The sequence below is a fragment of the Clostridioides sp. ZZV14-6153 genome, assembly GCF_020657855.1.
GTDB lineage: Bacteria > Bacillota > Clostridia > Peptostreptococcales > Peptostreptococcaceae > Clostridioides.
Genome location: NZ_JAGWCZ010000015.1, coordinates 1 through 57,671 on the forward strand (window position 1 = coordinate 1; position 57,671 = coordinate 57,671).

Genomic DNA, 57,671 nt, shown 5'->3' on the forward strand with positions numbered 1-57,671 from the left:
ATTATATAGTTATTATTAAAAATAAAAAGTATATATAAACCAAAAATAAGTATTATTTTATGAAAATGAATCCAAATATTATATATTACTTGTACAAATAACATATAAAATTTAATAAGTTAAAAAAATGAAAGATATAAATTATCATTTTAGTGTTTTATTTAGTTAAATTAAATTATTTAAATGAAATACATCTCATTTAAGTAAAAAAATTTAATAATAGTAAAAAAAATAATGTATTTGTTAAAAAATAAATTCACGAAATATTCAGAAAAAAACTTCTTGACCTAGAACAATAAAGGAAATAAAATCTAAAGTGTAGAGATTAAATCTATAAAATTATTTTAAGTATAGGTTAAAAGATATAGATAATGCATTTAAGATTTATAAAAAATATGAGGATGCATAATTATTTTAGGGAGGTTTTTGGTATGGATAAAAAAGAAAAGATTGTAGAGAAGTCAAATGTTGAAGTATGTAGTCCTGAGATTGTCAACAGTGTTGAAACATTAAAAATAAGGCTAGAAGAAATAAGATTAGCACAAAAAGAATTTGCAACATTTACACAAGAACAAGTAGATAAAATTTTCTTAGCAGCCTCAACAGCAGCAAATCAACAGAGAATTCCTCTAGCAAAAATGGCAGTTGAAGAGACTGGTATGGGTATTGTTGAAGATAAAGTTATAAAAAATCATTTTGCTTCAGAATATATATACAATGCTTATAAAAATACTAAAACTTGTGGTGTCATAGAAAAAGATGAGGCATTTGGATTTACGAAAATTGCTGAACCAGTAGGTGTATTATCAGCAGTTATACCAACAACTAACCCTACATCAACTGCTATATTCAAATCACTAATAGCCCTAAAGACTAGAAATGGTATAATTTTTTCACCTCATCCAAGAGCTAAAAACTGTACTATAGAAGCGGCTAGAGTTGTACATGATGCGGCAGTTAAGGCAGGAGCACCAAAAGGTCTTATAGGTTGGGTAGATGTGCCTTCAATTGAATTGACTAATGTTGTTATGGCAGAAGCAGACCTTATATTAGCTACTGGTGGACCTGGAATGGTTAAATCTGCATACTCTTCAGGTAAGCCAGCTGTTGGAGTTGGACCTGGAAATGTACCTGCAATAATAGATGAGAGTGCAGATATAAAAATGGCTGTAAGTTCAATATTAGTATCAAAATCATTTGATAATGGTATGATATGTGCTTCTGAGCAAGCAGTAATAGTACCAGAAAAAATATATGAAGAAGTTAAAAAAGAATTTAAATATCGTGGCGCACATTTCTTAAATAAAGAAGAAACAGAAAAGGTAGGTAAAGTAGTAATAATTGATGGAACTTTAAATGCCAAAATAGTTGGGCAACCAGCTCATGTAATAGCTAAAATGGCAGATGTAGAAGTACCAAAAACAGCTAGGATAATAATTGGCGAAGTTGAATCTGTTGAAGTAGAGGAACCTTTTGCACATGAAAAACTTTCTCCTGTCCTTGCAATGTACAAGTCTAAGAGTTTTGAAGATGCAGTTGCTAAGGCTGAAAAATTAGTTGCTGATGGTGGGTATGGTCATACTTCATCATTGTATGTAGACTCTATAAATCAACCAGAGAGAGTAGAGAAGTTTGTAAATGCTATGAAGACTTGTAGAGTATTAGTTAATACTCCATCATCACAAGGTGGTATAGGTGATTTATATAACTTTAAATTGGCTCCATCTCTTACTCTTGGTTGCGGTTCTTGGGGTGGAAACTCTGTATCAGAAAACGTAGGAGTTAAGCATTTACTTAATATCAAGACAGTAGCTGAAAGGAGAGAGAATATGCTTTGGTTTAGAGCCCCACAAAAAGTTTATTTTAAAAAAGGATGTTTAGGTGTAGCAGCAAGAGAATTTAAAGATGTTATGAACAAAAAGAAAGCTTTTATAGTAACAGACTCTTTCCTTTACAATAATGGATATACTAAGAAACTAACTGATTTATTAGATGAAATGGGAATTAAGCATACTACATTCTTTGATGTTGCTCCAGACCCAACACTAGCTTGTGCAAGAGAAGGGGCTAAGGCTATGGCTGATTTCCAACCAGACTTAATAATATCTGTAGGTGGAGGTAGTGCAATGGATGCCGGCAAGATAATGTGGGTAATGTATGAACATCCAGAAATAGATTTCCAAGATTTAGCAATGAGATTTATGGATATAAGAAAAAGAGTATATGCATTCCCTAAGATGGGTGAAAAAGCATACTTTGCAGCTATTCCGACTTCAGCAGGAACTGGTTCAGAAGTAACTCCATTTGCAGTTATAACTGACCAAGATTCAGGTGTAAAATATCCATTAGCAGATTATGAATTAATGCCAAATATGGCTATAATTGATGCAGATATGATGATGGAAATGCCACCAAGATTAACAGCAGCGTCAGGTGTTGATGCCTTAACACATGCACTAGAAGCATATGTATCTATGTTAAGAACTGAACCAGCTGATGGACTAGCACTTCAAGCAGGTAAAATAATATTTGAGTATTTACCTCGTGCATATAAAAATGGAAAGACTGATAAAGTAGCAAGAGAAAAAATGGCAATGGCATCTACTATGGCTGGTATGGCTTTTGCGAATGCTTTCTTAGGAATTTGCCACTCTATGGCACATAAACTTGGTGCATTCCACCATGTTCAACATGGTGTTGCAAATGCATTATTAATAAATGAAGTAATCAAGTTCAATTGTGCAGAGGCTCCAAATAAAATGGGTGCATTTTCACAATACAGACACCCTGATTGTATACAAAGATATGCTGAATTTGCTTCTTTTGCAGGAATTAAGGGGAATACAGACCAAGAAAAAGTGGATAATCTTATAAAAGCAATAGATGAATTAAAGGCAAGAGTGGGTCTTCCTAAGACTATAAAAGAAGCAGGAGTAGATGAAGCTAAATTCTTAGAGGGATTGGATGCTATGGTTGAACAAGCATTTGATGACCAATGTACAGGTGCTAATCCTAGATATCCATTGATGAGTGAATTAAAAGAGATATATTTGAAAGTTTATTATGGTAAATAATATTCATTTTAGAATATCGATTCTATTAGATTTGTATATAAATTATTCGATTTGCATATAAATAGAATTTTACTAGAACTATATAAATAATTTGTTAATAATAGATTATAACTTAAAACCTAAATAAAAATGATAAAAGGTAAGAAAATTCATATTGATTTTGAATATGTATATTTAATCAATTAACTTTAAAATTAGTCACAAAATTTTTTTATTACATATAATTTTAAAGCAAAATATATAAAAAACTTTATGAAAAAATTATAAAAATATTCAGAAAATTCTATTGACTAATCTATTTATCATGATATAATAGGTATAGAAAACAAAAAAACTGGGGCCTATTAAGGCCCCCTTACTACTTTTTGATAGATTTATTTAAAACTACTTTCTCATTTTGATTTTTTATATTTATTACAGAGTCGCTGTAATCTACCTCGAAGTTAGCAAAGGCAGAAAATAAATCTATATCTCTTAACAAATGAATTGTCATGCAATGATTGTTTTTATTCAACCTTAGAATTAATGCTCTTACAAATGGGAATTGGATTCTAGAATTAAATAAGTTAGAGCCATCAGTATCTATATCTAAGCTACGATAATTAATATCTATAAATATATCTACATCATTATTATCTTCTCTTATTATTCTGTAGTCAAAATCCAAGTCTAAATTTAAATTACCTAAAACTAATAACATTTAAATCCTCTTTTCTATAAGTAGTTTTAGAGTGTTAGTTTAACTAAGCTCTCCATCTATTATAGATATAATTCGGTCTGCTTTTCTAGCAATATTTTCATTATGTGTTATTATGATAAGAGTTTGGTTATATTTTTTTATAGAACTTTTTAGTAAATCCATAACTTCTTCTGTAGTTTTACTATCCAAATTTCCTGTTGGTTCATCTGCTAGGATTATACTTGGTTTTGCAGATAAAGCACGTGCAATAGCAACTCTTTGTTGTTGTCCACCAGATAATTGATTAGGAAGATGATTTTTCCTTTTATTAAGTCCCAATAAAGTTATAAGGTCTTCGATGTATTCTTCATCGACTTTTTTATTGTCTAACTTTAATGGCAATTCTATATTTTCCTTTACATTTAATACAGGAATTAAGTTATACTGTTGAAATACAAATCCGACTTTTTGTCTTCTGTATTTTGCTAGTTTTTTATTTGAAAGACAACATATATCTTTACCATCGACTTTTATAGTACCATTACTTGGTCTCTCAAGACCTCCTACTAAATGTAGAAATGTACTTTTCCCACTTCCACTTGGACCAATTATCGCAACAAATTCACCCTTATTTATTTTTAAATTTGCATCCTTTAGTGCATGTACAGATGTTTCCTTTTTTCCATAAATCTTACCTAAGTTAATAGTTTCCAATATAGGCATAATTACCCCTCCTATTCTGTGATGTTTATAGCTTCAACTATACTAATTTTATTTATCTTCCTTGATGGAATACATGTAGCTAGAATACCTACAATTATATTTGCTAAAACAACTAGTATATATATTTTGTAATCTATTGTAAAATCTAATCCATATGATGCAAAGTCCTGTAGATAATACATTTTAAATTGTATTATAAGTCCTGACACGATGGTAATTATACTTGAGAGTACTCCATATAATATTCCCTCATAGAGTATCATATTTTTAAATTCTCTCTCAGAGATACCAATAGCCCTTAACATTCCAAATTCGCTAGTTCTTGAAGTTAAGTTATAACTTATGTTATTTATTATGTTAAGCACACTAATTATGAACATTATTGCTACTATGCCATAATTATAAATCATGGATCTAGATGTCATTTTATCAGAGTTTTCTTTTTCTACCATCATATCTATTGTTGTAGTTCCAGAGACTTCACTTCCAATTTTACCTAAAAGTTTATTTATTTTTTTACTGTTTGCATTTTCATTAAGGTCTGCATAAACTAAGTTGTACTTATCTACACCAGTTAATTTTTTTAGATATTCGCTACTCGTTATTACATCTACACCATCATCTCCAGAGTACGTACTACTATCTGCAAAAGGATAATTTACAATAGCTCCAACTTTAAATTCATATTCTAGGTATTCATAATTATCTTTTTGACTTTCATAAAGGTCCATATCTATTCTACCATTTGGATATTTGACTTTTATAGTATCGCCTACTTTTATATCTACAACTGGTGTTCCTTTACCATGGGTAAAAGTCTTCTGGTATTTTTTCGTTTTAGAAATTTCTGGTACGTATACTATAGCTAAGTTTTCTTTTTTCATTTTTTTCAAGTTTATATTTCCACTTACTAAGTATTTTTCTAATGACTTTATCATCTCATCATTATAACCTCTTAGCTTTTGCTTTAGTGTATATTTTCCAGTAGTATTATTTTTTGTAAATAGAGGATATTCCTTATAATAAGGAGTTGAATTTATAGCTTCGTAGTAATCTAATCTATTTATTTTATCTACCTCTATTCTCGTGTTTAAGATACTAGCAGTTTTGACTTTGTCAATTCCATCTATATTTTTTATTTTATCTATCTGATTATCATTAAAACCCTTTATATCCTTGAAAGAAGTATTGTTACCAGTTTCATTAGAAAAAGTATTTGATAGAATAAAATCTGCATTCATATATGTTTGTTCTTGAGAGCTTTTGTTTTGGACATCTAAAAAAGAAGATTTATAATTGTCTTTTATGACGATTATACCTCCTATACTCATAGATAATATAATTATAATGAAGCCCTTTTTATTTCTAAAGATATTTTTTGCAGATATAGATTTTGTTACTGATATATTTAAAGTTAATTTTGATATTAAAGAATTAACTTTGGTTACATTTTTATTAGTTCCAAAAGTTTTTCTGATAGCATCAATAGGAGAAATTCTTCTTATTTTTAAGTATGTAAAGAAACTTATAATTAGTATTATTAGTATTGTAGATGCAATTGATAAGAGGATTATTTTATCTGGAATAACAAAAGGTGTAACCTTTATATTTCCTTCAAATTGAATATTTCCTGCAGACCTATTAAATATTTGTGCACCCCCCATACCTGTACATATACCTATAGGCATTGCTATCAAAGCAAGTATGAAAAGTTCATAAAACATAAGTTTAAAAATCCTAAAATTAGTGGATCCAATAGCTCTTAAGACACCATATTCCTGTATTCTTTGGTATATTGATATAACATAGATACTATATATTACAATACCAGAAAATAGGCTCATAGCAATTGCAGTATATTTACTTGAGTCATCTAAAGTACCATTTTTCATGGTAGACTCTATAAGCATTGAGTTTCTTCTCACACTTTCCTTATCCAATATAGCATTTTTTGCTATATTGTCTATGTTTGTATTTATATTACTGTCTTCATTAAATTCAATATAAGTTGTAAAATTATCCAATTTTGATTCATTGAGATTCAAAAAAATTTCACACATCCCCTTTTGTTTCTCTATAAATCTATCTTCAAGTATTCCAACAACTTTAAAAGTTTCTGGATTTTCTTTTTGATATAATTTAAAAGTAAGGTCTTGATTTGTCTCTGGTTTTAAACCCATACTATTTAAAATCCATTTCTCGACTACCACCTCATTGCTAGCTTTTGGAAATCGACCTTTTATAAGTTTAGAATGACTAGTCAAGTAATTTTTATTTGCATGTAGTATGTTTATAGGTAATTTTTCATTAACATCTGTAGACGCATAGTAAGATGTTATACCCAGATTTTTAATATCTTTGCTAGATTTTATGGATTTTAATTGATTTCTCTTTACATTTTTAAAGTATACATGGTCAGCTCCAGTTTCTCTTTTCATTCTATCTACATCTGCTTGCTGAGCACTTCTTGAGAGGGTACCAATACCAACAATAAGTGATGTAGCAAGAATTATACTCAGAGCAATTGCTAAAGATCTAGCTTTATAACTTTTTATGTATCTTACTACTATTTTCAGATTATCTTTCATATTTACCACTTCCTTTCTTAACTAAATCAATTATATATTTATTTAAAATATATAGCAAAGTAAGTATTTTCAAGTTTTAAGTAGTTAATTGTATAAATTTATATGTATTTTTACAAGTTTAATTAAGCTATATGTAAATTTTGACTTTTTACATATTTTTTTTAAAATGATATAATTCTCATATAAATTGCAGAGGGGAGGGGAATTATGGAGAACAATTTTATATTTCCTGTAGTAATATTAGCTTTGTTTATATTTAGTAACCTTATAATGAATAAGTACAGGTTTTACAAAGAATTAGACATATTAAAAAGAGGACTATTAACATTTTTTATATCGTGTTTTGTATGGATTTTATTCATGGGGGGTATTCAACATATACAATTAAGTTTAGGATATAATTCTTTACTTGAAGGAGTATTAAATATTATACTTTTTTTAATTTTAATTATTTTAAGTTGTTATATAGGCTTTAAATTTATAAGATTGATAAATAATAACAATGAACAAGAATCTAAACTACAAAAACTAGATAGTAAAATAAATCATAAGGATAATATAATCGTCAAATTAAGAAGTCAAAAACATGACTATTTGAAACATTTGCAAGTAGTGTATTCTCTATTAAATACTGGGTTAGATGAAGATGCCAAAGAATATATAATGAATATATCAAATAGTTTTAAATCAAAAAATTCAAGGTATGGAAAAGTATCTTATTTAGATGCTATAGCTTCATTAAAATATGAGGAATGTCTTGAAAAGGATATATCTTTTGATGTCTACATTCAAGATTTTATGGATAATTTAGAGATTGAACCTAATGATATGAGTTCAGTACTATTAAATATAATAGACAATGCAATAGAGTCTTTGTCTGGTATAAAAAAGGAAAAGAAATATATAAGATTACATGCATATGAAGATGAATTTCAGTATATTATAGCTATAAAAAATAATGGTCCTAAAATACATAATGTTGAAAGTATATTTTGGGATGGTTTTAGTACTAAAGAAGGGCAAGATAGGGGTTATGGGTTACATCTAGTTAAAAACATATTAGACAAGTATGATTATAGTATACTTGTAAATAGTGATGATTTTTTTACTGAATTTGTAATCTTAATCCCAAAATATTATTAGTTAGGAGGAGAAAAGTCTGTGATAAAAGTTTTGATTTGCGACGATGATAAAATTGTAAGAGATGATATAGCAAATATAGTTAAAGAGTCTGGATATGTAGATTATGTTAAAAAAGTTAAGGATGGTATAGAGGCAATTGAATTTATAAAAAATGAGAAAATAGACTTATTGATTATTGACATTGATATGCCATATAAAAATGGGATTGATTCTGCTAAAGAAATTCTTTCTATAGATAAGGATATACATATAGTATTTGTAACAGGTTTTGCTGATTATAGTCTAGAAAGCTTTAAAGTGCATCCTATAGATTTTATAGTTAAGCCATTTAAAAAAGAAAAAATACTTGATTCTATTAATATAGCAATAGACCATATCAACTCTCATAAAATTGCTAAGAATAATTTTATAGAAGACACTCTTTTTGTATATAAAATAAGGAAACAGGTACATATGATTAATTTTGATGATATAGTTATGTTTGAGAAAAATTCTAGAGCTATTAATCTATATACTAAAGATGAAGATATAATAAAGTTTTATGAGAACTTTGATGACTTAAAAAAACGCCTACCTCCTAATTTCTTTATGACTCATAGACAATACATAGTAAATTTAAGGTTTATACATAAGGTTATACCTATAAATAAATCTTCATTAGAGATAAGGTTTATAAATTTTCAAGAAAGTGCCATATTAAACAAATCTCTAGAAAAAGATTTTCTATATAGATTTTATAGGGTTAAAAGATTTTAGTAAAGGAAGAAGGAAAATTTCTTTTAGTGTGATACAGCAAGTACTATGAAGGTGATATATAAGAAAGATTTATATAAATTATTTATAATTATGAACTAATTTATATAAGTTATAGTGTAAAATATATTGGACTTTCTTTAAAAAATTAGAAAGTCCAATATATTTTAGAGACAGTTTTATATTTATAAATTACTTAAGATACTAGGGTCTTTAATTTTATTATCTTCAGCAAGCAATAATATCTTAGACATAATCTCAGCAGTCTTAGGGTCTTCGTCAGCAAATGGAAGGAATATCTTACCTCTACTTTGAGAATGTACAGGAAGTATATTTAAAGCACCCATTCCTTTTTTATGTACAATACCAGAACCCATGTGTACAGAATAATCGCCTAAATTACCTGTTATAAGAGCATGAGAGCCTTCAAAATTGACATTTTTAATCTTTAATAATAATAGTAGCTCTTTAGCAATAGCTATACGCATCTCTACAGTAGAGTGGCTTGTCTCAGGGTCAACACCACCAGCATGAGCAACACTTACAACAAGGTCTATATCACGCATAACTTCAGAGAAAAGAATTGGAGGTATAGAAGCTAGTTCTAAGCTTTTATAAGTCTTTCTATTAAAGAATTCTACTGTTTCAATAGTTGGAGGTTCAATGTCTGCTGGTGAAAACCAATCTGCAAGTGCAAACATCTTTGCTACTATATTTTCTTTGTAGAATACTTTTTGTAAACCTTCCTCATAGTCAACAGTCCAAAGTTGATTTCTAAGAAGTGCTACCGTTTTCTTTGGCTGGATTTGATGACCAGCATATCTACGAGATATAGTTTTTTCAGACAATTCGTCAGCATTTATTCTATAATATTCACGGAACACTTGCTTAAATGGTTGAACAATTTGCTTATCAAATAAGTCATGTTGGAATTCACTCCACTTACCAGATTCAAATAGATGAACTGGATGTGCAAGTTTTAATTTATTTTTTGCAGTTAATCTATAAGATTCACCAGTTGTATCACAAATAAAGAACTTAGACTTATCATTATATATATATCCAATAGTATCATCACATACCCAAACTAGATTTTTAACTAAAGGACAAATAACTGGGTTTTTATAAATATTGGAGATTTCCTTAACTGTAAATACTGTTTCATTTTTCATAGCTTGCTCTAAACTTTGTTTTGCGCGAGAATACTGACTTTTTAAATCTTTTTGTACTGATTTAAGTTCAAGTACATATGGATGTTTTGCAAGTGCTTTTGGCACACTTTTTAAAGCCTTATCGCCTTTTTGGACTTTTATAGATGTTTTTCCTTTTTCATCAACATCTATCCAAAGTGAAGTTCCATCAATATCTTTTGGTTTAAACAGATGAGCAACTTCATTTAGCTTTTCCGTTTCAAGAGCCCACATCATACGATTGATATCTTCAAAACCAGCACTTCTAGCTAAGTTTTCCATTGCTATTGCACAAGCTTTTGATTCACTTTCACGACGTTGTGCACCAAATTGTTTGCTTTCTTTAGCAAACTTTTGAATAAATTCATAACGGAAAGTTGCTTCTTTAAGGTCACCTTTTTTCATAGGAAGTAAAGAGAAACTTCTCAATTTATCTTGATTTCTATTTGTTTCAATTTCTTTCATCAGCATGTCTTTATCAAGCTTTCCAAGTGTAGCATCAGCATAAAGCTGTGCACGTCTGTGAGAGTTTCCGCCACTAGTTATGTATTTAGCTGATTTGTAAAGGATATTGAATCTTTCTTCTCCAATAGTTTTATATGAATCCAAAAACCAATCTACATCAAATGCTCCATCCATGAAACTCTGTGGTGATATAGGAGAGAATAGAGCAACCTCTGATTCTTTTTGAGCAGAGAATCCTTCATTTATATGTGCATGGAAATACCAAATTGTACTCTTTAAACCTTTCCAGTTTAAATATTTTTCAATTATGTTTACCCATTGAGGAGCATACATAGCAGCTTCTATTAATCTTAATTCAGTAATATCAGTAGTTTTAAGTAAATTTTTTAATTCCTTAGAATTATCTTCTTTAGTAGGATAACAATTTTTAAGTAGAGAACTCAAAACATCTTTTTTTGAATAATTACTGCCATATGAATATCCTCTCTGGAAAGTTTCTTTACCAAGAGCAACTAAGATATTTACAAAATAATTCATACCTTCAAAATGTTGTATATTATCAGCTAGATGAGAAACTTCTGTTGGCATATCACCTCTACGTGATTCAATTTCTATAATCCTATTTGTAACAGTTTTTATATTGTTTTCAAGCCATGGATGTTTTTCTAATGTATCACCACTCCATCTAGGATTTGTTAAAATTCGTACTATATTTGTTGCATTGTATCCAGTTACAATTTCTCGATTGATTTGTTCCTCAGTCATTAATCCCAATTCATATGCACGAGCAAATATATCTATATTAGTATAAAATGGGAATTTATATTCTAGAAGTTGATAATTTGCAAATGTAGTGTAGAAGAACTTAGTAAATGAAATATCATCATGAATAAATGAATGTGCCTTTCCAAGCCAATAGTTCAAAATTGGGGCATCTAAAGCAGGGCAGTATTCATTTTGTCTATAGTAGTTTTTAGTAAACTCAACTCTTTGCTTTTTACACTGTTCAGTAGTTAATAGGTTTCTTAGTTTGTAATATGTATCCAAACAGTATTCAAACATTTCTTTCTGGTCAAATTCATTTAGTAATACTGAAAGTATTCTTCTTGTAAGAACATCAAATTTTAATTTCTCTAATTTTGAATATAATTTCTTTTGTTTTTTTTCATCAAGGACATTTGAATATATAGATGAAAACCAACTTTTCTCTATCTCATGATAAGCACATGGGCGTATACTATAAAATAAAATCTCAAGGATTGTTTTATAATCTAAATTAAGTTTCTTGCTAGTTTCTCTCCAAAGCTCAGCTAATGGATAATTATCAATAGTATCCTTATTATTTCCAGTTATACGTTTAATAGGAGTTAGATTATATGTAGAGTAACCTAAAAGTATTTTATCCATATTACCTGACCATCTCTCAACTTCATACTCATAATCTGCATTTTCAATGATAAGTTCATCAAATTTTTCATATACTTTTAATATTTTATTTATATCTACATCGAGAATCTTCTTAGCTTCTTTTTTAGTTGATATAGAAACAGAATCCTCATTAGAAGATAAGCTTAAATTAGAAATAATCTTATTAAGTTTTGATGGACTAGAGGAATCGCATTTAAAATCAAATTGTTCAGGAATTTGAACCTTATTTTCAGGATTGTATATGCCAAATCCATTTTCTTTACAATAATCATTTTTTGCTTTACCTAATAAATTATCAATTAATATCTGAACTTGAGATGTATTCTTTTTAGACTTATCAACACTTTCCACTAATAAAATAAGTTTATTATATAGCTCTTGTCTATCAGTATTGTCTTTTAATAAGTTTACAATTTCAAGTCCTCCAAGACATTTTTGCGAATTTGAAGATTTTATTAGAGAAGAAGCAATATTTTCTAGCTTTAAATCATCTTGTTCAAGTAAAATCTTTATTACTGTTTGTCTGATGGAACTTGTTTTTAAAGTAAGCAAGTTGTTTATTCTGTCTAACTCTACATCTGATAAGTCAAGTTCTTTAAGTAAAGTTAATACAATTTCTCTATTGGAAACACTCTTATCGCTCAAACATTCTAATAAGAAACTACGTTGTTTATCTGTTTTTGGCTCATTTATAAAATTAGCTATAAGTGAAGCTCTTAAATCTGAACTCATAAGATGACAGTTGTCCATTAGAACATCCATAAATTGAGTATTCATATCATATGCTGTTAATGTCATCATGCATCTAAGTATATTGTGAGAAGAAATTTCAACCCAAGACCATGGAAATACACTGCCAGAAAATTCCTTAGTTTTTGAATTTAAAAGTTCTAAGGTATGTTTTAGATTTTCAAATTGTTCCTTTCTAGCTTCAAAGTTTTTATCAATAGGAGAATCTGATAAGTCAAAATCAACTTTTCTGTTTTGCCAATTATAATAGTAGCCAACAGAACTTTCTACATAGAAGTTTCTAACTACCCATGCAAGTATCTCTAAATCGTCACCTTTAATATTTTTAGATGCAACAGAGTGTTTAAAATATGTACTTTCTGTGTTTGATAAGAAGTAAAGTGCCACAAGCTTTTTGTACTTTTCATCATGTGAAAGTAATTTTTCAATAAGAGAGTAGGAATCGTAGATATTGTAAGTTGCAGTTGCCCATAAAGCAAAATAAATTTCAAGGTTATCATTACTATTAATTGACTCTATACGAAACTCTTCATCAGTCAATGATTTATATGAAAGTTCTAAACACTTACGAATTATTCCAGGTTTTTGGTCTGAAAAACCAAGTCCTGTCCATGTATCCAAAGCTCTTATAACAGAACTAAATCTTTCTAAATTGTTATCTAAGATAGTTTTTAACATATAGACAGATGCAGGAATTGTACCTTCATCTAGACTTTCTACAATTTGTTGTCTAAGGCCTTCTTGTTGTTTAGCAGCCAAAAGAAGTTTAGAAAGCATTTCATAGCACTTTTCACTATGACTTTTCATAATACCAATTATCATTTGTCTAGTAAGTAGGGCGGTTTGATTTTCTCCAAAAATTACTTCTTCTAAAGCGTTGATTACATCATTATTTCCTTTATCTATTTCTAGTGCGATTTTATCACTCATTATATAGTCATATTGAAGAACTTTATCTGGAAGTGTAAGATAATCTAAGACAGAAAAATCATAATATATCAAACTAACATAATGTGAAATAAGCCTAATTATACTTCTAAAATAATCTTTAAGTCTATTTGAGCGATATCCTTTACGATAGTATCCTCCTGAATATGGATAATTCAATTTTCTTTTAATTAATTGGCAAAGTTCTTCCACTTGTTCAGGAGAAAACATTAATTCTAAGGCATTTTTTAAAGGACCAGAAAGTAAAGTGTCTACACTTTCAATTTCGTAGTAATAACAATTATAGTATTTTTTTATCATATCTAAGAATTTATTTTCATCTTTTACATCATAATAGTATGATTCATCTTTTACACAATCCCAAAGAGATTTAGCTAAGTCGTAATATGGTTTTGAAGAAGATTTAGTAAAATTGTTTTTAAAATCTTCAATTATTTTAGTATTTTTTTCTACTCTAGTACGTTCTGACATTTATGTACCTCCAATTTATTTATTTTAAAACATTCTTCCAGCAAGTAGAGTGAGTCTTATAAAAGTGAATATATCACCATCTTTTAAATTTATAGGAGAATTGAGTTCTTCAATAACATCTTCGTTTATAAGAACTTTATAGATTCCATCTTCAAATGCTTGTAGTGCAACTTCTATGGCTTTTTCTACAGATTGTTTGTTCTCATTGTAGATAGAGCCGAATCCAACTTTTCCAATGGTAGCTTGAGACTCAATCTCTTCACTAGTTAAAAAGCTTATTATTGATTTTTCTGGGGTCTTTTCATTATATTCAAGAACATTTTTAGATACAATTTCAGAGATAGCCTCTTTTAGGCAATTGATGTTGTCAGATAAATCAAAGGGGGTAAGTTCTAGCATAGGTCTACGTTTGCCAACAGCTTTAACTCTAAAATAAATTTGCATAAAATCACCTCGCAAAATATTAAGTATTAAGAAACTTAAAAAATTTATCTATTTGTTATATTATATCATTTTGTGAAATATTAGTGTGGGTTATGGAATTATTTTACAAAAAATAGAAAAAAAGCTATCTTAAAGTCTAAAAAAGAGATAAAAGATAACTTTTGATTGTGAAAATATATAATAATAACTACATGTAGTTATTATTATATATTTTAGATGATTGGTTTTAATAACTATCTTTTTTTATTTATAAATTTTATTCCTAAGTATTTTTTGATATCCTCTTCAGGAGAAAAATCGTCAATAAGTATTTCTTTGCCAGTATCTTCAAATACTACTAGAACTTCACAGTCACCCTGTAAGAAAAATTTTTTAACCGTGTCTTCTTTAACTTCTCTAACTTTTACTACATTCTTTTTTTCTTTTTCAAAGTCTTTTGTATAGTAACTTCCCATCATATTAATGATTTTTGTATATCTATTCATAAAATGCCTCCTCATGCGATTAAATTTAAAAAATATGTTATAATAATTGTTTGTATTAACTTAATAATTATAACAAGGAGTAATAATAATGACTAGTATAAAAAATAAAGATATTTTAAATTGTATAGATTATTCCACTAAAAATAAGCTCTTTAATGAACTAAATGATGTATATGAATCCTTACCAACTGGAAATTGTTCTGGTTGTGGTAATTGTTGTATGGAATCAGTAGGTATAAATTTAATTGAGTTTTTGAATATATTTTGTTATCTTGAAGATAGAGCGGATTTAAGAAGAAGATGTATAAGTAAAATAGTAGACTATTATTTTGAAGAGTATTCCAAAAAAAATTCATGTCCATTCAAAGACGATGATAATAGGTGTTTAATATATGAAGTTAGACCACTAAATTGCAGATTATTTGGACATTGGAAAAAAGCAGACTATAACAAAAATCTAGATAATGTCACTAAGAAAAATAATGACTATAAAGAGTTGATGAAGAGACAATTTGGATTTGAAATAAATGATGAAGTGGTAAATTATAGAATAGATTATTGTGAAAGCTTTATTCCAGGCAAAGGTTATTTGAGCAAATCTGAGAGATTAAGCTTTTTTGATAAACTTATGATACTAGATTCAAAACTTTATTCTAATGGCATTATAGATATAGATTTTAAGGATAGAGGTATAGTTGAATATTTTATAGAATCGCTATTTTACAGAGATTTAGCATATAATGTAAAAATAAGGATATCTAAAGAACCTAAAATAAAAAAAAGAACTATTAATAGAATAAAAAGGCTTATTCTACTAGAGTCTTATATTAAATAAATAATAACTTGTAGTATAAATATTGTCAAAATGAGGTGAAGATGGTGAATCTAACAAAAGTAAAAGGGAATACTTTCTTTATAAAAGGTGGTACAAATACAGGAATATATGTGTTTGAGGATAATACAGCACTTATGATAGACCCAGGATTATGTGGTTCGAGGCCCAGAAGAGTAACCAAAGTATTGGATGAAAATAAAATACAAGTTAGATATATTATAAATACTCATGGCCATGATGACCACTATGGGGCATGTAATCAATTTAAAGAACATTATAAAGATGTGTGTGTAATGTCATCAAAATACGATAAGTTATATATAGAAAACCCAGAATTATTTTCAAAGTATATTGTTGGGGGGAAAAGCAATATATTTATGGATAATATTTTAAAAAGTAAAATGTTAGATGATATAGAAATAGATAAAACTATAGATGGAGGTAGGCTGGAATTAAATAATGAAATGTTTGATATAATTGAATTTCAGGGACATACACCTGGAAGTATAGCTGTTTTAACTAAAGATAAGGTGATTTTTGTGGGAGACCTTTTGATAGGAGATGAAATTCTATCAAAATATGATTTCTTATTTTTATATGATATACAAGAACAAATGAACTCATTAGAAAAGTTAAAAGGTATAGATTTTGAGTATTTAGTTTTGGGTCATGGAAAACAAGTGATATCAAAAGAAGATGCTTATAAATTAATAGAAAAGCATTTGAATGCTTTAGATAAATATTTATACCAAATAAGACAGTTACTTGAAAAACCAAAATCTTTAGAAATTTTACTAAAAAATATTATAAATAACAATAATTTAAGCAATAATTATAAAGAGTATCATTTTTTTAAATCTTCATTGGTATCTGTTATAAGTTACCTAATTGATTTAGACGAAATAGGGTATATCTTAGAGGATGGAGAATTGCTTTACTATACAAAAACAAAATAAATTATGATAAAATAAAGAAGGTCATAAAAAACAAATAAAGGGTGAGCAATATGGAATACGAAAAATGGAATGAAATACTAGCGCCTTATGAACATGCAGTAGAAGAATTGAAAATAAAATTTAAAAATATAAGAAAAGAATATTTAGCAAAAGGCGAATATTCTCCCATAGAATTTGTCACAGGAAGGACAAAAAAAATATCTTCCATAATATCTAAGTTAAAAAGGCTAAATGCAAAAGATTTAGAAACTGAAATTGATGATATCGCTGGTATAAGAATAATGTGCCAGTTTGTTGAAGATATATATTCTATAGTTGATTTGATAAAAGTAAGAAACGATATGACTATAATAGGAGAAAAAGATTATATTACAAACTACAAAGATAGTGGTTATAGAAGCTATCATGTTATAATAAAATATCCTATAAACTCAATTGCGGGCTCAAAAGAAATTATATGTGAAATACAAATAAGAACTCTTGCAATGAATTTCTGGGCTACAATAGAACATTCATTAAAATATAAATATGACCATTACATACCTGAGACTCTAGCAGAAAGACTTAGAAGAGCTTCTGATGCTGCGTTTCTCTTAGACCAAGAAATGAGTGAAATAAGAGAGGATATAATGAAAGCTCAGGCTATGTATCAAATGAAGTCTATAGCAATTAGAGACACTCTAAATAGAATACAAGAGTTATATGACTTAGGTGATACACATAAAGCTATGCAGTATCAAAGAAAGTTGGATAGAACTGAAACAGACAAAAACATAACCGAAATTTTAGAATTAAAACAAGAAATAGATATGTTATTAGAGCAATATAAGGATACTAAGGTAGATGATAGAGTGGTTCAATAAAGCTACTTATAGAAAATTTACTAAATATTAATGGGGCTGCCTCTTAATGGAAAATAATTTCTAAGAAGAGACAGCCTATTTAGTTTAATCAAGGAAGGAATGATGTTATGAGTTTATATGCAATAGGTGATTTACATTTTTCAACATCGGTAAATAAGCCAATGAATATCTTTGGCAGTAATTGGGATGGTCATGAAAAAAAGATTATAGATAATTGGAAAGAGGTTGTTACAGAGGAAGATGTAGTATTAGTATTAGGAGATACGTCTTGGGGAATTAATTTATCAGAAGCTAAAAAAGACTTAGACATAATAAATGAACTTCCAGGTAAAAAAATACTTATAAAGGGAAATCACGACTATTGGTGGACAACAGTTACAAGTTTGAATAAGCTATATGAAAATATGCGTTTTATTCAAACAAATTTCTATGAATATAGAGATTATGCAATTTGTGGAGGCAGAGGTTGGATATGTCCTAATGATGTTAAATTTGATGAGACGGATGAAAAAGTTTATAAAAGAGAAGAAAATAGATTAAGGCTGTCATTAGAGTCTGCACATAAAAAAGGTTATTCTAAAATAATAGTAATCACTCATTATCCTCCTACAAATGATAGATTAGAGGAGTCTTTGTTTACAAAATTATATGAAGAATATAATGTTGAAAAGGTGATTTATGGTCACTTGCATGGTAAAGAGTCTTTTAAAATGGGTCTAAAAGGGATTCGAAATGGAGTTGAATATATATTAGCATCTTGTGATTATACAGAATTTAATTTAATAAAAGTTCACGATTAAAAAACATAAATTGGTAAATACTATAAGATACACGATTAAAAATAAATATTTGAGGGATTTCGGTTTTGAGAAAGGAGACACGATTTATGAGGTGGATATTAGTTTTTATATTTTTATATCTTATTCCTTTGATAGTGATATTCAGAAATTACAAGAATTTTAAGAGGTCTTGTATCTACAGTAGTATTTATGTAGTGTTAGCTACAACAATAATGATAAGCAACATATATATGAGTGGACTTAATAAGATAAAAGAATCTATGTATTATCATAATTATATTTCTGATGAGACGTATGATGAAAAATATGTATCAAATTTTAATGAAAAAGAAGATAGTGATTTAAAACAAGATAAAAATACACAAAGTACAGAAAATAATAAAGAAGAAAATAAACAAGATGTAACAAAGAATAATGATTTAGAAAGAAATACTTCAACAAATAGTGAATCAGAAAAACAAGGAAATACTGAAGAAAACAATGATAATTATACAAGTAAAGAAAATGATAGTGAAGATATTAAAAAAATAGACCTAGAAAGTATAGGAATTTTCAAGAAAGAAATTTATAATATAGAAAGAGTAGCTTTAGTACCAATGAGAGAATGTATACCTTATACTAAGGATATTGCAAAAAACATAACTAAATTATCTAGTATAAAAAAAGATGTTACAAATGCTAGAAATAAATGTAAAGAAGTTATAGAAGAATATGAGAATATGCAAATCCCAGAACTTTCTAAGGATGAATATACAAAGGTATTAAGCAGTGCTAGAGATGATGTAAAAAAGGCGTATGAACTTAGACAAAAGTCCATGGATAGTGCCTTAAAATTAATAAATACTAAAAGTCCTAAATATATAGGCAAGATAACTGAGTATCTTGATTTATCAGATAAGCAGATAGAAAGTTTTAAAAATAGATTGAATGATTTAAATGAAGAAATAGATGGGTCAAATACTATTGATTAATAAGAGTTAAAGAGATAAGTTAAAAGGGAGATTAGGATGAATAAGCAGAGTATAGGAAAACTAAATATGTTTTTTATGGGGATTACTCAGAGAAACCTTGAAAATGAAGATTTTTTTATTGAATTAGAAGTAGTTTTTAAATCAGGAAGAAAAGAATTTAAAGGAATTGCAACAGAAGAAGAAGGTAAGTACAAATTTAATTTTAAAGGCAAATCAGAGTTATATACATTTAGTAAATTGTTAAAAATTATATCTAAAGAAGCTGAAAATTATGATGCACTAGTATTTAGATATATTGAAAGAGGTACTATTGTCGTAATAGAAGGAGACAATAAAAAAGTAAATGTAAAGTATCTAGATAATAAAGAAGAAGTACCAAAAATAGATGAATTTACAGCATCTCAAATAAAAAACAGAGAGTACTATGTAAAAGTAGGACAAGCAAATGCACTTTTAAAAGAAATTGGAGTACTTACAAAAGATGGTAAAATAAAAAACGATAAAATAAGAAAGTATAATCAAATAGACCACTTTGTGGAGCTTATAGACAATATTTTAAAAGAAATAAAAGACAAAGACTGTATAACAATATTAGATTGTGCTTGTGGTAAATCATATCTAAGTTTTGTACTAAACTTCTATATAAAAGAAGTATTAAAGAAAAACTGTTATTTTATAGGAATAGATTATTCAGATGTAGTTATAGAAGCTTCAAAGAAGATGGCTAAAAATTTAGGCTATAAAAATATGTTATTTATAAAAGAGGATTTAACTAATTATACACCTAATAGAGATGTTGACCTTGTAATAAGCTTACATGCTTGTGATACAGCAACAGATATGGCTATAGGACTAGGGATTAGAGCAAAGTCAGAAGCTATAGTAGTAGTACCATGCTGTCATAAGGAGTTATTAGGACAATATAAATATGAAGCTATGGAACCAATATTAAAACATGGAGTATTTAAAGCTAGATTTGCAGACTTAATAACTGATGGTTTAAGAACTTTATTGTTAGAAGGAAATGGATACGATACTTCTGTGGTAGAATACATATCCCCATTAGATACACCAAAAAATTTAATGATAAGAGCAATAAAAACTAAAATAAATAATGAAAAAGCATTAAATGAATATAGAGAACTAAAAACACAATTTGGAGTAGAACCAACTTTAGAAAAACTTATATATTAGTTGAAAATGTAAAATTTATAAAAAGCTTGCTTAAATATGCAAGCTTTTTGGTATTATATAGGTATAGTCATATATGTGATTTTGATTTATAATTAAAGCTGTGCTATAATATTTGATTAATAAAATCAATAAATGTTACATGGAGGTAAAAATGAACAAATTAAATATATGTATTGATATAGATGGAACAATAACTAGTCCTTATCATTTTCTTCCATACCTAAATGATATCTTCAATAAAAACATTACAGAGTCAGAGTGTATAACTCACAATTGGGAAGAATTATATGGTTCAGGAATAAGCGATGTATATACAGAATTTAATGATAAGTATGTACATTCATATGATGAAGCAGAAATTGTAGAAGGAGCTATTGAAGTAATAGATGAATTATCTAAGGGGCATAATTTATATTTTGTAACTGCTAGACATGAATGTTTAACTGATGTAACTAAAAACTGGTTAATTAGACAAGGAATTTTAGATATAGATGTTTACTTATTAGGAAGTGATTATAAAGTTGAAAAGGCAAGAGAACTGAGTTGTGATATATTTATAGAAGATAACCCTTTAAACTCAGTCCAATTAGCTGATGCAGGTGTTAAAGTAATACTTTTAGATACTAACTATAATAAAAATATTGAACATCAAAACATAATTAGAGTTAATAACTGGATAGATATTAAAAAGATTATAGAACAAAGTAATTAAAAGACTTATAAATTGAAAGGGGGAGCATATGATAGATTTAAAACTAGAAAACAGAAAAGGAAAAATTCATGTAAAGAGTAGTGAGATAAAAGATATTTTAGAATTACGTCCAGATTTTGAATATGTACAAGATATATCAAATACTATAAATCAGGAGAATATATTGGTGTTTGATTGTCAATTAACAGGAAATTCTTTTGATATGGATGATTTAGATATAGAAGAAATATTAGAAGAATTAGGTGAGGAAATAGATGAGTCTTATTTCAATGTCTTATTTGAGGATGTAAGAGCATATTTAAAAGATGCTACTGATGAAATAGAGGCAGATTTGCAAGAAAATTACCTATTTGATAATTTGAGATGCTATTTTGATATATATAATATAAATCAAGAATTCACTGATTTTAAGTTTGTATTTTTAGTTTCTTTTAAGGATATAAAAATATCTTCATTAGCTAATCTAGCTAAGATTGTTTCCAAAAGACAACTGATAGGAGCATCTAAGTTTTATAGTTAAAATATAAAAATATAATTTTATGATAATAAAAGCTAGTAGCTTAAAAAAATATGGGCTACTGGCTTTTTTATTTGCTCATTTTTAAAGGAAATTTCAAAATAGTATTTACATTTCTAAAAGAATATTATATATTAAACATAATGTACAGTATATCGAATAAAATATTTTAAAGTAAGTTACTGTCTTTAGATAAAATAATTAAATATACTTAGGATTATATAAGTATATTAGAGGTGAATTTATGCAGAATTTAAATGAAATAATTGCTGAGAATTTAAAAAAGATAAGGAAAGAAAAACATCTTAGCTTAGATAAAATTTCTCAACTTAGTGGGGTAAGTAAGAGTATGTTGTCTCAAATTGAAAAATGCGAAGTGAATCCAACTATATCTACTATCAAGAAAATAACGAATGGATTAAAAATATCATTTACATCATTGATGGAAAGACAAGAAAGTGATATAGAATTGGTTGATAAAAAGGATGTAGACCATTTTATTGAGGATGATGGAAAATATGTAAGTTATCCGATATTTCCATTTGATTCTAAAAGAAGATTTGAAATATTTATGATTGAGATAGAAGAGGGTGGAACATTGGATTCAAATGCTGAACTTCCAGGAACTCAAGAGTTTATTACAGTTTTTAGTGGTGAAATAACTATTAAAATAAATGGAGAGGATTATATTGTATCTAGTGGAAATTCTATAAGATTTAAAGCTGATGTATCACATATATATAGAAACTCAGGTAGAGGTGTAGCTAAAATAAGTATGGTAGTATATTATGTATAATAATTGAATGGAGTATATAGTGATATTTAGATGATTTTAAGTATGAGAGTATTTAGTATTTGAATAATAGGAGTGTGATTTATAGATGAATAACAAAAAAGCAGTTTTCTTCTTTTGTAATAATTTAGATAAAGACCCAGTGGCTAAGAATGTAATTAACTGTTGTGAGGAAGTAATGGATTTAAAGCAGACTGATATTATTGTTGATGATAATTTTGTATTAGAATTTATAGATAAAAATAATAACTTATTCCAGTTTGTAAAAACGGAAAATGTAATAAGTCATGATTATAAATATTATCTGCCAATTTTAAATAAGTATTTCAAAAATTTTGATTTTGCAGGAGTTGTGAATTGGCATGAAGGAGAGAATGCTCCAGCAAATATTCTAACAGCTCATACTATTGGAGATGTACCAACAGGCGAGTTTGGAAATTCAAATCCAAAATATTTTAGAAACTTAATTAATGCAATTGAAGATATAAAAAATGAAAACTCTCTTGATGAATTCACTACATTAACAGAAGCAACTCACTGGTCTGGAACTACATATGGGGAAGTATCTAAATTAATTACAGAATATTCTGTACCTATGTTAGATATTGAGATAGGAAGTAATAGTAATAGTTTTAATAATAAGACGGCAATACAAGTATTATCGAAATCTCTAATTAGAGTATTTGATAATGATGAGTCTATAAAAACTTTACTGTGTGTAGGAGGAGTTCACTTTGAAAATTCTTTTGCAGATATTATAAAAAATAGAGAATACAATATATCAATTGGACATGTATTACCAAATCAATGGATTGTAAGTGGAATGTATGATAATGAAGATGGATTTGAAAAATTAGAAAAGTGTGTAGACAGTATTGATGGTGGAATTGATGGTATAGTTTTTCATGATAAGTTAAAGGGGGCTTATAAAGAACAATGTCGTAAATTAGGAGAAAAGCTTAAGGTGCCTGTATTTAAACATAAGACATTGAAAACCCCAAAAGATTTGCCCATATGGTAGATTTGATTTATAATAATGAGATTTAGTAAGTATATTCAGTAAGTCAGATTAATTTTTAAGTGAGGTCAAAAATGATAATATCTTATTTTGCACTATTAATTAGAGTAGTGCTATTAGCCTTTGAAAGAGTAGTTGTAAGATTATTAGGTGATGAAGAAGGTGATATTTATAAAAATATAGCTTCATCATTTTTATTTTTCTTTATAGGTGGAGTATGTTTACTACCATTTAGTATAACGAGTAAAGTTGGAGATTGGTCTTTTTTACTACCATGCTATATAAGTAGCTTAGTTTATTCAATTGGGTCAGTAGCATATGTAACATCTCTAGCAACTGGTGAAGTTTCACTTGTAACTCCAATAAACAGTTTAAACTCACTATTTCTATTGCTTTTATCAGTTGTATTTTTAGGTGAGAGTTTTAGTTTAGCAAAAGTTGCAGGAATTATAATTATGATTGGTGGAGTATTTATATTAAAAAATGTAAGCTCTTTATTAAAAAATGCATCTGCCATTTTAAATAATCTACCATGTAGATTGATGTTTTTGTACATATTTTTTCAATCCGTAGGAAGGGTATTAGATAAGGCATTTTATGTTCAAGTATCTCCTATACTGTATTCAACGATACTTTACTTTTTTGTCGGATTAAATCTATTTGTTTTTTTAGCATTTAAAAAGAAACAAAAAGTAATCTATGAAATTTTTAGTAATAAGAAAGGACTTTCGATTTTAAGTGGTGCTATTAATGGGTATTCTTATCTAGCATTATTAATTGCTTTAAATAATTTAGAACTCAGTATAGCAGAACCATTTTCTCAAGTATCTATGATAATAACTTTAATACTTGCTCACTTTATATTTAAAGAAAATATTAAGGAGAAAATACCAGGTTCAATTCTGATATTAATTGGTGGATGGTTATTATTGCTTTAATTGATAAATCAGAGAGATAATGAAAGTGTATAAAAGGCTATAGGTAAATTTGTTTTTACACAAATCTACTTACAGCCTCCCTTTTATTTTAAAAACCCTATAGTCACTATTTTTATGTTGTCAATCTTGTATTAAAATTTTAAATACTAATTTATAATTGTTAATTCTTATGTCTAACTCTTAATGGTATATCAAGTTCTTTTGCTAATTGTTTAGATTCTTCTATTTCTTCTGGAGATATTTCATCTACTACTGAAAAAGCAACTTCTTTTATATATTTTTTACAATCCTTTGCGAAATCTAGCATATAGTTAAATGATTTTTCTCCAAATTTTGGTTGAGTAACTCTATTATAAGCTTCTTTATTTGGAGCATTAAGACTTATTGATACTGCATCTATTACATCTTTTAACATGATAGCAGTTTTTTTATTGTGTATTAAATCGCTTAGACCGTTTGTATTTATTCTTGTTTTGATATTACTTTTTTCCTTTATAAATTTAGCAACTTCTATTAATTCATTTATTCTCATTAGTGGTTCACCATATCCACAAAATACAATTTCATCATATTCATCTAAATTATATTTGTCAAAGGCTTCTTTTACTTCATCAATACTTGGTTCGTGTTCTAACCATAAGCTACCACTATTTGCTACTTCGTCTTTTTCATTTCTTATGCAAAACACACATTTACATGGACATGTATTAGTTATATTTACATAGATACTGTTTTCAATTGTATATAAGATATTCATAATTTTCCCTCCATAAATTTAAGTCTTTAGTTAAAATAACGTCTTTTAAAATCAAGTTTATCAAGTGCCATCCCTAGAAGTACAAACACAATAAAGCTTCCTATTGGTTGTAACAAACCAAGTAAACTCATTACGAAAGCACTCGTAAAGCTTCCAATAATTATTCCCTCAGCAAACATATATAAAACTAGACCTACTATGCCTGCTACAAATGAAGCAATTATATTTCTTTTGTTTATTATCTTGTCACTTTTAGAAGTGAAAAATAATACAAGTATTGGCTTTATAATTATAGTTGGTATTACCCATATTGCAGCTCCTGTAGATAAATCAGCTAGACCAGCACCTATTGCAGAGGCCGCTATAGCATAGTTTGTTGGTAAAATAGTTGCAGCTAGATAAATAAAGGCATCTCCTATATGAACATATCCGTTGTTTCCACCAACTGGAATATGTAATATATAAGCTATTGTCAAACATATTATAGATGCAAATAACGCTGAAGTGACGATACAGGTCGTCTTTTTAGAAGTAGCTTTGTTCATTTTTTCCAATATAATCCCTCCTCAAAAATCCCAAACTAGCATTCTTGTAATGTTTTCTTATAAATATATTAATATTAATCATACAATTTTCATAGTTTGTTTGGTATTTTTCTGGTAAAAAGTGAATTGTATCCATTCAAAGTCTTTTGATGGAAAAGTAGATTGTAATTAGGGTAATTTAATAGGATGATTATAAAGATGGTTGTAAATTCGATATAAAATATAATAAATAGTAGGTGTATGCAAATAATATAAAAGAAGAAAAGCAATATAAGAGAGTCATACTCAATGTATATTGAATAGACTCTCTTATATTTGGGAAATTAAAGGCTATTTTGTTAGATAATAGCTAATTAATGAAAAAATATATTTATAAAATACTAATTTACTCTGTTAGCAGCAGTTCCTGTGCTTATAACATCTACAGCACTACTTAAACTAGAATAAACTATATTTTCTATCGCTGTACTAGTGAAGAATCCAAGGTGATGAGTAAATATAACTTGTTCCATAGAAAGAAGTTTGTTTATTTCTGGGTCAGTTAATTCACCTGGGTTCATTTTTTTATTTAAGAATAATCCTTCAGTTTCAAATGTATCAAGGGCAGCAGCTCTTATTTTTCCAGCTTCTAGTGCTTCTATTAAGTCCCCTGTCTTAATCAAACCACCACGACCAGTGTTTACTATGTAAGCTCCATCCTTCATTATAGCTAAAGTATCTTTATTTATCATATGTTTTGTTCCTTCAAGTAAAGGAGTATGTAATGTTATAAGGTCAGCTTCTTTAAGAAGGTCTTCTAAAGAATCTTTATAAGTTAATATATCATTTAAATCTTTATTTGGATATTGGTCAAATGCAATTACATTAGCTCCTAAGCCTTTGAATAATTTTGCAGAAGTAGCACCTATTTTTCCTGTACCTATAACACCAACTGTAATAGATCTAACTTCTGTTCCAAGAAGTTCAGCTATCCAACGATAGTCACCTTCACAGACTTTTTTCTTTACTAAAGGAGTCTTTCTTAAAAGGTTCATAGCTTGAGTAACAGCTAATTCAGCTATTGCATTAGGTGAATAAGAAGGAACATTTGTAACAATAAGTTCATTTTTATTAACTAAATCAAAATCTATCATGTCAACCCCTGCAGTTCTTGAAGCTATAACTTTAACTCCAGCATCTTTTAAAGTTTCATAGATATAAGGATTATCTATATAGTTAGTTTGTTGTATAGATATACCATCATATCCTTTAGCTTTAGTGATATTTTCTTCAGTCATGTTTTCAGGATAAATATCCACTTGAACATCCTTATGCTCTTCAGACCATTGTTTTATTACTGGTTCTTCATAATCGCGTGCTCCAAATACTAGTATTTTCATATCAATACCCTCCTGTAATTATTAAATTATATGGTAATCTTTCATTTAGAAATAATATGTAGCATATAAGGTTATATTTTTGTACAAAATTTTTAAGGTTAAAAATTTAGTTTTGAAATTGTTTTCCCTGTGTCATTTTTATATCTAGTCATTTTTTATTTAATAGAATAATTGCTTTAAAAATTTATCAAAGAAATTGTTATTTTTTAGATTAAATATTATTAAAAAATTATCTAAGTCTGAAATTAGTTAACTAACTTGCTGATTAATTACAATGATAACATGTGTTTTTGAGTTTAGCAATGAAAACTTTTTTTGAAATGTCAAGCTTTTTCATAAAAAAATATATAAAAAAAACTTTTAAATGCATGGAAAAAATAGCAAGATGCAATGGAGAGTTGCATAATGCCACGAAATGGAATTAATAATGCAATTGTATATTGTTAAAAAACATTCAAATCAAGCGATATTTTGATTAAATATAAAGTTGGCACGATAAATGCTTAACAATATAGGTGTAAGACAATAAAAAATATAAAAAATAATCATTTATAACTTTTAATAATTTTATAAGTTATCTTAATAAGATTAGGAACTTTGACACCAAATAGTTAATATCAGAAAAAAGTACTTTATGTGTGATTTAATTGAATTTTTATAATTGATACTATTAAGGAGGAAAACGTTATGCTTTTAGAAGGAGTTAAGGTAGTAGAACTTTCAAGTTTCATCGCAGCACCATGTTGTGCAAAAATGTTAGGTGACTGGGGTGCAGATGTTATTAAAGTTGAGCCTATAGAAGGTGATGGAATAAGAGTTATGGGTGGAACATTTAAATCTCCAGCATCAGATGATGAAAACCCTATGTTTGAATTAGAAAATGGAAATAAGAAGGGTGTAAGTATTAATATAAAATCAAAAGAAGGAATAGAAATATTACATAAATTAATATCAGAAGCAGACATATTTGTAACTAATGTTAGAGTTCAAGCATTAGAAAAAATGGGTATAGCTTATGATCAAATAAAAGATAAGTATCCAGGATTAATATTTGCTCAAATATTAGGATATGGTGAAAAAGGACCTTTAAAAGATAAACCAGGATTTGACTATACTGCATACTTTGCAAGAGGAGGAGTTAGCCAATCTGTAATGGAAAAAGGAACATCTCCAGCAAATACAGCAGCAGGATTTGGTGACCACTATGCAGGTCTAGCATTAGCAGCAGGTAGTTTAGCAGCATTACATAAAAAAGGTCAAACTGGTATAGGTGAAAGAGTAACAGTAAGTCTTTTCCATACAGCTATATATGGAATGGGAACAATGATAACAACAGCACAATACGGAAATGAAATGCCTTTATCAAGAGAAAATCCAAACAGCCCATTAATGACTACATATAAATGTAAAGATGGAAGATGGATTCAATTAGCTTTAATACAATACAACAAGTGGTTAGGCAAATTCTGTAAGGTTATAAATAGAGAGTATATATTAGAAGATGACAGATACAACAACATAGATTCAATGGTTAATCACATTGAAGGTTTAGTTAAGATAGTTGGAGAAGCTATGTTAGAAAAAACATTAGATGAGTGGTCAGTTCTATTAGAAGAAGCAGACTTACCATTTGAAAAAATCCAAAGCTGTGAAGATTTACTAGATGATGAACAAGCTTGGGCAAATGACTTCTTATTTAAGAAGACATATGATAGTGGAAATACAGGTGTCTTAGTTAATACTCCAGTTATGTTTAGAAATGAAGGAATAAAAGATTATACACCAGCACCAAAAGTAGGGGAACATACTATAGAAGTATTAAAAACTTTAGGCTATGACGAATCAAAAATAAATAACTTAAAAGAAGATAAAGTTGTAAGATACTAATTAGTATTTCTAGATTTTGGGAAAGGAGAATACTAAAGATGTATACAATGGGATTAGATATAGGTTCAACTGCATCAAAGGGAGTAATTTTAAAAGATGGAGAGGATATTGTGGCTTCAGCTACTATATCTTCTGGTACTGGGACTACTGGACCATCAAGAGTTTTGGAAAAATTATATAGTGAGTCAGGTCTTGCAAGAGAAGACATTGAGAAAATAGTAGTTACAGGGTATGGGAGAATGAAATATTCTGATGCTGACAAACAGATAAGTGAGTTAAGTTGTCATGCTAGAGGAGTAAACTTCATAATTCCAGAGACAAGAACCATTATTGATATAGGTGGTCAAGATGCTAAAGTACTAAAGCTAGATAAGAATGGAAGATTACTAAACTTTCTTATGAATGACAAATGCGCTGCAGGTACAGGAAGATTTTTAGATGTAATGGCAAAAATAATAGAGGTTGATGTATCTGAACTCGGAAGTATATCTATGAATTCTCAAAATGAAGTATCAATAAGTAGTACATGCACAGTGTTTGCAGAATCTGAAGTTATATCACACTTATCAGAAAATGCAAAAATTGAAGATATAGTAGCAGGTATTCACACTTCAGTAGCAAAGAGAGTTTCTAGCCTAGCAAAAAGAATAGGAGTACAAAGAAACGTAGTAATGGTTGGTGGAGTTGCCAGAAATAGTGGAATTGTAAGAGCTATGGCAAGAGAAATCAATACAGAAATTATTGTACCTGATATACCTCAATTAACTGGTGCTTTAGGAGCAGCATTATATGCTTTTGATGAAGCAAAAGAATCACAAAAAGAAGTGAAAAATATATAAAAAGAGGGATGACAATGTCTGAAAAAAAAGAAGCTAGAGTAGTAATAAACGATTTATTAGCTGAACAATATGCAAATGCATTTAAAGCTAAAGAAGAAGGAAGACCTGTAGGTTGGTCAACATCAGTATTTCCTCAAGAGTTAGCAGAAGTATTTGACTTAAATGTATTATATCCAGAAAATCAAGCAGCTGGGGTAGCGGCTAAAAAAGGTTCTTTAGAATTATGTGAAATGGCTGAATCTAAAGGATATTCTATCGACCTATGTGCATATGCAAGAACAAACTTTGGTCTTTTAGAAAATGGTGGATGCGAAGCTTTAGATATGCCAGCTCCAGATTTCCTACTTTGCTGTAATAATATATGTAATCAAGTTATAAAATGGTATGAAAATATTTCAAGAGAATTGGATATACCTTTAATAATGATTGATACAACTTTCAATAATGAAGATGAAGTAACTCAATCAAGAATAGACTATATAAAAGCTCAATTTGAAGAAGCTATAAAACAATTAGAAGTTATATCAGGAAAGAAATTTGACCCTAAGAAATTTGAAGAAGTAATGAAAATATCAGCTGAAAACGGAAGACTATGGAAATATTCTATGAGTTTACCAGCAGATTCTTCTCCTTCACCAATGAATGGATTTGATTTATTTACTTACATGGCTGTAATAGTTTGTGCTAGAGGTAAAAAAGAAACTACAGAAGCATTTAAATTACTTATAGAAGAGTTAGAAGACAACATGAAAACTGGAAAATCTTCTTTCAGAGGAGAAGAAAAATACAGAATAATGATGGAAGGTATACCTTGCTGGCCATATATTGGATATAAAATGAAAACATTAGCTAAATTTGGAGTTAATATGACAGGTAGTGTTTACCCACATGCTTGGGCATTACAATATGAAGTTAATGATTTAGATGGAATGGCAGTAGCATACAGTACTATGTTTAACAATGTAAACTTAGACCGTATGACAAAATATAGAGTTGATTCTTTAGTAGAGGGTAAATGTGATGGAGCATTCTATCATATGAACAGAAGCTGTAAACTTATGAGTTTAATACAATATGAAATGCAAAGAAGAGCAGCTGAAGAAACTGGATTACCATATGCTGGATTTGATGGTGACCAAGCAGACCCTAGAGCCTTTACTAATGCTCAATTTGAAACAAGAATTCAAGGGTTAGTTGAAGTAATGGAAGAAAGAAAAAAACTTAATAGAGGTGAGATATAATGGAAGCTATTTTATCTAAAATGAAAGAAGTAGTTGAAAATCCAAATAAGGCTGTAAAAGAATATAAAAATGCAACTGGTAAAAAAGCTATAGGTTGTTTCCCAGTTTATTGCCCAGAAGAAATTATACATGCAGCTGGAATGCTTCCAGTTGGTATATGGGGTGGACAAACAGAATTAGATTTAGCTAAACAATATTTCCCTGCATTTGCATGTTCAATAATGCAATCATGTCTAGAATATGGATTAAAAGGTGCATATGATGAATTATCTGGAGTTATCATACCAGGTATGTGTGACACATTAATTTGTTTAGGACAAAACTGGAAATCAGCAGTACCTCACATAAAATATATATCATTAGTACACCCACAAAACAGAAAACTTGAAGCTGGTGTAAAATACCTAATCAGTGAGTACAAAGGTGTAAAAAGAGAACTTGAAGAAATATGTGGTTATGAAATAGAAGAAGCAAAAATTCATGACAGTATAGAAATTTACAATGAACATAGAAAAACTATGAGAGACTTTGTTGAAGTAGCTTATAAACATTCTAATACTATAAAACCATCAATAAGAAGCTTAGTAATTAAAAGTGGATTCTTTATGAGAAAAGAAGAACACACTAAATTAGTAAAAGATTTAATAGCAAAATTAAACGCAATGCCAGAAGAAGTCTGTTCTGGAAAGAAAGTTTTATTGACAGGTATATTAGCAGATTCTAAAGATATATTAGATATTTTAGAAGACAATAATATAGCAGTAGTAGCAGATGATTTAGCTCAAGAAACAAGACAATTCAGAACAGATGTACCTGCAGGTGATGATGCATTAGAAAGATTAGCAAGACAATGGTCAAACATAGAAGGTTGTTCATTAGCTTATGACCCTAAGAAAAAACGTGGGTCACTTATAGTAGATGAAGTTAAAAAGAAAGATGTAGATGGTGTTATCTTCTGTATGATGAAATTCTGTGACCCAGAAGAATACGATTATCCTTTAGTTAAGAAAGATATAGAAGATAGTGGAATACCTACTTTATATGTTGAAATTGACCAACAAACTCAGAATAATGAACAAGCAAGAACTCGTATTCAAACATTTGCTGAGATGATGAGTTTAGCTTAAGTTCATTAAAATAAATTTACTATAAAATATGAAAATTGGAGGAAGCTATGTTATATAACAAAGAGCAAGAACTTTTAAGAAAAGCAGTAAGAGATTTTGTTAGTAAAGAATTAGATACTTTACCAGCAGAAATGGATAAAACAGGTGTAATGCCTAAGGAATTAATCAAAAAATTAGCTGAGACAAAATTTATAAGCAGTAATATCCCAGAAGAATATGGTGGAGGGGGAGCAGGTTATGTTTCTTACGCTATCATAATGGAAGAAATAGCTAGAAGATGTGCTTCAACAGCTACTTTTGTAACAGCTGGTTCTTCTCTTGCTACATTACCAATACTTTACAATGGTACTGAAGAGCAAAAACAAAAATACTTAAGAGGTTTAGCAACAGGTGAGTTAATAGGAGCATTTGGTTTAACTGAGCCAGGAGCTGGTTCTGATGCTGGTGGACAACAAACAACAGCAGAATTAGTAGGAGACCACTACATATTAAATGGTAGAAAAACTTTCATAACTAATGGACCATTCTGCGATATAGCTATAGTAATAGCAGTTACAGATAGATCTAAAGGTCTTAGAGGGACATCAGCATTTATAGTAGAAAGCAAATGGGATGGTTTCTCAACAGGAGCTCATGAAGATAAGATGGGTATAAGAGGAACTGAAACTTCTGACTTAATATTTGAAAATGTTAAAGTTCCAAAAGAAAACCTTATAGGAAAAGAAGGTAATGGATTTAAAATAGCAATGGGTACTTTAGAAGTAGGTAGAATAGGTGTTGCTGCCTTAGCTTTAGGAATTGCTCAAGGTGCTTTAGATGAAGCTGTTAAATATACAAAACAAAGAGTTCAATTTGGTAAGCCTATAGCTAAATTCCAAAATACTCAATTTACTATAGCTGATATGGAAACAAAAGTTTGTGCAGCTAGAGGATTAGTTTATGACGCAGCACAAAAGAGAGATGCAGGAATGAGAGTTGCTCAAGAATCTGCGATGGCTAAATACTATGCAGCAGAAGTTGCAAATGAAGTTGCTTATAAAGCATTACAACTTCACGGTGGATATGGATTCATAAAAGATTATGAAATAGAAAGAATTTACAGAGATGCTAGAATCGTATCAATATACGAAGGAACATCAGAAGTTCAAAAAATGGTAATTTCATCAAACGTATTAAAATAATAAATAATCTAATGAAATTGGAGGTATAGACTTTGAAAATATTAGTTTGCGTAAAACAAGTTCCAGATACTAACGAAGTAAGAATAAATAAAGAAACAGGTACTCTTATAAGAGATGGGGTTCCTAGTATATTAAACCCAGATGATGCAAATGCATTAGAAGAAGCATTAAAAATTAAAGATGAGCATGATGATGTAACTATAACAGTTATAACAATGGGACCTCCTCAAGCAGATTTTATGCTAAGAGAGTGTTTAGCTATGGGGGCTGATGATGCAATATTATTAAGTGATAGAGCATTTGGAGGAGCTGATACTTGGGCTACATCAAATACTATCGCAGCAGGAATATCTAAAATAGGCGATTATGATATAATATTTGCAGGAAGACAAGCAATAGATGGAGATACTGCACAAGTTGGACCACAAATTGCAGAAAAACTAGACATTCCTCAAGTTACATATGTACAAGACTTCAAAATAGAAGGAAAAGACATAATAGTTCAAAGACAATTAGAAGATGGATATGAATTAATTAAAGTAAGTACGCCTGTACTTTTAACAGCAGTAAAAGAATTAAATGCACCTAGATATATGTCTGTTGATAAAATAGTTAAAGCATATAAACATGATGTAAAAGTTTGGACAATTGATGATTTAGACGTAAATAAAGAAGAAGTTGGCTTAAAAGCATCACCAACTAAAGTATTTAGATCATTTACTCCTGAACCAAGAGGAAAAGGAGAAATCTTAGAAGGTAAAGCTGACGAAATAGCTAACAAAATAATAATAGGTCTAAAACAAAAGCACATTATATAAGTTGGAGGAGTACAAACTATGAATGATATAAAAGATTTAAGTTCTTATAAAAACGTATGGATATTTGCAGAGCAAAGAGATGGAAAAATAACTCCAGTAGTTATCGAATTATTAGGAGAAGGAAGAAAATTAGCTAAAGAAGTAGATGCAGAACTTTGTGCAGTATTATTAGGAAAAGATGTTGATGGATTAGCTAAAGAATTGATTTCTTATGGAGCTGATAAAGTTTATGTTGCAGATGATGCTCTTTTAGAAAAATATACAACTGATGCATATACAAAAGTAATAAAAGATGCAATAGATGAAATAAAACCAGAAATAATGCTTTTCGGAGCAACTCATATAGGTAGAGACTTAGCACCTAGAATAGCTTCAAGAGTAGGAACTGGATTAACAGCAGACTGTACTAAATTAGAAATAGACCCAGAAGATAAGAAAATAAAACAAACTCGTCCAGCATTTGGTGGAAACATAATGGCTACAATCATTTGTCCAAACCATAGACCTCAAATGTCTACAGTTAGACCTGGTGTTATGGATAAAGCTGAAAAAGACGAAACAAGAACTGGTAAAGTTATAGCATTAGATTACAAAATAACTCAAGATGATATAAGAACTACTGTTTTAGAAACAGTTAAGAGTAAAAAAGATTTAGTATCTCTTACAGATGCAAATGTTATAGTATCAGGTGGTCTAGGATTAGGTGGACCTGAAGGATTTGAAATGCTTAAACAATTAGCTGACAAATTAGGTGGAGTAGTTGGTTCTTCTCGTGCTGCTGTAGATGCTGGATGGATAGACCATTCTCACCAAGTAGGTCAAACAGGAACTACTGTTAAACCAAACCTATACATAGCTTGTGGTATATCAGGAGCAATACAACATTTAGCAGGTATGCAATCATCAGATTTCATAATTGCTATAAACAAAAACCCAGCAGCTCCAATATTAGAAATTGCTGATTATGGAGTAGTTGGAGACTTACATGAAATAGTTCCAATGCTTATAGATAAATTAGATAGCGTTGATGATTTATTAGAAGCTATAAAAGCTTAATAGGTAACAAGTACCTAAATACTACTGATGAAATAAGCCTTATTAGTTAGTAACATAAATATTATTACATAATATGGTTATTGCTAAATCGTATTTGTCAGTTATTAAAAAGTCTGTTTGAATAAAATTTTATAATACAAGATATCTAGATAATCCTTATATGTATATTACTTACAAAATGTGAGTCGTATTCTATAAGGATTATCTTTATTTTCAAAAATAAGTATTAATTTTAATTAAATTGTATTAAATAGACAAATAATTACTGAATATGTGATAAAATACAATTAAAAGCAAAATGAAATTTTTAACAAACTATGACCATTAAAATTATCTGTAAGTTGTATTTTAATGAAGGAAGATATTAAAAAAAAGACAAATAAGGAGTTGGTTGTATGTGCTAATAGTATTTATTGTAAGCAAACAATAAATTTTGTATGTAGTTCAATAAATTACTTAATGAAAGGTGCGAATATTAATGGATAATAATTTGATAGGGCTTATAGAATATGTAGAAAATCCAGCTATTTTATGTAAAGAGTCAGGCGAAATAATATACTGTAATCATCTAATAGATAATATTTTTAGTTTTCTCGATATAAAAAGACCTAAAAATATAAATGAATTAGATTCAAATTTTGACAAAAAAGATATACTGGTGAATAATAAAAAGAAAATAGCTTTTAGAGAATTAAGAATGACTGCACATATTTATAATATGAAAGATAATGATAATGAAAATAACATAGTTTATTTATTTGAGAAGTCTGTAATATCTGACAAAGTAGTTGAGGATATAATAGAACATATAGATGAAGTTGTCGTTGTATTTAACAAAGATGGAGTAATTGAAAAGATGAATACTGTCAGTGATGAGATTTTGCCTTTTAAAAGAACTGAAGTACTTGGTAGAAATATAACAGATCTTGTCAGACAGGGATTAGTTGAAGAACCAATAATATTAAATATGCTTAAGGTAAAGAAAAAGATTTATAGAAATATTGTTTATCCTGATGGAAAACTTATCGCTTATACAGCTGTTCCAAGATGGGACTCAAAAGGAAAACTTACAGGAGGAGTACTTACAGGAAGAGATATATCAAGGGTTATTAAACTTGAATCTCAGATAAGATATAGTGATGTATCAGAAGATACAGAGTATATAAGCAAAAGTAAGACTATGGACAATATAAAAAAAGTTGTCAAGAGAGCTGCAGCATCAGATTCTTCTATATTTATAAATGGAGAATCAGGTGTAGGAAAAGAAATTATAGCTAGGACAATATATAAGTATAGTTCAAGAAGGGAAAAGCCTTTTATAGCTATAAACTGTGGAGCTATACCAAATGAATTATTAGAATCAGAGTTTTTTGGATATGAAGAAGGTTCTTTTACTGGAGCTAAGAAAAAAGGTAAAAAAGGACTTTTTGAAGAAGCAAATGGTGGAACTATATTCTTGGATGAAATAGGCGAACTGCCAATGCAAATGCAAAAAAAATTACTTAGAGTCATACAAGAAAATACAATTACTAGAATTGGTGGAAGTAAACCTATAAAGATAGATGTTAGATATATAAGTGCCACTAATATTTCTCATGAGGACCTTAGAAACAACCTCAAATTTAGACAAGATTTGTACTATAGATTGAGTGTTATTCCAGTAAAGATACCACCACTTAGAGAAAGAAAAGAAGATATAGTTCCATTGGTTGAGTATTTCTTAAAACTTTATAATGATAAGTACAATAGAGAAGTAGAAGTTTCACCTAAGGTTATTGAGTTATTGGAAGAATACTCTTGGCCAGGAAATATAAGAGAGTTAAAAAATATTATTGAAAGATTTGTAGTATTATCAGCCAAAAACGTAATTGGAGAAGATGAATTTAATATGCTTATAAATCTGGATATGATTGATAACGAATCAGATGATTTATCACCAATAGTGGTAAATGGAATTATGAATCTGAATGATGCATATAAAATGGTAGACCAAATAATGATAAGTAAAGCTATAAATAAATATGGGTCAATAACAAAGGCAGCCGAAGTGATAGGAATATATCCTTCTACAATACATAGAAAGATAAAAAGTGGATATATTCGAGTTTAATAAATAAGTTAATAGAGTAATTTGAATAAATATAATATAATTTTAAATACATAACCTATATACAACTTAAAAGAGATGGCTTAAAAATAATTTTAATTATTCTAAGTCATCTCTTTTCTTTTATAAATATTTAAAAGTTATATTAGTTTATAGAGTTAGTAGAACCTAAAACATCATCTATTTTACTTTCAACTACAGCTTGTATAGCATCTCTACCAGCACCAATGTATTTTCTTGGGTCAAATTCTTTTGGATTTTCAGCTAAGAATTTTCTAACAGCAGCAGTCATAGCTAGTCTTAAGTCAGTATCCATGTTTATTTTACAAACAGCCATAGAAGATGCTTTTCTTAACATGTCTACAGGTACACCTTTAGCTCCAGCTATATTTCCACCAAATTCATTACATGTAGCAACAGCGTTTTGGTCAACAGCAGATGCACCATGAAGAACTATTGGGAAACCTGGTAATTTACTTTGGATTTCTTCTAGTATGTCGAATCTTAATTTAGCTTCTCCTTTGAATTTGAAAGCACCATGAGAAGTTCCTATAGCTATTGCTAATGAATCAACTCCTGTTCTTTCAACAAATTCAACTGCTTCAGCAGGTTGAGTATATTTATGAACATCAGAAGTAACATCATCTTCTGTTCCAGCTAAAACACCAAGTTCTGCTTCAACAACAACACCTTTAGAGTGTGCATATTCAACAGCTTCTTTAGTTATTTTAACATTTTCTTCAAAGTCAAAATGAGATCCATCTATCATAACTGAAGAGAAACCAGCATCAATACAAGTTTTAATAGCATCCATATTTGGACCATGATCTAAGTGAAGAGCTACATCTACACCTATTTCATCAGAAGCAGCTTTAACCATCTCAACTAAAGTATGAGGTCCAGCATATTTAACAGCTGACATAGAAGCTTGTATCATAACATAAGAATTTTTAGCTTTAGCAGCCTTTAAAACACCTTGTAATTGTTCTAAGTCACTTATGTTAAATGCACCTACAGCAAATCCACCTTCGTAAGCTTTTTTAAACATTTCTTTTGTAGTAATTAATGCCATTTTAAACTCCTCCTATTAACTTTTAAAATTTACCCATCACTTATATTATAACGTTAAATCAAAAAAAGTATATAGTAAATTGTAATAACTATAAATTACAAGTATAATGTTAAATAGAAGATAATAGGATTAGGTAGAATAATAAAGAATAGAAACGATTTAGGAAGAATTAAAATAAAGAAGGGTTTAAAATAAAGGAGAGTCAATATGCCACAGATAAAGATAAGAGGAATTCATGAAAATGATATATGTAAAATAAGTGAAAAAATGATAGATGATTTAGTTGAAGCTGTAAAATGTCCAAGAGATTACTTTGAGATAGAATGTATAAAATCAGTTGCAATAAGAGATGGTAAAATAGTAGAAGTATATCCTTTTGTTGAGATAGCATGGTTTGATAGAGGACAAGAAGTACAAGACATAGTAGCAAGAATAATAACTGATAGCATAAGAAATAATTTAGATGTTGAAAGTATGGATTTAGCATTTACATTATTTGAAAAAGAAAAATATTATGAGAATGGAGAACATTTTTAATGGCTAAGAAGCAACGTATAGATAAAATTCTTTCAAACTTAGGTTATGGAAGCAGAAGTGAGATAAAGAAATATTGTAAGCAAGGGTCTGTAGTAGTAAATGGAAGTGAAGCTTCAAACCCAGGGACTCAAGTAGATACTGAAAATGATGAAATATTATTCAATGGAGAAGAAGTTGTCTATAGAGAATATATATATTTAATGATGAATAAACCAGATGGATATATATCAGCGACTACAGATAAATACGACCCAACAGTTTTAGATTTGATTGATGTATCATACTTAGCATTTGAACCATTTCCTGTTGGAAGATTAGACAAAGATACAGAAGGATTATTAGTTTTAACTAATGATGGGAAGCTTTCTCACAGAGTTTTATCGCCTAAGAAGCATGTGCCTAAGACTTATTATGCAAAAATTGATGGGATAGTGACTGAAAAAGATATAGAAGCTTTTGCAGAAGGAGTAGTACTTGATGATGGGTACAAAACTATGGCATCTCAGTTAAAAATATTAAAGAGTGATGAGGAATCAGAGATAGAACTTACAATACATGAAGGTAAATTTCACCAAGTTAAAAGAATGTTTGAAAGCGTAGATAAAAAAGTAGTATACTTAAAAAGATTGTCTATGGGTAATTTAAAGTTGGATGAGAGTTTAGAGTTAGGCGAATATAGAGAGTTGACAGATGAAGAAGTAAAATTGATTGAAGAAAAATAATAAAGACACTATAGTAAATTGGAGGAGAATTTGTGAAGAAAAAGGATATTATAGAATTTGAAGTAGATAAAATGGAGTTTGGAGGTACATCCTTAAGCCAAGTTGAAGATAGAGTTATTCATATGAAGGGCGGGATAAGTGGTCAAAAGGTAAAAGCTGCTGTTAAAAAAGTTAGAAGCAAAAAAGCAGAAGTTAAGATGATGGAGTTGCTTGAACATTCACCACTTGAAACTGAAATACCTTGTAAGCACTTTAGAGAATGTGGAGGATGTACATTACTATCAGTGCCATATGAAAAGCAATTAGAAATAAAAGAAAAACAAGTTATGGATTTATTTTTAAAGCAAGACTTATTTGGATTTCAATTTTTAGGAATAGAAGGAAGTCCTGAAAACAAGTACTATAGAAATAAAATGGAGTATACTTTTGGAGATGAAGTAAAAAATGGACCTTTAACATTAGGACTTCATAAAAAAGGAAAGCATATAGATATACAAACTGTTGAAGAATGTATGTTGGTTGATGAAGACTTCTCAAAAGTATTAGTATCTAGTGTGGAATTTTTCAATGAAAAAAATCTTCCTTATTATAGAACAATGAATCACAAGGGATATTTAAGACATCTTGTAGTTAGAAAAGGGATTCATACTAATGAGATTATGGTTAATATAGTTACTTCTTCTCAGGAAGATTTTAATATGAATGAATTTAAAGACATGCTTTTAGGACTTAATTTAAAAGCTGAGTTGGTAGGTGTACTTCACACTATTAATGATGGTCTGGCAGATGCTGTTCAATGTGATGAGTTGAGAGTTTTATATGGAAGAGATTACATACAAGAGGAGATTTTAGGGCTTAAATTTAAGATTTCTCCATTCTCATTTTTCCAAACTAATACTAAAGGAGCTGAGGTTCTTTATAGTATTGCTAGGGATTTTATTGGAAATTACAATGATAAGGTTGTATTTGATTTATATAGTGGGACTGGGTCTATTGGACAGGTTATGGCTGGTGCAGCTAAGAAGGTGTATGGTATTGAAATAGTTGAGGAAGCTGTTGTTGCAGCTAATGAGAATGCAAAGTTAAATGGACTTACTAATTGTGAGTTTATTGCTGGAGATGTGGCTAAGGTTGTTAAAGATTTGAAAGATAAGCCCGATTTAATCATTGTTGACCCTCCTAGACCAGGTATTCATAAGGATGCTATTAGAGATATTTGTGGATTTGGTGCAGAGGAGATTGTTTATATTTCTTGTAATCCTAAGTCTTTGGTTGTTGATTTGGTTGATTTTAAGAGTTATGGTTATGAGATTAAATTGGTCAAGTGTATGGATATGTTCCCCAATACACCACATTGTGAGACTGTAGTTAAACTTATTAGAGAATAACAGGGTTTCGACTGTTTGTATCATGTTATAAGGTTGGATTTGCCACCAGTTTGCCACCGTAATTGTTTTTCGGTGGCAAAGTGTATGTCTTAAACTATGAAAATTAAAATCTATACCAAGTTCATAATTAGCAACTCTACTTAAATATTTTAAACTATTTATTGTTACACGTTCACCCATTTCTTTTTTACATACAAAGTTGGAGTTTATATATTGTTCACAGAATTTTAATTTTATTTATTTTTGTAACTTCTTATGTTTCTTTAAAAATTTTGTTAACACATTGCCAATATTTATTAAAAATAGGCATATGGAAAATAATGACATGAATTTGCTTTAATATTATTTTCTTATTTTTTAAAATTCTAAAGTTCTTCTAATACAGTTCACATTCAGTACACAAACTTTTGATAATATATAAGTAAGCTAAAGGTTATATAAATACTAAATGAATTTAAATATACATATTTGTATATAAAATATATGAGAACTTTAGGAGGAATAAGTATGAACATATCAAGAAGAGCTATGAAGATAATAGAAATAGCACAAAAGATTGCTAATAAAAAGGGTATAACTGTAGATGCAGCTTGGAATGATGCTGTTAGAGAATATAAAAAGAAATACGAATATGCTGCATAGATAGTAAGAGGTTTAGGTTAATTTCTAACTTTTTTATAAAGAAAATAATTACTAGGAGGTATAAACATGAAATGTCCTAACTGCGGTAGTGAGAAAATTCAAAAAAATATTAAATGGGGAGGAAAAAGTGATACTGGCAATGTTGGATTAAGATACAATTTACTAGGGGCGGCAACAGTATATTCTGATTTATGTTTAGAGTGTGGTGAAATAGTTAGAACATACATAATGGAAGATACTGATAAGGATTGGCAGGTAAAAAGAATAAAGAAGATAAAAAAATAGATTAACCCAAAAGGTCATCTTTGTAGATGGTCTTTTTTTATACAATAAATTAAAAAGGAGAATGATAAGATTAATGGTTTAAGAGAAAAGATAATAAAAGAATTAGATGAATTTATAGTTTTTAAATATGGTAAACATTTGGTAAACATTATTATGGTATTATTTAGAAAATAAGATAAAGAAAAGGAGATAATAATTATAAAAAAACAATTTATGGTTCTAGGATTATCAGGATTAATTGGTTTAAGCGGATTTGGATTACTTGCAAATAAATCATTTGCAGATACTCCTGTATCTGGAGATGTTTATAAAAAAGAAACAACTAAAGACACTCTAGAAAAAGGAAATACAATTTTGGATGATGGTGTTTATAAAAAAGAAACAACTAAAGATGTTGTAAAAGAATAATTTAGTTTTTTATATATAGTAAAAGAGTGGAAATTCATTCCGCTCTTTTTTTCTTTATTAAATAAATCAAAAAAGCAACTCTAATATTTAGTTATGTTCAAAATAAAGTAAGATGGATATAAAAGAAATTCTTATTTCAGGTATAGTGCTGTATATTTCAATTTCATTTTTAGCCAATGATATAATATATGCTATAAAGCAAATAAATTGGAAAATTCCAGCGTTGATATCACGTCTAGATTCAGTTTTTATTATGATGTAATTCATAACCAATTCATATGAGATACATCTAACATCCTCAACTAATAATTCTAGTAGATTATATCAATAGATGGAGTGAAGACTTTATAATAATTATAAAAATATGGAAAAATATGTTTAATATGATTTTAATAAGGTATAAATTTTTATAAATAGAATGATAAGGGGTGGATAAGATGTTAATATATGATAAGAGTTTTTATCCAAACAATGTTTATCCAGCGATAGATTTTCCTAAGATAAAAAGACAATTAAAATCAATATATAAGAATGATTTATCAGATTGTGGCAGTATATGTATAATAGAAAGAAAAGAATATTCTATGAGTATAAATAGTATAGGTGAGATAAATGTATATTATGACTTAGAATATGAAAATAATATACAAAGTATAGTTGATGAAGTTGAAAAGTTATTCAAATCTCAAGTTAAAAATTTTAGTATATCAAAACTCAAGAATTGATGATTAGGAAGGTAGCAACTAGAGAGATAGTTGTTACCTTTTTTTATTCAATGATAGTAATTCCTTTTTGTTAAACATAAGATTAGTAGCACTATGATATGATTTTGTATATAAGTACCAATAGACTAACATGTAAGATACTAAGGTATTAGTATTGCAAGTATGTTTGCTGATTTATTATGTAAAATTTCAATTAGTAAGGTCTAGCACTGAAAGAAATCATAGAAAAAGAAGAATTGATATGATATACTACAATTGTGTCTTTATTGGAAATAGTGCTTATCAAAGATTGTAGGTGAAAAAATGAGTAAAATTTTATTTTTAAATGCTTGTGTGCGTCCAGAGTCACGTACATATATTTTAGCTCAACATGTGTTAGATAAAATGGATGGTATTATTGAGGAAGTGAAATTAGAAAGAGAGCAGATTATGCCTTTGAATTGGGAAACCTTACAAAAAAGAGATATATATTCTCAAAATCATGACTTTTCTGCACCAATGTTTAGATATGCTCATCAATTTGTGGATGCAGATGAAATAGTAATTGCTGCTCCTTATTGGGATTTGACATTTCCAGCATCTATCCGAATTTATTTTGAAGCTGTAACAGTTTGTGGCTTAAGTTTTAAATATGCCTCAGATGGAACAGCACAAGGTCTTTGTAAAGCTAAAAGAATCATATATGTAACTACTGCTGGAGGATTAATTTCAGAATATAATTTAGGATATGATTACATTAAAGCTCTATGCCATATTTTCTATGGAATACCAGAAGTTATATGCTATAAAGCTGAAAATTTGGATATTAAGGGTGCAAATGTAAAAGCAATAATGGAGAATTCTATAAAAGAAATAGGCAAACGATAACTTAAGTATATTGCACTGAGATATAGTTTTAAAGACACATTGTAACCATTATAAGGAGAGAGAGTCTATGTTTTTGACAAGTAATGTAAACTACAAAAAAAATATAATTCTTCCGTCAAAAAAGAGATTCAGACTATGTCCATGGCAAGGAAGATATCGATGGATAACTCTGCAAACTAATTTATAAATTAATCAAGTTTAAAGGAGAGTTATTTATTATGGAACAATTGAATATGTTAGAGGAAAAACCAGTATTACCATTATTGATGAGAATGGCAATTCCTCCAATGATTTCTAATCTAATTATGTCTATGTATAATATTGTAGACAGTATTTTCGTTGCTAAAATTGGGCAAGATGCAGTTACAGCAGTGTCGTTAGTATATCCAATTCAAAACCTTATCTTATCAATAGCATTAGGATTCGGAATAAGTCTTGCTTCTTGTATATCACGTTACTTAGGAGCAAAACAAACATTAGTAGCTAATAAAATAGCAACACATGGTATCGTTTTTGTAGGGATTCACTATATCATTTCTATTCTGTTAGGATTATTTCTAATAAATCCTTTTTTAAGCCAGTTCATATCAGATTCAACTATAACCCAATGGGGATACGATTATGCTTTTATTATTATTTTATTTTCTTTTTCTTTACTATTTGAGGTAGCTATTGAAAATATCTTTGTAGCAACTGGAAAAACTGCTTTACCAATGTTGACACAAGGACTAGGCGCAATTACCAATATTATATTAGACCCTATATTAATTTTTGGCTTATGTGGTTTTCCTGCTATGGAAGTACGTGGAGCAGCTATCGCAACAGTTATAGGACAGATTGCAGGTATGCTTTTGGCAGTTTTTATATTAAAATATAAGATAAAAGAAGTACGTATAAATTTTCGAGGTTTTCGTATAAGTAGTTCCGTTTTAAAAGCCATTTATAGCGTTTCTATACCATCAACATTAATGTTGGCGGTACCTTCCATTATGGTATCAATATTAAATGGTATTCTTGCTACAATTTCACAGACAGCTGTTGCAACATTCGGGATTTTTTTTAAACTTCAAACATTCGTATATATGCCATCATACGGGCTTATGCAAGCATTGAGACCAGTTGTTGGTTATAACTATGGCGCAAAAAAATGGTTTAGAGCTGAAAAAGCAATAAAAATTTCTATTGTAATTATAAGTTGTATAATGCTATTTGGAATGATTTTATTTGAACTTATTCCAGCACAAATACTTACTTTATTTAATGCTGATGCTGAAATGAAATCTATAGGAATTACTGCATTACGTGTTATTTCTCCAGCTTTTATTATCTCTGTTATATCATTACTTTTATTTTATAAATTTAAAAAACAAGCAATTACAAGCATTACATAAATTTTATATAATAAGAATTGAAGATTTTAATTTTAGAGTAAATGAAAATGAGTTGTTTTCATTAGTCGTGTTTTATATTCATCTTTGAACATCATTATACTTTCTCTATCATTATCTTATATAGTCATAACTAAGCATTCTCTTGAGGGGGAGTGTTTTTTTCATTTATCCAAACAACATTCTTTACTTCATCAATTATTATTCAGCAAGATTGTTTGAAAATTGAATACCAGACACTATACATTCTAGTCGTATGTGGTTGCTACCAAAAGAAGCAGAAAAACCGAAAGATAGCCACAAAAAGTTATAAGGTTAAGAAATTCTTAATAATTTCTTATGCAGAAAATCATAAATAGTAAAGATTCTTTTGATATAATAATAAAATATCTTAGATATGCCCGAAAGGAGGAAAACAGTTATGAATGATAAAATTCTTGTAGTAGATGATGAACATGATATAGCAGACTTAATAGAGGTCTATCTGCAAAATGAAGATTATATTGTATTTAAGTATTATTCAGCTAAGGAAGCCCTTGCTTGTATAGAAAATACAGAGCTTGACCTTGCTATTTTAGATATTATGATGCCTGATGTAAATGGATTTGATATTTGTCGAAAAATACGTGAGAAGGACACTTTTCCAGTTATTATGTTAACTGCAAAAGATGAAGAAACTGACAAAATTACAGGATTAACTTTAGGAGCTGACGATTATGTCACAAAGCCTTTTCGTCCCCTTGAATTAATTGCTAGAGTAAAGGCTCAGCTGCGCAGATACAAAAAGTACAATCATATACAAGAAGAATCTGATACAAGTTCTGTTTTGTGTTATTCAGGTTTAGAAATTAATATTAAGACATATGAATGTCTACTTGACGGAAATCCTATTTCACTTACACCAACAGAGTATTCTATACTTTGTATTTTGCTACAGAACAAAGGAAATGTTGTTAGTTCTGAGGAATTGTTCCATAAAATATGGCAAGATGAGTATTATAGCAAAAGTAACAATACAATCACCGTTCATATACGACATTTACGTGAAAAAATGGGTGACACTATTGAAAAACCTAAATATATCAAAACTATATGGGGAGTGGGTTATAAAATTTAACTAAAACTCAACATGATGAGAGGAAAAGTTACGCTATGAAGAAAAAAAATAAACATTTAAAAATAATTAGTTGTGTATTATTCATGCTTTATTTAGTCTTATTAGTATGGATTATATTGTTTAAACTACAATTCAGAATAAACGATATAGGTTACACAAGGAGTATCAACTTGATTCCCTTTCATTACTCTACTTCTGTTGGAGAACAGTTTCACTTTAAGGAAGTAATAGATAATATTTTAATTTTTATTCCTTTCGGAGTTTTACTTTCTATGTTGTCATCAAGAATGAAACTGCAAAATAAAGTTCTTATTATTTTTGGAACCAGTTTTATCTTTGAAATGATTCAGTATATTCTTGCTATTGGAAGTACAGATATTACAGACCTAATCACCAATATGTTCGGTGGAATAATTGGTATTAGTCTATATGCATTACTGCTGAAAATACTAAAAGATAAGCAAAAAACAGATACAGTAATTTCAACCCTAGCTGGAATCGTTGCAGTTCTTTTTTTAGTGCTGATGACAGTTCTTCTGTTATCCAATTAATGAATGTATAGATATGGAGGTGATAGCAATGACGAATAATGGTATAGAAAAGAAATTACGTATGAAACTCTGTATAACCTTAATTATTTATACCTTAGTTGGGTATGTTTTGACAATATTATTTGACTATGGATTCAGTAGATTTTCAAATACATTTTTTACGTGGCTACATCTTAGAGTTGAAGTCATTTATTTTCTATATTTGATTATAGGTTTTTTCTGTATTTTTTATCATTACTGGAAAAAACCGTGGGAATATTTGCAGGAAGTCATGAATGCCACTAAAACAATATATCAACCAAATGACAGCACCATTGAATTATCTGAACCACTCAAAGATATGGAGAAGCAGATGAACCAAATAAAAATGGCTGTTCTGATTAGCCAGCAAGCTGTAAAAGAAGCTGAAAACAAAAAAAATGAATTAGTTATGTATTTAGCTCATGATATTCGCACACCTCTTACCTCTGTAATAGGTTATTTAAGTCTACTGGATGAAGCACCTGACATACCAATAGAACAGAAAGCAAAATATATTGGAATTGCTTTGAAGAAATCTATACGTCTGGAAAAGCTCATTAATGAATTCTTTGAAATCACGAGGTACAATACACAGCAAATTCAACTAACAAAAACAAATGTAGATTTATACTATATGCTTGTACAACTCATTGATGAATTTTATCCTGTATTATCTGCTAAAGGAAATTCTGCTGTACTTAACGCAAATGAGAATCTGACGGTTTATGCTGATTCTGAAAAACTAGCTAGAGTGTTTAACAACATGCTCAAAAATGCTGTTACATACAGCTATCCTAATACAGAAATTCTGATTTACGCTCGAAGGGAACAGGATAAGATTAAAATTAAATTTGAAAACCAAGGGCAGACTATTCCAACAGAACAATTATCTACAATTTTTGAAAAATTTAACCGTTTAGATGAGGCTCGTAAATCGGATAGTGGTGGTGCAGGTCTTGGGCTTTCTATTGCCAATGAAATTATTCTTTTGCATGGCGGAGAAATTTTGGCTCAAAGTGAAAATGATAGGATTAGTTTTACTGTATTACTTCCAACTCAGTCTTAGGAAAACATTAATTGGATATTAGGATTTTCTTAGGAATTTATCCTGTTAATATTAAAGTTTAAAACGTCCTTGTTCAGTAAAATAAAACTGAACAAGGACGTTTGTCTTTGTATTATAAAAAAGGAGAAAAGGCATGGAATTGACAATTACAAATCTTAAAAAAAACTTTAAGGATAAAACCGCAGTTGATGATGTTTGTTTAAATCTTACACCTGGCGTGTGGGGACTTCTTGGAGCTAATGGTGCTGGTAAGACTACGCTTATGAAAATGATTGCGGATATTCTAAAACCAACTAGTGGGAAAATTATTTTTGATGGTAAGGATATTCATTCGATGGGAGAAGAATACAGAAATCTATTCGGTTTCTTACCGCAGGATTTTGGCTTCTTTCAAGATTTTACAGTAAAGGACTATTTGGAGTATGTGTCTGCATTAAAGGATGTTCCTGCTAGAGAAACAAGAAAAAAGATTGATAGCCTGCTACATACACTTACCTTGACTGATGTTAAAAATAAAAAAATTATCAAGTTATCTGGTGGAATGAAACGTCGAGTGGGAATTGCACAAGCAATGTTGAACGACCCTAAACTTCTAATAATGGATGAACCAACGGCTGGGCTTGACCCTGGAGAGAGGGTTCGTTTTCGCAACTTTATTTCAGAGTTCTCTCATGACAGGATTGTCCTTATTTCAACTCATATCGTATCTGATATTGAGTATATTGCCACTCAAAACGCCATTATGAAATCAGGAAGAATTCTTGATGTAGGGACAACCGATAAATTGGTCAAGCAAGTTACAGGTAAAGTTTGGAATTGTATCATACCTGCTGAAAAGATGCCTATGTATGAAATGCAGCTTCGTATTATTAACCAACGCAGTGAAGGTAATAATCAGGTATCAGTTCGTTATTTGGCAGATGAAGCCAAAACAAGTGATTCAGTAATGGCTCCACCCCGTTTGGAGGATTTATATTTATGGTTATTTCCACAAGAGGAAATCAGTGAGGAGGGAAAGTAAATGATGCGTATTTATCGTCTTGAAATAAAACGTGTGTTGAAATCACGTCGTTCTATCATTTTATTACTTATCGCATTATTCATGTCTGTGGTGATGGCTTGGCTTCCAGTCTTGTATGAGGATATCAATCAATATGATAAAAACGGCAACAAGGTAGCAGAGCTAAATGGGCTGGAAGCAATTGCTTATAAAAAATCACTTCGCTCTGAAAATAATGGAGAAGTTAATCCAGAAAAACTTAAAGAGGCTTTGAATAGCTATCAAAGTGCAGTTTCGGTGTATGGAGAAGACAGCCTTGATAGTGGTGAATTCCCTACAGATGTTTATATAAAAAAGGTATTCCCTATTCAATCTCTATTGGGAAGACTGCCAGAAGCCTATTCTAATTCAAAAACTGGTGAGGGAATAAGCTTAATGGATATTTCTCCTGATAAATTAGATGGCTTTTATGATCAGACGACGCAACATCTGAAAGATGTCATGCAGATGGAGCAAAAGAAATATCCAACCGCACAGGAACATGCTATACAAAAATATGTAGAAGTAAATACGCCTTTTAAGCTTTACGCTGGATATTCAAGAGACGCATTTGATTATATTATTCTATTTATTTTTCTTCTAGTCATTCTTTGTACGGCGGCTGTGACCCCTACGTTTTCTAATGAATACCAAACGGGTTCAGATAGCATTTTGCGCTGCACAAAACATGGACATTCTCGATTGGCAATTGCAAAGATTATGGCTGCACTTACTATTTTTACTGCAACATTCGCCATATGTATTTCAATTCATTTGATAATTTCAAATCTAGCATTTGGAACCGAGTGTATGAAAACATCTATGCAGATGCTATTTTCGGTTATCAGCTTGCCTGCACTCAATTTAGGGCAGCTTCAGATTACCTTGGCAATAGGAGGACTTATTTCTCTGTTGGCAACTGTCAGTTTCACACTGTTTTTATCAGCTAAATGCAAGGATTCACTTTCTGTTATCCAAATTGCTATTGTAACATGCTTACTTCCAATATTTACGTATTCGGCTGGAGCCAATTGGCTTACTTTTATCTTACCATCAGCAGGAGTAGGTATGCAAAATAGTTTATTGTACCAATTAATTAGCTTTAATTATCTGCATATTGGGCAGGCAAGCATTTGGGTACCGTATGTCATAATAGTGGCAGCAATAATTGAAATTCCTATATTTCTTTTTCTTGCTATACACGCTTATAACAAACATCAGGTTATATAAATCAACACTTTATGAACAACTGTTCAAAGGTTAAAAACCGTTGTTTGGTAATAGAAATGCTTGCTCTTAAACATAGGTGTTAGTAAAATGGCGGTTTTGAAGTAAAATCAAAGCCGCCATTTTCTAAAGAAGAATTGCGGAGGGTGTAATAAAGTCGCCCATTTTTAGGATATGATGGTATTTATGTATTTTGATTATATTCTTTTATAAACAAAAAGGAATTTGAAATAAGGATATAGAAACTAGTATTTCGATAATCAATTTATAAGTATAAATTGATTAATATTTTAGTGGCATATTAATTATTTTAATATTAATATTAATTATTTTAATATACATATTGACTTTATTAATTTTTTGATTTATATTATAGATATTAGATGGAAAGAAGGTGATATGATGTATCAAGTTATCAGCCGCTGTCCTGTCTGTGGAAGAAAACTTAAAGTTGTCAAGCTACAATGTGAAAACTGTGATACAGTGATTGAAAATGATTTCTGCCTCAGTGCATTTGACTATCTATCTGTAGATGATTTATTCTTTGCAGAAACATTTTTAAAATGTCGTGGCAATATAAAAGAAGTGGAAAAAGAATTAAAGATTTCTTATCCAACTGTTCGTTCTAGGTTAGATGATATTATACAAAAACTAGACGGAAAACCTAATGTGACATCTTCTTCTGATTCACATAAAAAAGAGATTTTAGATGCACTGGAAAAAGGAGAAATCTCTCCAGCAGAGGCATTAGAGCAAATGAAAGAAAATAAATGAAGCTCTATCTCTATCCCTGATAATAGCCAGAAGTAGTCACCAAAATACGAGGCTATTTCTGTTGGAATGGATGCAGAAGAGCAGAAATGAGGAAAATAATATGGATGAAAAAATGAGAATTTTAACAATGGTAGAGGAGGGAAAGCTCTCTGCCAAAGAGGCAATTGATTTGATTGATGCATTAGAAGAAACTACACCTCAAGAGGAGTTTACGAATTATTCAGAAGACTTTGATAGTCAAGCTTTTACCAAACAAAGCAGTACTTCATATGAAAATAAGATGTTGAAGATTATTGTGGATACTCCAGAGGGTGATAAAGTAAATGTGCAACTTCCTGTAAAGATTATACGTCAAATATTGAAAATGACAGGTAAGTTGCCAATTAAGAATGAAGATTTGCAAGGTATAGACCTAGATGCTCTTACTACCTCTATTCTTGAATGTCTGGATAATGAAACACTTGGAAATATCGTAGAGGTTGATTCGGCTGATGGTACTACAGTTAAAGTTTTTATAAAATAATACTAGGAGAATAGATTTATGCGCATTATTGTCCGCTCAAAAGAAACAAATTTGTGGTTACCCATACCACTGTTCTTAGCAAATACTGCAGTTCTTTTGTTGCCAGAATCGGTTATTGCAGAGATTAAAAAATCACTTCCAGAGCCATATCAGGAAGTCATTACCAAAAAATTTCTACAGGAACTCGTTCGAGAGTGTCAGTCTGTTCTTAAACAGTACAAGGGACTTGAGATTGTTCATGTGGAAACTCAGGATGGCACTTTTGTATCCATTCGCTTATAAAGTAGTGTTTATTTTGTATATTACTATTATTTAGAGAACTTACATTTATTTAGAGCACTCACATTTGTTGACTTAAAAAATACAAAAAGCATGTCCGTTTTTTACAATATTTTTTTCTGGTACAATGTTATAATCTATGTACTAATTTTAATGGAGGTAACTTATGAAATATGCAGGTTGTTTATTTGCAGTAAAAGATATTAAAATTGCCCGTAAATTCTATGAAGAATTATTTGATTTAAAAGTTATTGTTGACTATGGAAAAAACATTGTATTTGAGGGTGGGTTAGCATTACAAGAAGACTTTGATTGGTTGACAGGAATTTCAAAAGAAGATATGAAGAGCAAAGAGAATAACTGTGAAATATTTTTTGAAGCAGAACATTTTGAAGAGTTTATATTAAAACTAAATAAAAGAAATGATGTTACTTTACTTCATGGTGTAGAAGAAGCACCATGGGGGCAAAAGGTAGTTCGAATTTATGACTTGGATAACCATTTAATTGAAATAGGTGAGTCCATGAAATCAGTAGTTAATAGATTCCAAGAACAAGGTATGAATCTTACTGAAATAGCTACAAGAATGGATATAACTATTGATGATGTTAATCAAATTTTACAAGGCTAAATTATGGCTGATTAAGTAAATCTGAATATCAAATTAAGTAAGTCTGAATATCAAAATATAAAACAGTAAATTCTCATGATTTGCTGTTTTTTATATGCATAATTAAAGAAATGATATGATAATCATTAAAAATACACTAAACTAGGAAAAAAGAAATCTACAAAAGAATGCTTTATAATTGTTTATATTATAGTCAATTTTATTTTTAAGTAACGATTATATATAATCTAATATTAATTATAATACTTAATAAAATAATCTGTGAATAGTAAAACAGAGCTTATTTGGACACTATGTTTAGTAGTATGTTAAAACAAGCTCTTTGTGGTACATATTAAAATATTTAGTTCTCATAAGTATGAACTATCAGACCTATAAATAGAAGTTTAATCACGCTGAAATAACTGAATAACTCCCTCTAAATGGTTATACATTGATGTATAACCTAAATTAGCATCTTTACTATCAAAAGCCATCATTATCTCATGATGATGACTAATCATATCTTGAAGTGAGTTTCTATATTTAAAACCAAAGTATTGGTTAGAAGACACAGTTTTAGGTATTAGTTCATAATACTTTATAAAAATTGGATTGTGAGAAGCTAAAATTATTTCTTTGTGAAATTGCAGGTCAGCATCATAACATTCTTCTATTAAGCCTTGAGAAACTTTGTTTAGTTCTTCTACAGATTTCAAGTAAGCATATCTTATTCTTTGAAGTTCTTCAGAGGTAGCATTTAAAATGGCTAACTTAGTGGCTTCACTTTCTATAAGTTGTCTTGCTCTTAAAGATTCAACATAAAATTCTTGTATATTATGATTTTTATAAACTTCGTTATCAGAAAAAAGGTCAACTTTTTTAAATCCTTCAACTATGGGACTTGAATAGGGAATAGACCTAAGTATTCCTTCTTTACAAAGTTTGTCTATAGCATTCCTTACAGGAATTCTACTTATATTAAATAATTCAGCAATTTTTCTCTCACTTGGCAATTTACTATTAACTTTAAAAGTCCCATTTAGAATATTTTCTTTAATATAATCAATAATTTGTTCAGTGGCATTTAAATTTGTCATAAAAACTCCTAAACATATAATTTTTTTATGATTGTATTATATCACAGTTAAGAGTTAAATTTAATTTTTTATAGTATGTATAAGACAATATGGAAGCAATTACAGCAATAAAAGCTAAGGTAAAATAACCATATTGTATTGAAATATAATCTGATATTTTACCTACTAGCATTGGAAATATAGACATTCCTATAGCATAAACTGCTTGAAAAAACCCCATTGCAGTAGATTTTTGATACTTTGGTACATTTTTCATAGATTCGCTAGTAAGGTAAGAAAGAAGTATGCCCGTAGATATTCCTGGTAACGATTGTAGCATAAATATTATATTAATACTTTTTACTGTTGGAACTAGAAAGCAATAAACTGAAATCAAAAAAAATACTGATGGAATCCAAAATTTTGGTCCATGTTTTGTACAAAATTTAGTAGAAGCAAGTCCAGAAGATACAACAGCACATACCATATAAAATATAGAAGATAAGCCTATAATGGTGGAGCTAGAGCCTAGTTCTTTAAGAATTTGAGTAGTAAATGACATTGTTGTAGACATTTGGATGCCTTGTTGAATCAATGCCATAAAAGAAAAAAATACAAGTCTTTTATCTTTGCATATAGATAAATAATTCTTAAATGGTATTTTTTCGGTTGTTTTTCTTGAGTGATGATTTTTTACATTTAAGGCTAGAAGAGTACCAATGATTGAAGATATTACGCTCATAATACACAAATTTACCATTCCTAATTTTTCATAAAATAAGGTACTCATGACAAATCCAATTAACATTCCTAGGTTGTTTACCAATATTATCGTACTTGTAGCTTTTTGTTGATGTTCTATGGAAAAAAAATCAGTGTAGTGAACCATGTAAGAAATCCAAGTCGATGATGCTATTCCAGATAAGATATTAGCTATAAGAAATCCTTCTCCTCTAGGAGAAATAACTCTTATCAGAGATGCTAAACCAGCGAATAAAATTCCTGATAGTATAAATAGTTTATGCTTATTTACGGAATCTGCAAAAACTCCAACAGGAAGTCTTAGTAAGCATTGTGAGATTCCATATGAGCCTATTATTATACCAATCATGTTTGTAGATACGTTACATATACTTAAATATGGATTTTGAAAAGGTATGTATACGTATTGTGAAAACCAGAAAAATACAACAATAGAAAGTAAAAGTAATTTTTGATTAAATATTTTTTTCATATTATCCTCCAAGTGGTATATTTATAATGGAAATAATATACCATTTTGTTTATTAAATCAAGTATTTTAAAATTTAAAAAATAAATTTCAATATAACAATAAGAATTATTTGTTGAAAAATTATATTTTATAGTTGAATTAAGAAAACGCTTATGTTACTATAAAGTTAACAAATTTGAATATTACAGTAGACGTGTTACTGGTGATGCAGGCAAGATCGAATCAATTTTTATAGGTTACCTATATAGTACTATGGGTATAATCTATTTATTTGGTTCGATTTTTTTGTTTAATTGGCCATAAAAACAAAAAGCCTATAATTGAAGATGGAGGATTTATATATGGAGTATAAAAAAGTAGCTCAAGAAATTCTACAAAATGTAGGTGGAAAAGAGAATATAAATGAAGTTACTCACTGTATGACAAGACTTAGATTCAAAGTTAAAAGTACTTCTAAGGTTAATAAGGATGAGTTATCCAGAACTGAAGGAGTAATAACTGTTGTAGAGAGTATGGGTCAGATACAAGTTGTAATTGGTAATAAAGTAAAAAAGGTGTATGATGAGGTTGTAAAAATGGTACCTCAATCAAGTGAAATAGATAAGAAAAGTGGAAATGAAGAAAAACAAGGTATCATGAACTCTATATTATCTGCTGTAGCTGGAATATTTACACCTACAATACCTGCTATAGCAGGGGTTGGTATGATTAAAGGTATTTTATCAGTTCTTGCTATGTATTATATGAATAAAAATGGTGTAGATATAAAAGAGACTCAAAGTTATATTATTCTAAATGCTATGGCTGATTCTATATTCTATTTTATGCCTATCATACTAGGGTATACTGCGGCTAAAGTGTTTAATGCAAATAAAATAATATCTATGGTATTAGGGGCAACACTTTGTTATCCAACTTTTACAGCTTTGATGGCAGGAGAAGAAACAGTTAGATTTTTAGGCTTGGCAGTAACAAAGGCCACATATACATCATCTGTTATTCCAATAATTATTGCTATATGGGCTCTTTCATATGTTGAGAAAATACTGGAAAAGTATATACCTGAAGTAATTAAAATAATAATGGTTCCAACTTTATCATTAGTTATAATGTTACCTGCAACATTATTCTTATTTGGACCAATTGGGATATACGTAGGAAATGTTATAAACTTTGTTTACAAGTATATTTATGAACTAAGTCCTGCATTGTGTGGAGCATTCATAGGTGGATTATGGTGTGTATTGGTTATATTTGGTGCACATAGAGCACTACTACCAATAGGTATAAGTGATGTTGCTCAAACAGGAAGACAGAATTTATTGGCTTTTGCAGGAGCTGCAAACTTCTCGCAAGCAGGAGCTACTCTAGGGGTATTCTTTAAAACTAAAAATCAAGGATTAAAGACAATCTCTATGTCTGCAACTATAACGGCACTATTTGGTATAACTGAGCCTGCAATATATGGTGCTAATCTTAGGTTAAAAAAACCAATGGTATGTGCTGTAATATGTGGTGCAATCGGAGGTGGCATAATGGGAATGGGTGGCTCTTATGGTAACGCATTTGCAAACCAAGGTGTTTTAACTATACCTGTATATGCTGAAGCAGGAGCGTTAGGTTTTTTAAGTTATCTAGGAGGCTGTGCTATAGCATTTTTTGGTTCAGCAATTTTAACTTATTTGGTTGGGTTTGAGGACTTAGAAGAATCTTCTAAAGGAAATAGCTCTACTATAAAAGTAGAAACAAAAGATGGCGTTATTGATATAACTTCACCTGTGGAAGGAGATTGTATAGAATTATCAGAAGTGAAAGATGATGTATTTGCATCAAAAGCTATGGGAGAAGGTATAGCTGTATTACCTACAAAAGGAGTAATAATAGCTCCTACTGATTGTGAAGTAGCTTCTTTATTTCCAACATTACATGCAATAGGATTAAAGCTAGATAATGGAGCAGAAATGTTAATACATGTTGGAATTAATACAGTAGAGTTAAATGGAAAACACTTTGTAAAACATGTTAATCAGGGCGATTTAGTTAAAAAAGGTGCTAAACTGATAACCTTTGATATAGATGAAATAAAAAAAGCTGGATATGATGTAACTACACCAGTTATAGTAAATAATACGTTTGATTTTGCGCAAGTGATTTCTTGTAAATCTAGTCATGTATCTACAAATGATAAAATAATTTCATTAGTTAATAATTAAGTTGATTAGAACTATAAAGATTAACTCAGCGTAATAAATTAATAAATAAAACGATTAAAAAATTAATATAAAGGGAGTGACATTTATGAATACAGGATTTCCAAAAAATTTTTTATGGGGAGCATCATCTTCAGCATTTCAAGTAGAAGGAGCTTGGGATAAAGACAATAAAGGAAAAACAGTGGCTGATTACAATTCTTTTAAAAAGTCTCACTTGCAAGCAGACACT

54 protein-coding genes (1 of these 54 running past the window's edge) are annotated in these 57,671 nt (G+C 29.3%); 42 read left to right on the forward strand and 12 right to left on the reverse strand.

The window, feature by feature from the left end; translation table 11 throughout:
• Positions 1-431 precede the first annotated feature (431 nt).
• Positions 432-3,074, forward strand: coding sequence for a bifunctional acetaldehyde-CoA/alcohol dehydrogenase (gene adhE / locus KGF46_RS15840; RefSeq protein WP_227842898.1), 2,643 nt, complete (start codon positions 432-434; stop codon positions 3,072-3,074).
• Positions 3,075-3,432: 358 nt separating this feature from the next.
• On the opposite strand, the gene KGF46_RS15845 is transcribed toward adhE, so the two are convergent.
• From KGF46_RS15845 to KGF46_RS15855, 3 genes are read right to left on the reverse strand one after another with little or no spacing between them, the layout of a single operon-like run.
• Positions 3,433-3,774 (reverse strand): hypothetical protein, encoded by a 342-nt coding sequence (locus KGF46_RS15845; protein WP_227829300.1) that lies wholly within the window; start codon positions 3,772-3,774, stop codon positions 3,433-3,435.
• A gap of 39 nt (positions 3,775-3,813) precedes the next feature.
• Complete coding sequence (locus KGF46_RS15850; RefSeq protein ID WP_227829301.1) at positions 3,814-4,476, reverse strand: ABC transporter ATP-binding protein; 663 nt, start codon at positions 4,474-4,476, stop codon at positions 3,814-3,816.
• 11 nt (positions 4,477-4,487) lie between these two features.
• Positions 4,488-7,064: an FtsX-like permease family protein gene (locus tag KGF46_RS15855; protein WP_227842899.1), complete on the reverse strand. Its 2,577-nt coding sequence runs from the start codon at positions 7,062-7,064 to the stop codon at positions 4,488-4,490.
• 207 nt (positions 7,065-7,271) lie between these two features.
• Between KGF46_RS15855 and KGF46_RS15860 the strand changes: the two genes are divergently transcribed.
• Positions 7,272-8,207 carry a sensor histidine kinase gene (locus tag KGF46_RS15860; RefSeq protein WP_227829303.1) on the forward strand — a complete coding sequence of 312 codons (936 nt, stop codon included), beginning with the start codon at positions 7,272-7,274 and terminating at the stop codon, positions 8,205-8,207.
• 18 nt (positions 8,208-8,225) lie between these two features.
• Positions 8,226-8,963, forward strand: coding sequence for a LytR/AlgR family response regulator transcription factor (locus KGF46_RS15865; RefSeq protein WP_227829304.1), 738 nt, complete (start codon positions 8,226-8,228; stop codon positions 8,961-8,963).
• 182 nt (positions 8,964-9,145) lie between these two features.
• Here KGF46_RS15865 and KGF46_RS15870 read toward each other — a convergent pair whose 3' ends face one another.
• From KGF46_RS15870 to KGF46_RS15880, 3 genes are all read right to left on the reverse strand, one after another.
• Positions 9,146-14,212 carry a DUF4132 domain-containing protein gene (locus KGF46_RS15870; protein ID WP_227842900.1) on the reverse strand — a complete coding sequence of 1,689 codons (5,067 nt, stop codon included), beginning with the start codon at positions 14,210-14,212 and terminating at the stop codon, positions 9,146-9,148.
• 24 nt (positions 14,213-14,236) lie between these two features.
• Complete coding sequence (locus KGF46_RS15875) at positions 14,237-14,656, reverse strand: hypothetical protein (RefSeq protein ID WP_227829306.1); 420 nt, start codon at positions 14,654-14,656, stop codon at positions 14,237-14,239.
• Positions 14,657-14,889: 233 nt separating this feature from the next.
• Positions 14,890-15,141, reverse strand: a complete 252-nt coding sequence (locus KGF46_RS15880) for a hypothetical protein (RefSeq protein WP_227829307.1) — start codon at positions 15,139-15,141, stop codon at positions 14,890-14,892.
• Between the two features lie 88 nt (positions 15,142-15,229).
• Between KGF46_RS15880 and KGF46_RS15885 the strand changes: the two genes are divergently transcribed.
• The 11 genes from KGF46_RS15885 to KGF46_RS15935 all read left to right on the forward strand — a co-directional run bounded on the left by KGF46_RS15885 (position 15,230) and on the right by KGF46_RS15935 (position 24,738).
• Positions 15,230-15,976 (forward strand): YkgJ family cysteine cluster protein, encoded by a 747-nt coding sequence (locus tag KGF46_RS15885; RefSeq protein WP_227829308.1) that lies wholly within the window; start codon positions 15,230-15,232, stop codon positions 15,974-15,976.
• A 44-nt stretch (positions 15,977-16,020) separates the two neighbouring features.
• The gene (locus KGF46_RS15890; RefSeq protein ID WP_413841143.1) at positions 16,021-16,932 is read left to right on the forward strand and encodes an MBL fold metallo-hydrolase; all 912 of its coding nucleotides are present in this window, start codon (positions 16,021-16,023) and stop codon (positions 16,930-16,932) included.
• 50 nt (positions 16,933-16,982) lie between these two features.
• On the forward strand, positions 16,983-17,795 hold the full coding sequence (locus KGF46_RS15895) for a GTP pyrophosphokinase family protein (RefSeq protein ID WP_227829310.1): 813 nt from the start codon (positions 16,983-16,985) through the stop codon (positions 17,793-17,795).
• 107 nt (positions 17,796-17,902) lie between these two features.
• On the forward strand, positions 17,903-18,595 hold the full coding sequence (locus KGF46_RS15900) for a metallophosphoesterase (RefSeq protein WP_227829311.1): 693 nt from the start codon (positions 17,903-17,905) through the stop codon (positions 18,593-18,595).
• Between the two features lie 86 nt (positions 18,596-18,681).
• Positions 18,682-19,566: a hypothetical protein gene (locus KGF46_RS15905; RefSeq protein WP_227829312.1), complete on the forward strand. Its 885-nt coding sequence runs from the start codon at positions 18,682-18,684 to the stop codon at positions 19,564-19,566.
• 36 nt (positions 19,567-19,602) lie between these two features.
• Complete coding sequence (locus KGF46_RS15910; RefSeq protein ID WP_227842902.1) at positions 19,603-20,760, forward strand: class I SAM-dependent methyltransferase; 1,158 nt, start codon at positions 19,603-19,605, stop codon at positions 20,758-20,760.
• Between the two features lie 151 nt (positions 20,761-20,911).
• A complete protein-coding gene (locus KGF46_RS15915; protein ID WP_227829314.1) occupies positions 20,912-21,472 on the forward strand; it encodes a 5' nucleotidase, NT5C type in 561 nt (186 codons plus the stop codon).
• Between the two features lie 28 nt (positions 21,473-21,500).
• Positions 21,501-21,992, forward strand: a complete 492-nt coding sequence (locus KGF46_RS15920) for a hypothetical protein (protein WP_054272357.1) — start codon at positions 21,501-21,503, stop codon at positions 21,990-21,992.
• 241 nt (positions 21,993-22,233) lie between these two features.
• The gene (locus tag KGF46_RS15925) at positions 22,234-22,785 is read left to right on the forward strand and encodes a helix-turn-helix domain-containing protein (RefSeq protein ID WP_227829315.1); all 552 of its coding nucleotides are present in this window, start codon (positions 22,234-22,236) and stop codon (positions 22,783-22,785) included.
• An 85-nt stretch (positions 22,786-22,870) separates the two neighbouring features.
• The gene (locus tag KGF46_RS15930; RefSeq protein ID WP_227829316.1) at positions 22,871-23,803 is read left to right on the forward strand and encodes a D-aminoacyl-tRNA deacylase; all 933 of its coding nucleotides are present in this window, start codon (positions 22,871-22,873) and stop codon (positions 23,801-23,803) included.
• Positions 23,804-23,874: 71 nt separating this feature from the next.
• A complete protein-coding gene (locus tag KGF46_RS15935) occupies positions 23,875-24,738 on the forward strand; it encodes an EamA family transporter (RefSeq protein ID WP_227829317.1) in 864 nt (287 codons plus the stop codon).
• Positions 24,739-24,898: 160 nt separating this feature from the next.
• On the opposite strand, the gene KGF46_RS15940 is transcribed toward KGF46_RS15935, so the two are convergent.
• From KGF46_RS15940 to KGF46_RS15950, 3 genes are all read right to left on the reverse strand, one after another.
• Positions 24,899-25,495, reverse strand: a complete 597-nt coding sequence (locus KGF46_RS15940; protein ID WP_227842904.1) for a TIGR04100 family radical SAM protein — start codon at positions 25,493-25,495, stop codon at positions 24,899-24,901.
• Positions 25,496-25,521: 26 nt separating this feature from the next.
• Positions 25,522-26,049 carry a TIGR04002 family protein gene (locus KGF46_RS15945; RefSeq protein WP_227850726.1) on the reverse strand — a complete coding sequence of 176 codons (528 nt, stop codon included), beginning with the start codon at positions 26,047-26,049 and terminating at the stop codon, positions 25,522-25,524.
• Between the two features lie 371 nt (positions 26,050-26,420).
• Positions 26,421-27,419 (reverse strand): D-2-hydroxyacid dehydrogenase, encoded by a 999-nt coding sequence (locus tag KGF46_RS15950; protein WP_227829320.1) that lies wholly within the window; start codon positions 27,417-27,419, stop codon positions 26,421-26,423.
• Between the two features lie 687 nt (positions 27,420-28,106).
• Between KGF46_RS15950 and hadA the strand changes: the two genes are divergently transcribed.
• The 8 genes from hadA to KGF46_RS15990 all read left to right on the forward strand — a co-directional run bounded on the left by hadA (position 28,107) and on the right by KGF46_RS15990 (position 37,678).
• Positions 28,107-29,306 carry an isocaprenoyl-CoA:2-hydroxyisocaproate CoA-transferase HadA gene (gene hadA, locus KGF46_RS15955; protein ID WP_227829321.1) on the forward strand — a complete coding sequence of 400 codons (1,200 nt, stop codon included), beginning with the start codon at positions 28,107-28,109 and terminating at the stop codon, positions 29,304-29,306.
• A gap of 38 nt (positions 29,307-29,344) precedes the next feature.
• The gene (hadI, locus tag KGF46_RS15960) at positions 29,345-30,145 is read left to right on the forward strand and encodes a 2-hydroxyisocaproyl-CoA dehydratase activator HadI (protein ID WP_227829322.1); all 801 of its coding nucleotides are present in this window, start codon (positions 29,345-29,347) and stop codon (positions 30,143-30,145) included.
• Positions 30,146-30,159: 14 nt separating this feature from the next.
• Positions 30,160-31,386 carry a (R)-2-hydroxyisocaproyl-CoA dehydratase subunit HadB gene (gene hadB / locus KGF46_RS15965; RefSeq protein WP_227452795.1) on the forward strand — a complete coding sequence of 409 codons (1,227 nt, stop codon included), beginning with the start codon at positions 30,160-30,162 and terminating at the stop codon, positions 31,384-31,386.
• Positions 31,386-32,513 (forward strand): (R)-2-hydroxyisocaproyl-CoA dehydratase subunit beta, encoded by a 1,128-nt coding sequence (gene hadC, locus KGF46_RS15970; RefSeq protein WP_227829323.1) that lies wholly within the window; start codon positions 31,386-31,388, stop codon positions 32,511-32,513. The genes hadB and hadC overlap by 1 nt, the downstream gene beginning before the upstream one ends.
• A 47-nt stretch (positions 32,514-32,560) precedes the next feature.
• Positions 32,561-33,694, forward strand: coding sequence for a putative isocaproyl-CoA dehydrogenase AcdB (acdB, locus tag KGF46_RS15975; protein ID WP_227829324.1), 1,134 nt, complete (start codon positions 32,561-32,563; stop codon positions 33,692-33,694).
• 32 nt (positions 33,695-33,726) lie between these two features.
• A complete protein-coding gene (gene etfB, locus KGF46_RS15980) occupies positions 33,727-34,512 on the forward strand; it encodes an electron transfer flavoprotein subunit beta (RefSeq protein WP_227829325.1) in 786 nt (261 codons plus the stop codon).
• Positions 34,513-34,530: 18 nt separating this feature from the next.
• Positions 34,531-35,568, forward strand: a complete 1,038-nt coding sequence (locus tag KGF46_RS15985; protein ID WP_227829326.1) for an electron transfer flavoprotein subunit alpha/FixB family protein — start codon at positions 34,531-34,533, stop codon at positions 35,566-35,568.
• 478 nt (positions 35,569-36,046) lie between these two features.
• Complete coding sequence (locus KGF46_RS15990; RefSeq protein WP_227829327.1) at positions 36,047-37,678, forward strand: sigma-54 interaction domain-containing protein; 1,632 nt, start codon at positions 36,047-36,049, stop codon at positions 37,676-37,678.
• A 142-nt stretch (positions 37,679-37,820) separates the two neighbouring features.
• On the opposite strand, the gene fba is transcribed toward KGF46_RS15990, so the two are convergent.
• Entirely contained in the window at positions 37,821-38,747 is a 927-nt protein-coding gene (gene fba / locus KGF46_RS15995) for a class II fructose-1,6-bisphosphate aldolase (RefSeq protein WP_227829328.1), read from the reverse strand.
• A 207-nt stretch (positions 38,748-38,954) separates the two neighbouring features.
• Between fba and KGF46_RS16000 the strand changes: the two genes are divergently transcribed.
• The 18 genes from KGF46_RS16000 to KGF46_RS16080 all read left to right on the forward strand — a co-directional run bounded on the left by KGF46_RS16000 (position 38,955) and on the right by KGF46_RS16080 (position 52,937).
• Positions 38,955-39,284 carry a DUF1904 domain-containing protein gene (locus KGF46_RS16000; RefSeq protein WP_227829329.1) on the forward strand — a complete coding sequence of 110 codons (330 nt, stop codon included), beginning with the start codon at positions 38,955-38,957 and terminating at the stop codon, positions 39,282-39,284.
• On the forward strand, positions 39,284-40,006 hold the full coding sequence (locus KGF46_RS16005; protein ID WP_227862159.1) for a pseudouridine synthase: 723 nt from the start codon (positions 39,284-39,286) through the stop codon (positions 40,004-40,006). Before KGF46_RS16000 ends, KGF46_RS16005 begins: the two co-directional genes overlap by 1 nt.
• Positions 40,007-40,038: 32 nt before the next feature.
• Positions 40,039-41,394 (forward strand): 23S rRNA (uracil(1939)-C(5))-methyltransferase RlmD, encoded by a 1,356-nt coding sequence (rlmD, locus tag KGF46_RS16010; protein WP_227862160.1) that lies wholly within the window; start codon positions 40,039-40,041, stop codon positions 41,392-41,394.
• 507 nt (positions 41,395-41,901) lie between these two features.
• Positions 41,902-42,036 carry a hypothetical protein gene (locus KGF46_RS20125; RefSeq protein WP_255287867.1) on the forward strand — a complete coding sequence of 45 codons (135 nt, stop codon included), beginning with the start codon at positions 41,902-41,904 and terminating at the stop codon, positions 42,034-42,036.
• A 66-nt stretch (positions 42,037-42,102) separates the two neighbouring features.
• Complete coding sequence (locus KGF46_RS16015) at positions 42,103-42,321, forward strand: hypothetical protein (RefSeq protein ID WP_227829332.1); 219 nt, start codon at positions 42,103-42,105, stop codon at positions 42,319-42,321.
• Between the two features lie 213 nt (positions 42,322-42,534).
• Entirely contained in the window at positions 42,535-42,729 is a 195-nt protein-coding gene (locus tag KGF46_RS16020; protein ID WP_227829333.1) for a hypothetical protein, read from the forward strand.
• A 437-nt stretch (positions 42,730-43,166) separates the two neighbouring features.
• Positions 43,167-43,454: a hypothetical protein gene (locus KGF46_RS16025; protein ID WP_227829335.1), complete on the forward strand. Its 288-nt coding sequence runs from the start codon at positions 43,167-43,169 to the stop codon at positions 43,452-43,454.
• A gap of 303 nt (positions 43,455-43,757) precedes the next feature.
• Entirely contained in the window at positions 43,758-44,321 is a 564-nt protein-coding gene (locus tag KGF46_RS16030; protein ID WP_227829336.1) for an NAD(P)H-dependent oxidoreductase, read from the forward strand.
• 218 nt (positions 44,322-44,539) lie between these two features.
• Positions 44,540-45,712 carry an MATE family efflux transporter gene (locus KGF46_RS16035; protein WP_227829337.1) on the forward strand — a complete coding sequence of 391 codons (1,173 nt, stop codon included), beginning with the start codon at positions 44,540-44,542 and terminating at the stop codon, positions 45,710-45,712.
• A gap of 418 nt (positions 45,713-46,130) precedes the next feature.
• Positions 46,131-46,826, forward strand: a complete 696-nt coding sequence (gene vanR, locus KGF46_RS16040; protein WP_227829338.1) for a VanR-ABDEGLN family response regulator transcription factor — start codon at positions 46,131-46,133, stop codon at positions 46,824-46,826.
• A 35-nt stretch (positions 46,827-46,861) separates the two neighbouring features.
• On the forward strand, positions 46,862-47,377 hold the full coding sequence (locus tag KGF46_RS16045) for a VanZ family protein (protein ID WP_227842907.1): 516 nt from the start codon (positions 46,862-46,864) through the stop codon (positions 47,375-47,377).
• Between the two features lie 28 nt (positions 47,378-47,405).
• Entirely contained in the window at positions 47,406-48,464 is a 1,059-nt protein-coding gene (locus tag KGF46_RS16050; RefSeq protein WP_227829340.1) for a sensor histidine kinase, read from the forward strand.
• A gap of 133 nt (positions 48,465-48,597) precedes the next feature.
• Positions 48,598-49,485 (forward strand): ABC transporter ATP-binding protein, encoded by an 888-nt coding sequence (locus KGF46_RS16055; RefSeq protein WP_227829341.1) that lies wholly within the window; start codon positions 48,598-48,600, stop codon positions 49,483-49,485.
• Entirely contained in the window at positions 49,486-50,733 is a 1,248-nt protein-coding gene (locus KGF46_RS16060) for an ABC transporter permease (RefSeq protein WP_413926596.1), read from the forward strand. It begins immediately after the preceding gene.
• A gap of 396 nt (positions 50,734-51,129) precedes the next feature.
• Complete coding sequence (locus KGF46_RS16065; RefSeq protein ID WP_413926887.1) at positions 51,130-51,504, forward strand: DUF2089 domain-containing protein; 375 nt, start codon at positions 51,130-51,132, stop codon at positions 51,502-51,504.
• Between the two features lie 70 nt (positions 51,505-51,574).
• Positions 51,575-52,027, forward strand: a complete 453-nt coding sequence (locus KGF46_RS16070; protein ID WP_227829374.1) for an SHOCT-like domain-containing protein — start codon at positions 51,575-51,577, stop codon at positions 52,025-52,027.
• A gap of 18 nt (positions 52,028-52,045) precedes the next feature.
• On the forward strand, positions 52,046-52,309 hold the full coding sequence (locus tag KGF46_RS16075; RefSeq protein WP_227829343.1) for a hypothetical protein: 264 nt from the start codon (positions 52,046-52,048) through the stop codon (positions 52,307-52,309).
• A gap of 163 nt (positions 52,310-52,472) precedes the next feature.
• Positions 52,473-52,937 carry a VOC family protein gene (locus KGF46_RS16080; RefSeq protein ID WP_227829344.1) on the forward strand — a complete coding sequence of 155 codons (465 nt, stop codon included), beginning with the start codon at positions 52,473-52,475 and terminating at the stop codon, positions 52,935-52,937.
• 386 nt (positions 52,938-53,323) lie between these two features.
• Here the strand turns inward: KGF46_RS16080 and KGF46_RS16085 are convergent, their stop codons facing one another.
• Both KGF46_RS16085 and KGF46_RS16090 read right to left on the reverse strand, forming a co-directional pair.
• A complete protein-coding gene (locus KGF46_RS16085; protein ID WP_227829345.1) occupies positions 53,324-54,016 on the reverse strand; it encodes an FCD domain-containing protein in 693 nt (230 codons plus the stop codon).
• Between the two features lie 25 nt (positions 54,017-54,041).
• Positions 54,042-55,229: an MFS transporter gene (locus tag KGF46_RS16090; protein ID WP_227829346.1), complete on the reverse strand. Its 1,188-nt coding sequence runs from the start codon at positions 55,227-55,229 to the stop codon at positions 54,042-54,044.
• Positions 55,230-55,570: 341 nt separating this feature from the next.
• Here KGF46_RS16090 and KGF46_RS16095 point away from each other — a divergent pair, with 341 nt between their 5' ends.
• Both KGF46_RS16095 and KGF46_RS16100 read left to right on the forward strand, forming a co-directional pair.
• Positions 55,571-57,442: a beta-glucoside-specific PTS transporter subunit IIABC gene (locus KGF46_RS16095; protein ID WP_227842908.1), complete on the forward strand. Its 1,872-nt coding sequence runs from the start codon at positions 55,571-55,573 to the stop codon at positions 57,440-57,442.
• Between the two features lie 85 nt (positions 57,443-57,527).
• On the forward strand, positions 57,528-57,671 hold the 5' portion of the coding sequence (locus KGF46_RS16100) for a glycoside hydrolase family 1 protein (protein WP_227854813.1). It continues 1,263 nt past the right edge of the window; the window shows 144 of its 1,407 coding nt (coding positions 1-144); its start codon is at positions 57,528-57,530; its stop codon lies off the right edge, out of view.

Excerpts from the sequence above, each read along its gene's own strand:
- adhE (WP_227842898.1), top strand. The coding sequence starts at position 432 with ATGGATAAAAAAGAAAAGATTGTAGAGAAGTCAAATGTTGAAGTATGT.
- KGF46_RS15845 (WP_227829300.1), bottom strand. The coding sequence starts at position 3,774 with ATGTTATTAGTTTTAGGTAATTTAAATTTAGACTTGGATTTTGACTAC.
- KGF46_RS15850 (WP_227829301.1), bottom strand. The coding sequence starts at position 4,476 with ATGCCTATATTGGAAACTATTAACTTAGGTAAGATTTATGGAAAAAAG.
- KGF46_RS15855 (WP_227842899.1), bottom strand. The coding sequence starts at position 7,064 with ATGAAAGATAATCTGAAAATAGTAGTAAGATACATAAAAAGTTATAAA.
- KGF46_RS15860 (WP_227829303.1), top strand. The coding sequence starts at position 7,272 with ATGGAGAACAATTTTATATTTCCTGTAGTAATATTAGCTTTGTTTATA.
- KGF46_RS15870 (WP_227842900.1), bottom strand. The coding sequence starts at position 14,212 with ATGTCAGAACGTACTAGAGTAGAAAAAAATACTAAAATAATTGAAGAT.
- KGF46_RS15875 (WP_227829306.1), bottom strand. The coding sequence starts at position 14,656 with ATGCAAATTTATTTTAGAGTTAAAGCTGTTGGCAAACGTAGACCTATG.
- KGF46_RS15880 (WP_227829307.1), bottom strand. The coding sequence starts at position 15,141 with ATGAATAGATATACAAAAATCATTAATATGATGGGAAGTTACTATACA.
- KGF46_RS15885 (WP_227829308.1), top strand. The coding sequence starts at position 15,230 with ATGACTAGTATAAAAAATAAAGATATTTTAAATTGTATAGATTATTCC.
- KGF46_RS15895 (WP_227829310.1), top strand. The coding sequence starts at position 16,983 with ATGGAATACGAAAAATGGAATGAAATACTAGCGCCTTATGAACATGCA.
- KGF46_RS15900 (WP_227829311.1), top strand. The coding sequence starts at position 17,903 with ATGAGTTTATATGCAATAGGTGATTTACATTTTTCAACATCGGTAAAT.
- KGF46_RS15905 (WP_227829312.1), top strand. The coding sequence starts at position 18,682 with ATGAGGTGGATATTAGTTTTTATATTTTTATATCTTATTCCTTTGATA.
- KGF46_RS15910 (WP_227842902.1), top strand. The coding sequence starts at position 19,603 with ATGAATAAGCAGAGTATAGGAAAACTAAATATGTTTTTTATGGGGATT.
- KGF46_RS15915 (WP_227829314.1), top strand. The coding sequence starts at position 20,912 with ATGAACAAATTAAATATATGTATTGATATAGATGGAACAATAACTAGT.
- KGF46_RS15920 (WP_054272357.1), top strand. The coding sequence starts at position 21,501 with ATGATAGATTTAAAACTAGAAAACAGAAAAGGAAAAATTCATGTAAAG.
- KGF46_RS15925 (WP_227829315.1), top strand. The coding sequence starts at position 22,234 with ATGCAGAATTTAAATGAAATAATTGCTGAGAATTTAAAAAAGATAAGG.
- KGF46_RS15930 (WP_227829316.1), top strand. The coding sequence starts at position 22,871 with ATGAATAACAAAAAAGCAGTTTTCTTCTTTTGTAATAATTTAGATAAA.
- KGF46_RS15935 (WP_227829317.1), top strand. The coding sequence starts at position 23,875 with ATGATAATATCTTATTTTGCACTATTAATTAGAGTAGTGCTATTAGCC.
- KGF46_RS15940 (WP_227842904.1), bottom strand. The coding sequence starts at position 25,495 with ATGAATATCTTATATACAATTGAAAACAGTATCTATGTAAATATAACT.
- KGF46_RS15950 (WP_227829320.1), bottom strand. The coding sequence starts at position 27,419 with ATGAAAATACTAGTATTTGGAGCACGCGATTATGAAGAACCAGTAATA.
- hadA (WP_227829321.1), top strand. The coding sequence starts at position 28,107 with ATGCTTTTAGAAGGAGTTAAGGTAGTAGAACTTTCAAGTTTCATCGCA.
- hadI (WP_227829322.1), top strand. The coding sequence starts at position 29,345 with ATGTATACAATGGGATTAGATATAGGTTCAACTGCATCAAAGGGAGTA.
- hadB (WP_227452795.1), top strand. The coding sequence starts at position 30,160 with ATGTCTGAAAAAAAAGAAGCTAGAGTAGTAATAAACGATTTATTAGCT.
- hadC (WP_227829323.1), top strand. The coding sequence starts at position 31,386 with ATGGAAGCTATTTTATCTAAAATGAAAGAAGTAGTTGAAAATCCAAAT.
- acdB (WP_227829324.1), top strand. The coding sequence starts at position 32,561 with ATGTTATATAACAAAGAGCAAGAACTTTTAAGAAAAGCAGTAAGAGAT.
- KGF46_RS15985 (WP_227829326.1), top strand. The coding sequence starts at position 34,531 with ATGAATGATATAAAAGATTTAAGTTCTTATAAAAACGTATGGATATTT.
- KGF46_RS15990 (WP_227829327.1), top strand. The coding sequence starts at position 36,047 with ATGGATAATAATTTGATAGGGCTTATAGAATATGTAGAAAATCCAGCT.
- fba (WP_227829328.1), bottom strand. The coding sequence starts at position 38,747 with ATGGCATTAATTACTACAAAAGAAATGTTTAAAAAAGCTTACGAAGGT.
- KGF46_RS16000 (WP_227829329.1), top strand. The coding sequence starts at position 38,955 with ATGCCACAGATAAAGATAAGAGGAATTCATGAAAATGATATATGTAAA.
- KGF46_RS16005 (WP_227862159.1), top strand. The coding sequence starts at position 39,284 with ATGGCTAAGAAGCAACGTATAGATAAAATTCTTTCAAACTTAGGTTAT.
- KGF46_RS20125 (WP_255287867.1), top strand. The coding sequence starts at position 41,902 with ATGAACATATCAAGAAGAGCTATGAAGATAATAGAAATAGCACAAAAG.
- KGF46_RS16015 (WP_227829332.1), top strand. The coding sequence starts at position 42,103 with ATGAAATGTCCTAACTGCGGTAGTGAGAAAATTCAAAAAAATATTAAA.
- KGF46_RS16020 (WP_227829333.1), top strand. The coding sequence starts at position 42,535 with ATGGTTCTAGGATTATCAGGATTAATTGGTTTAAGCGGATTTGGATTA.
- KGF46_RS16025 (WP_227829335.1), top strand. The coding sequence starts at position 43,167 with ATGTTAATATATGATAAGAGTTTTTATCCAAACAATGTTTATCCAGCG.
- KGF46_RS16030 (WP_227829336.1), top strand. The coding sequence starts at position 43,758 with ATGAGTAAAATTTTATTTTTAAATGCTTGTGTGCGTCCAGAGTCACGT.
- KGF46_RS16035 (WP_227829337.1), top strand. The coding sequence starts at position 44,540 with ATGGAACAATTGAATATGTTAGAGGAAAAACCAGTATTACCATTATTG.
- vanR (WP_227829338.1), top strand. The coding sequence starts at position 46,131 with ATGAATGATAAAATTCTTGTAGTAGATGATGAACATGATATAGCAGAC.
- KGF46_RS16045 (WP_227842907.1), top strand. The coding sequence starts at position 46,862 with ATGAAGAAAAAAAATAAACATTTAAAAATAATTAGTTGTGTATTATTC.
- KGF46_RS16050 (WP_227829340.1), top strand. The coding sequence starts at position 47,406 with ATGACGAATAATGGTATAGAAAAGAAATTACGTATGAAACTCTGTATA.
- KGF46_RS16055 (WP_227829341.1), top strand. The coding sequence starts at position 48,598 with ATGGAATTGACAATTACAAATCTTAAAAAAAACTTTAAGGATAAAACC.
- KGF46_RS16060 (WP_413926596.1), top strand. The coding sequence starts at position 49,486 with ATGATGCGTATTTATCGTCTTGAAATAAAACGTGTGTTGAAATCACGT.
- KGF46_RS16065 (WP_413926887.1), top strand. The coding sequence starts at position 51,130 with ATGATGTATCAAGTTATCAGCCGCTGTCCTGTCTGTGGAAGAAAACTT.
- KGF46_RS16070 (WP_227829374.1), top strand. The coding sequence starts at position 51,575 with ATGCAGAAGAGCAGAAATGAGGAAAATAATATGGATGAAAAAATGAGA.
- KGF46_RS16075 (WP_227829343.1), top strand. The coding sequence starts at position 52,046 with ATGCGCATTATTGTCCGCTCAAAAGAAACAAATTTGTGGTTACCCATA.
- KGF46_RS16080 (WP_227829344.1), top strand. The coding sequence starts at position 52,473 with ATGAAATATGCAGGTTGTTTATTTGCAGTAAAAGATATTAAAATTGCC.
- KGF46_RS16085 (WP_227829345.1), bottom strand. The coding sequence starts at position 54,016 with ATGACAAATTTAAATGCCACTGAACAAATTATTGATTATATTAAAGAA.
- KGF46_RS16090 (WP_227829346.1), bottom strand. The coding sequence starts at position 55,229 with ATGAAAAAAATATTTAATCAAAAATTACTTTTACTTTCTATTGTTGTA.
- KGF46_RS16095 (WP_227842908.1), top strand. The coding sequence starts at position 55,571 with ATGGAGTATAAAAAAGTAGCTCAAGAAATTCTACAAAATGTAGGTGGA.